The organism is Thermoanaerobacterium sp. PSU-2 (genome assembly GCF_002102475.1).
In the GTDB taxonomy this organism is placed as follows: Bacteria; Bacillota; Thermoanaerobacteria; order Thermoanaerobacterales; family Thermoanaerobacteraceae; genus Thermoanaerobacterium.
In genome coordinates, this window is the sequence record NZ_MSQD01000014.1 from 1 (window position 1) to 57671 (window position 57671).

General features: G+C 38.1%; 53 protein-coding genes, 1 pseudogene and 2 CRISPR repeat arrays. Of the genes and pseudogenes, 19 read left to right on the forward strand and 35 right to left on the reverse strand.

Annotated elements, in window-relative coordinates; genetic code table 11:
• The first annotated feature begins 52 nt into the window (after positions 1 to 52).
• A CRISPR array of direct repeats spans positions 53 to 1012; the repeat unit is 30 nt; unit sequence GTTTCAATTCCTTATAGGTAGGCTAAAAAC.
• 131 nt (positions 1013 to 1143) lie between these two features.
• The 13 genes from BVF91_RS10595 to BVF91_RS10660 all read left to right on the forward strand — a co-directional run bounded on the left by BVF91_RS10595 (position 1144) and on the right by BVF91_RS10660 (position 12350).
• Positions 1144 to 2454: a hypothetical protein gene (locus tag BVF91_RS10595; RefSeq protein ID WP_085113367.1), complete on the forward strand. Its 1311-nt coding sequence runs from the start codon at positions 1144 to 1146 to the stop codon at positions 2452 to 2454.
• 19 nt (positions 2455 to 2473) lie between these two features.
• Positions 2474 to 2707: a hypothetical protein gene (locus tag BVF91_RS10600; RefSeq protein ID WP_085113368.1), complete on the forward strand. Its 234-nt coding sequence runs from the start codon at positions 2474 to 2476 to the stop codon at positions 2705 to 2707.
• A gap of 556 nt (positions 2708 to 3263) precedes the next feature.
• Positions 3264 to 4103 (forward strand): hypothetical protein, encoded by an 840-nt coding sequence (locus tag BVF91_RS10610; RefSeq protein ID WP_085113370.1) that lies wholly within the window; start codon positions 3264 to 3266, stop codon positions 4101 to 4103.
• A 172-nt stretch (positions 4104 to 4275) separates the two neighbouring features.
• On the forward strand, positions 4276 to 4554 hold the full coding sequence (locus tag BVF91_RS13190) for a hypothetical protein (RefSeq protein ID WP_143589008.1): 279 nt from the start codon (positions 4276 to 4278) through the stop codon (positions 4552 to 4554).
• A gap of 326 nt (positions 4555 to 4880) precedes the next feature.
• On the forward strand, positions 4881 to 5189 hold the full coding sequence (locus tag BVF91_RS10620; RefSeq protein ID WP_085113372.1) for a hypothetical protein: 309 nt from the start codon (positions 4881 to 4883) through the stop codon (positions 5187 to 5189).
• Positions 5161 to 7611 (forward strand): DUF3854 domain-containing protein, encoded by a 2451-nt coding sequence (locus BVF91_RS10625; protein ID WP_085113373.1) that lies wholly within the window; start codon positions 5161 to 5163, stop codon positions 7609 to 7611. Before BVF91_RS10620 ends, BVF91_RS10625 begins: the two co-directional genes overlap by 29 nt.
• Positions 7612 to 8086: 475 nt before the next feature.
• Positions 8087 to 8518, forward strand: coding sequence for a hypothetical protein (locus tag BVF91_RS10630; RefSeq protein WP_085113374.1), 432 nt, complete (start codon positions 8087 to 8089; stop codon positions 8516 to 8518).
• A 5-nt stretch (positions 8519 to 8523) separates the two neighbouring features.
• Complete coding sequence (locus BVF91_RS10635) at positions 8524 to 8943, forward strand: hypothetical protein (RefSeq protein WP_085113375.1); 420 nt, start codon at positions 8524 to 8526, stop codon at positions 8941 to 8943.
• Between the two features lie 429 nt (positions 8944 to 9372).
• Positions 9373 to 9618 (forward strand): LuxR family transcriptional regulator, encoded by a 246-nt coding sequence (locus BVF91_RS10640; protein WP_085113376.1) that lies wholly within the window; start codon positions 9373 to 9375, stop codon positions 9616 to 9618.
• Between the two features lie 5 nt (positions 9619 to 9623).
• Positions 9624 to 9968 carry a hypothetical protein gene (locus BVF91_RS10645; protein WP_085113377.1) on the forward strand — a complete coding sequence of 115 codons (345 nt, stop codon included), beginning with the start codon at positions 9624 to 9626 and terminating at the stop codon, positions 9966 to 9968.
• 422 nt (positions 9969 to 10390) lie between these two features.
• On the forward strand, positions 10391 to 10603 hold the full coding sequence (locus tag BVF91_RS10650) for a hypothetical protein (RefSeq protein ID WP_085113378.1): 213 nt from the start codon (positions 10391 to 10393) through the stop codon (positions 10601 to 10603).
• Entirely contained in the window at positions 10587 to 11336 is a 750-nt protein-coding gene (locus tag BVF91_RS10655) for a hypothetical protein (protein WP_085113379.1), read from the forward strand. The genes BVF91_RS10650 and BVF91_RS10655 overlap by 17 nt, the downstream gene beginning before the upstream one ends.
• Before the next feature lie 150 nt (positions 11337 to 11486).
• Complete coding sequence (locus BVF91_RS10660) at positions 11487 to 12350, forward strand: DNA-methyltransferase (RefSeq protein WP_085113380.1); 864 nt, start codon at positions 11487 to 11489, stop codon at positions 12348 to 12350.
• Here BVF91_RS10660 and BVF91_RS10665 read toward each other — a convergent pair.
• Positions 12327 to 12926: a ScaI family restriction endonuclease gene (locus tag BVF91_RS10665; protein ID WP_085113381.1), complete on the reverse strand. Its 600-nt coding sequence runs from the start codon at positions 12924 to 12926 to the stop codon at positions 12327 to 12329. The genes BVF91_RS10660 and BVF91_RS10665 overlap by 24 nt on opposite strands.
• Positions 12927 to 13020: 94 nt before the next feature.
• Here BVF91_RS10665 and BVF91_RS10670 point away from each other — a divergent pair, with 94 nt between their 5' ends.
• Together BVF91_RS10670 and BVF91_RS13625 are read left to right on the forward strand one after the other, a co-directional pair.
• On the forward strand, positions 13021 to 13257 hold the full coding sequence (locus BVF91_RS10670) for a helix-turn-helix domain-containing protein (protein WP_085113382.1): 237 nt from the start codon (positions 13021 to 13023) through the stop codon (positions 13255 to 13257).
• Positions 13254 to 14354 (forward strand): annotated as a pseudogene (locus BVF91_RS13625) (recombinase family protein); the annotation flags it as partial. The gene BVF91_RS10670 and the pseudogene BVF91_RS13625, both read left to right, overlap by 4 nt.
• Before the next feature lie 650 nt (positions 14355 to 15004).
• Positions 15005 to 16032: direct repeats of the CRISPR family, unit length 30 nt; unit sequence GTTTCAATTCCTTATAGGTAGGCTAAAAAC.
• Positions 16033 to 16195: 163 nt separating this feature from the next.
• On the opposite strand, the gene BVF91_RS10685 reads toward BVF91_RS13625, so the two are convergent.
• The 20 genes from BVF91_RS10685 to sufC form a co-directional block, all read right to left on the reverse strand.
• The gene (locus BVF91_RS10685; RefSeq protein ID WP_085113383.1) at positions 16196 to 18559 is read right to left on the reverse strand and encodes a CRISPR-associated helicase/endonuclease Cas3; all 2364 of its coding nucleotides are present in this window, start codon (positions 18557 to 18559) and stop codon (positions 16196 to 16198) included.
• Entirely contained in the window at positions 18537 to 19250 is a 714-nt protein-coding gene (gene cas5b, locus BVF91_RS10690; RefSeq protein WP_085113384.1) for a type I-B CRISPR-associated protein Cas5b, read from the reverse strand. Before cas5b ends, BVF91_RS10685 begins: the two co-directional genes overlap by 23 nt.
• Positions 19251 to 19313: 63 nt before the next feature.
• A complete protein-coding gene (cas7b, locus tag BVF91_RS10695; protein WP_085113385.1) occupies positions 19314 to 20225 on the reverse strand; it encodes a type I-B CRISPR-associated protein Cas7/Csh2 in 912 nt (303 codons plus the stop codon).
• Positions 20225 to 21982 carry a TIGR02556 family CRISPR-associated protein gene (locus BVF91_RS10700; RefSeq protein ID WP_085113386.1) on the reverse strand — a complete coding sequence of 586 codons (1758 nt, stop codon included), beginning with the start codon at positions 21980 to 21982 and terminating at the stop codon, positions 20225 to 20227. Before BVF91_RS10700 ends, cas7b begins: the two co-directional genes overlap by 1 nt.
• A 14-nt stretch (positions 21983 to 21996) precedes the next feature.
• Positions 21997 to 22737, reverse strand: coding sequence for a CRISPR-associated endoribonuclease Cas6 (cas6, locus tag BVF91_RS10705; protein ID WP_085113387.1), 741 nt, complete (start codon positions 22735 to 22737; stop codon positions 21997 to 21999).
• Positions 22738 to 22884: 147 nt separating this feature from the next.
• The gene (locus BVF91_RS10710) at positions 22885 to 23265 is read right to left on the reverse strand and encodes a hypothetical protein (RefSeq protein ID WP_085113389.1); all 381 of its coding nucleotides are present in this window, start codon (positions 23263 to 23265) and stop codon (positions 22885 to 22887) included.
• Between the two features lie 11 nt (positions 23266 to 23276).
• A complete protein-coding gene (locus tag BVF91_RS10715) occupies positions 23277 to 24131 on the reverse strand; it encodes an RAMP superfamily CRISPR-associated protein (protein WP_085113390.1) in 855 nt (284 codons plus the stop codon).
• Positions 24118 to 24897 carry an RAMP superfamily CRISPR-associated protein gene (locus BVF91_RS10720; RefSeq protein WP_085113391.1) on the reverse strand — a complete coding sequence of 260 codons (780 nt, stop codon included), beginning with the start codon at positions 24895 to 24897 and terminating at the stop codon, positions 24118 to 24120. Before BVF91_RS10720 ends, BVF91_RS10715 begins: the two co-directional genes overlap by 14 nt.
• On the reverse strand, positions 24890 to 25639 hold the full coding sequence (csx7, locus tag BVF91_RS10725) for a type III CRISPR-associated RAMP protein Csx7 (RefSeq protein WP_085113392.1): 750 nt from the start codon (positions 25637 to 25639) through the stop codon (positions 24890 to 24892). The genes BVF91_RS10720 and csx7 overlap by 8 nt, the downstream gene beginning before the upstream one ends.
• Before the next feature lie 22 nt (positions 25640 to 25661).
• Positions 25662 to 26090, reverse strand: a complete 429-nt coding sequence (locus tag BVF91_RS10730) for a hypothetical protein (RefSeq protein WP_085113393.1) — start codon at positions 26088 to 26090, stop codon at positions 25662 to 25664.
• Between the two features lie 3 nt (positions 26091 to 26093).
• Complete coding sequence (locus BVF91_RS10735; protein WP_085113395.1) at positions 26094 to 27215, reverse strand: RAMP superfamily CRISPR-associated protein; 1122 nt, start codon at positions 27213 to 27215, stop codon at positions 26094 to 26096.
• Positions 27212 to 27763, reverse strand: coding sequence for an RAMP superfamily CRISPR-associated protein (locus BVF91_RS10740; RefSeq protein ID WP_085113396.1), 552 nt, complete (start codon positions 27761 to 27763; stop codon positions 27212 to 27214). The genes BVF91_RS10735 and BVF91_RS10740 overlap by 4 nt, the downstream gene beginning before the upstream one ends.
• 15 nt (positions 27764 to 27778) lie before the next feature.
• Entirely contained in the window at positions 27779 to 29755 is a 1977-nt protein-coding gene (locus BVF91_RS10745) for a Cas10/Cmr2 second palm domain-containing protein (RefSeq protein WP_085113397.1), read from the reverse strand.
• A 9-nt stretch (positions 29756 to 29764) separates the two neighbouring features.
• Positions 29765 to 31060 carry a TIGR02221 family CRISPR-associated protein gene (csx2, locus tag BVF91_RS10750; RefSeq protein ID WP_085113398.1) on the reverse strand — a complete coding sequence of 432 codons (1296 nt, stop codon included), beginning with the start codon at positions 31058 to 31060 and terminating at the stop codon, positions 29765 to 29767.
• Positions 31060 to 31455 carry a CRISPR-associated protein Csx20 gene (gene csx20 / locus BVF91_RS10755; protein WP_085113400.1) on the reverse strand — a complete coding sequence of 132 codons (396 nt, stop codon included), beginning with the start codon at positions 31453 to 31455 and terminating at the stop codon, positions 31060 to 31062. Before csx20 ends, csx2 begins: the two co-directional genes overlap by 1 nt.
• 167 nt (positions 31456 to 31622) lie before the next feature.
• Positions 31623 to 32036 (reverse strand): Fe-S cluster assembly sulfur transfer protein SufU, encoded by a 414-nt coding sequence (sufU, locus tag BVF91_RS10760; RefSeq protein ID WP_085113402.1) that lies wholly within the window; start codon positions 32034 to 32036, stop codon positions 31623 to 31625.
• Complete coding sequence (locus BVF91_RS10765; RefSeq protein WP_085113403.1) at positions 32033 to 33259, reverse strand: cysteine desulfurase; 1227 nt, start codon at positions 33257 to 33259, stop codon at positions 32033 to 32035. The genes sufU and BVF91_RS10765 overlap by 4 nt, the downstream gene beginning before the upstream one ends.
• The gene (gene sufD, locus BVF91_RS10770; protein ID WP_085113404.1) at positions 33259 to 34425 is read right to left on the reverse strand and encodes a Fe-S cluster assembly protein SufD; all 1167 of its coding nucleotides are present in this window, start codon (positions 34423 to 34425) and stop codon (positions 33259 to 33261) included. Before sufD ends, BVF91_RS10765 begins: the two co-directional genes overlap by 1 nt.
• A 13-nt stretch (positions 34426 to 34438) precedes the next feature.
• The gene (sufB, locus tag BVF91_RS10775; protein WP_085113405.1) at positions 34439 to 35842 is read right to left on the reverse strand and encodes a Fe-S cluster assembly protein SufB; all 1404 of its coding nucleotides are present in this window, start codon (positions 35840 to 35842) and stop codon (positions 34439 to 34441) included.
• A 13-nt stretch (positions 35843 to 35855) separates the two neighbouring features.
• Positions 35856 to 36608, reverse strand: a complete 753-nt coding sequence (gene sufC / locus BVF91_RS10780; protein ID WP_085113406.1) for a Fe-S cluster assembly ATPase SufC — start codon at positions 36606 to 36608, stop codon at positions 35856 to 35858.
• An 801-nt stretch (positions 36609 to 37409) separates the two neighbouring features.
• Here sufC and BVF91_RS10790 point away from each other — a divergent pair.
• Complete coding sequence (locus BVF91_RS10790) at positions 37410 to 37955, forward strand: DUF5673 domain-containing protein (protein WP_085113409.1); 546 nt, start codon at positions 37410 to 37412, stop codon at positions 37953 to 37955.
• 54 nt (positions 37956 to 38009) lie between these two features.
• Here the strand turns inward: BVF91_RS10790 and BVF91_RS10795 are convergent, their stop codons facing one another.
• Both BVF91_RS10795 and BVF91_RS10800 read right to left on the reverse strand, forming a co-directional pair.
• Positions 38010 to 38294: a co-chaperone GroES gene (locus tag BVF91_RS10795; protein ID WP_041592273.1), complete on the reverse strand. Its 285-nt coding sequence runs from the start codon at positions 38292 to 38294 to the stop codon at positions 38010 to 38012.
• A gap of 36 nt (positions 38295 to 38330) precedes the next feature.
• On the reverse strand, positions 38331 to 38906 hold the full coding sequence (locus tag BVF91_RS10800) for a glutaredoxin domain-containing protein (RefSeq protein ID WP_085113410.1): 576 nt from the start codon (positions 38904 to 38906) through the stop codon (positions 38331 to 38333).
• A gap of 180 nt (positions 38907 to 39086) precedes the next feature.
• Between BVF91_RS10800 and BVF91_RS10805 the strand changes: the two genes are divergently transcribed.
• Positions 39087 to 39275, forward strand: coding sequence for an H-type small acid-soluble spore protein (locus BVF91_RS10805; protein WP_085113411.1), 189 nt, complete (start codon positions 39087 to 39089; stop codon positions 39273 to 39275).
• Between the two features lie 47 nt (positions 39276 to 39322).
• Here BVF91_RS10805 and BVF91_RS10810 read toward each other — a convergent pair whose 3' ends face one another.
• The 3 genes from BVF91_RS10810 to BVF91_RS10820 all read right to left on the reverse strand — a co-directional run bounded on the left by BVF91_RS10810 (position 39323) and on the right by BVF91_RS10820 (position 42318).
• Positions 39323 to 40543, reverse strand: coding sequence for a DUF438 domain-containing protein (locus BVF91_RS10810; protein ID WP_085113412.1), 1221 nt, complete (start codon positions 40541 to 40543; stop codon positions 39323 to 39325).
• A 133-nt stretch (positions 40544 to 40676) separates the two neighbouring features.
• Positions 40677 to 41654 (reverse strand): SPL family radical SAM protein, encoded by a 978-nt coding sequence (locus BVF91_RS10815; RefSeq protein ID WP_085113413.1) that lies wholly within the window; start codon positions 41652 to 41654, stop codon positions 40677 to 40679.
• Positions 41655 to 41712: 58 nt separating this feature from the next.
• A complete protein-coding gene (locus tag BVF91_RS10820) occupies positions 41713 to 42318 on the reverse strand; it encodes a tropomyosin (RefSeq protein WP_085113414.1) in 606 nt (201 codons plus the stop codon).
• Positions 42319 to 42627: 309 nt separating this feature from the next.
• On the opposite strand from BVF91_RS10820, the gene adhE reads away from it, so the two are divergent.
• On the forward strand, positions 42628 to 45207 hold the full coding sequence (gene adhE, locus BVF91_RS10825; protein ID WP_085113415.1) for a bifunctional acetaldehyde-CoA/alcohol dehydrogenase: 2580 nt from the start codon (positions 42628 to 42630) through the stop codon (positions 45205 to 45207).
• A 280-nt stretch (positions 45208 to 45487) separates the two neighbouring features.
• Here the strand turns inward: adhE and hcp are convergent, their stop codons facing one another.
• Together hcp and mgrA are read right to left on the reverse strand one after the other, a co-directional pair.
• Positions 45488 to 47128, reverse strand: coding sequence for a hydroxylamine reductase (gene hcp / locus BVF91_RS10830; RefSeq protein ID WP_085113416.1), 1641 nt, complete (start codon positions 47126 to 47128; stop codon positions 45488 to 45490).
• Between the two features lie 147 nt (positions 47129 to 47275).
• Entirely contained in the window at positions 47276 to 48259 is a 984-nt protein-coding gene (mgrA, locus tag BVF91_RS10835) for an L-glyceraldehyde 3-phosphate reductase (RefSeq protein ID WP_085113417.1), read from the reverse strand.
• 143 nt (positions 48260 to 48402) lie between these two features.
• Between mgrA and BVF91_RS10840 the strand changes: the two genes are divergently transcribed.
• Positions 48403 to 48840 (forward strand): DMT family transporter, encoded by a 438-nt coding sequence (locus tag BVF91_RS10840; protein WP_085113418.1) that lies wholly within the window; start codon positions 48403 to 48405, stop codon positions 48838 to 48840.
• Between the two features lie 39 nt (positions 48841 to 48879).
• Here BVF91_RS10840 and BVF91_RS10845 read toward each other — a convergent pair whose 3' ends face one another.
• The 7 genes from BVF91_RS10845 to BVF91_RS10875 all read right to left on the reverse strand — a co-directional run bounded on the left by BVF91_RS10845 (position 48880) and on the right by BVF91_RS10875 (position 57419).
• Positions 48880 to 49050, reverse strand: coding sequence for a zinc-ribbon domain-containing protein (locus tag BVF91_RS10845; protein WP_085113419.1), 171 nt, complete (start codon positions 49048 to 49050; stop codon positions 48880 to 48882).
• A 170-nt stretch (positions 49051 to 49220) separates the two neighbouring features.
• A complete protein-coding gene (locus tag BVF91_RS10850; RefSeq protein WP_085113420.1) occupies positions 49221 to 49427 on the reverse strand; it encodes an XkdF in 207 nt (68 codons plus the stop codon).
• Between the two features lie 45 nt (positions 49428 to 49472).
• Complete coding sequence (locus tag BVF91_RS10855) at positions 49473 to 53735, reverse strand: 2-hydroxyacyl-CoA dehydratase (protein WP_085113421.1); 4263 nt, start codon at positions 53733 to 53735, stop codon at positions 49473 to 49475.
• A gap of 184 nt (positions 53736 to 53919) precedes the next feature.
• Entirely contained in the window at positions 53920 to 54777 is an 858-nt protein-coding gene (locus BVF91_RS10860) for a YitT family protein (RefSeq protein WP_085113422.1), read from the reverse strand.
• A 288-nt stretch (positions 54778 to 55065) separates the two neighbouring features.
• Positions 55066 to 55728, reverse strand: a complete 663-nt coding sequence (locus tag BVF91_RS10865; protein ID WP_240495877.1) for a hypothetical protein — start codon at positions 55726 to 55728, stop codon at positions 55066 to 55068.
• Positions 55729 to 55823: 95 nt separating this feature from the next.
• Positions 55824 to 56501 (reverse strand): hypothetical protein, encoded by a 678-nt coding sequence (locus BVF91_RS10870; protein WP_085113424.1) that lies wholly within the window; start codon positions 56499 to 56501, stop codon positions 55824 to 55826.
• A gap of 156 nt (positions 56502 to 56657) precedes the next feature.
• Positions 56658 to 57419 carry a helix-turn-helix domain-containing protein gene (locus BVF91_RS10875; RefSeq protein WP_085113425.1) on the reverse strand — a complete coding sequence of 254 codons (762 nt, stop codon included), beginning with the start codon at positions 57417 to 57419 and terminating at the stop codon, positions 56658 to 56660.
• Between the last annotated feature and the right edge of the window lie 252 nt (positions 57420 to 57671).

Genomic DNA, 57671 nt, shown 5'->3' on the forward strand with positions numbered 1-57671 from the left:
TAGGTAGGCTAAAAACTAACAATTCTTCAGAAGTATACCCTACTACACTATTGTTTCAATTCCTTATAGGTAGGCTAAAAACCTGCGAGAGCTGCTTTAATGACTTGTTCATCACATGGTTTCAATTCCTTATAGGTAGGCTAAAAACCCAACCTATCACAAGAGCAGAGGCAGTGGCTCTCATGTTTCAATTCCTTATAGGTAGGCTAAAAACACAATTGAAGATAAAAAACTTAAGAAACAAATTAGAGTTTCAATTCCTTATAGGTAGGCTAAAAACAATTGCAAATGTTGAATAGGGCAATATTGATTGGAAGATGTTTCAATTCCTTATAGGTAGGCTAAAAACTAGCACGTCTTAAAGAGGGATATACAGTAGACCAAAGTTTCAATTCCTTATAGGTAGGCTAAAAACCCTTCTAAAACCTTGACCATGTTGCTATCATTTTTGATGTTTCAATTCCTTATAGGTAGGCTAAAAACATGCAGTTAGATATTCAGTAGAAGCAGGCGCCAAAGGGTTTCAATTCCTTATAGGTAGGCTAAAAACATAAAACTATAAGACGAATAATTACCTGCATCTTGGTTTCAATTCCTTATAGGTAGGCTAAAAACCTGCCTCTGTATATACTACCATCTTTCCTAACATAGGTTTCAATTCCTTATAGGTAGGCTAAAAACGCTGTTTTGTCATCATCAAAATAAAGTTCTTCAATGTTTCAATTCCTTATAGGTAGGCTAAAAACGTTTTTTTATAAAACTATTCTTTTATTGTAGTGTCAAGTTTCAATTCCTTATAGGTAGGCTAAAAACTTATTTATTTCATACCTTTTTATTGTATCAATTTCAGTTTCAATTCCTTATAGGTAGGCTAAAAACTTTAAATGTATCACTATTTATATTATTTTTATTTAAGTTTCAATTCCTTATAGGTAGGCTAAAAACACTAAATCTGGGGAAATGTTTAGTTTAAAAGATACTTGTTTCAATTCCTTATAGGTAGGCTAAAAACTATTTACACCTTCACCAACTATATATTCTTTGTCATGTTTCAACGAACTAATCTTGATTTTCCCTCAAGTATCGGTTTCCTGATTACCATTAAAGCAGCCTAACTAAAAATTGCCAAGGAGGTGTTGTCAGATGTCAATTGATAACTGGAAAGAAGAATTTATCACCAGCGAGTTCGGACCGCTTTTGAAACGCACCAATACCAAGACCGGTGAGGTGCAGCTTTTTAGTCCAAGCGGTAAGCAGGTTGGTAACTCATTCTTCATTCCGGTACAAAAGGATGAAAACAGCGAGCTGGAAAATGTCAGACGGAGAGCATTGGAACAACTGAACCAGTACCCGCAGGAAGATGCCTTCGTTAAGTACGCTAAGGATAGCTTGGAAGATGCTCAGACGTTAGAGCGCATTGACAACTTGATGCGATTGCTCTTTCAACATTTTACCACTAAAGCCGTCAATACGGCTACTACTTCAAAATCTGAAAAGGAGGGGTCAGGTATGTGGGATGAGGTAAGAAAGCGTTACGAAACGGATGAGATATTCCGCAAGAAGGTTGATAAGGTTGCTAAGGAATGGCGAGCGTTGAGGGGTAACCGGAGTTCCTTTGAAAGTTACGTGGAGGTAGTCCTCCGCAACTACGAAGTATCAAAATCCGTTGCCAACGGCACATCATTCGCACGTTCCGATGATGAAATCCTCCAGGGGCTTTTAGATTCCGTTAAGAAGGAGGTCGTCCAGAAAAATTTCCGGAGAGCTACTGCTCTCCAGAGAGAGGTTGAGGAGGGAAGTTACGATATGAACAATATCGCGCGGTTTCTAGAAGAAATCTACGGGCTGAAACGCCCGCCATTTACTGCTAACGACTTTACACGATTCTCTAAGGAGACGAAGGAGCGTTACGAACCCTACTCTTCAAGCATGTACCGTGCAGTAACGTTACAGGCCAAGGATTTGCAAGGACGGTTAAGCCAATGGTTAAAGGAATTGCCAAACGTCCTCAGCTATCGGGACAGGCTGACAGATACTGCTAAGGAGAAGGTTACTAAACAGCTAACCGATATTTTCTCCATGCTGATGACCGTGGGTACTCTAGACGATGCTACCGTTGATAAGATTTCTACGCCTACCCGTAAACGTGACGGTAACAGTTACACGCAGATGGAAATGGAAGAGTTCTTCAAGCGAGGACAAGAACTAGCCAGCAACTGGTATACATTCGTTAAGAGAGTGCAAGTTTCTGTGGAAAAGGAGAAGTCCGAAAGGAGTTACCTCTCCGGTGACCTGAAAACTTTGTCTAGCGTCGCACGCTGGCAGTATCCAGACAACATTCAACCAGACATTGAGAAGCGTGACGACAGTGATTTCTGGAGCAGCCTGTTCAGGACGCTACCACCTAGTCACGAACTTAGTAAGCTGATTAACCAAAAAATCTTTAACGAGTAACAGAAGGGAGATGAATGCCATGCTGCCGATTGCTTACTGGAATAAGTGGAACGAACTAATGAAAGACGAGTTGGCTGAAAGGCTATCTCGAACCTGTTTCGGGAATTTCGGATACGACTTTATCTGCGCCTTTGGTGACAACGAGTGGGAAGCTCTCTACCACTGCCCGTTGGGAATGCAGTGCTGTGAAGCAACCTACCACTACGATTTGGTACCAAGCCGAATCAAGAAACAATTGGAGAATGCCGGATAAGAGGTGAAATGCGTGACTGTCTACCACCAAGTAAACATCAATCTGATAGACGGAAGACCGCAGTTCGTATCGCCGTTTGTCAGCAGGTTGGGAGTTTCGCACACTTGTCCTACCTGTGGGAAAGAGTTGAAGCCGCTGACCTTCGAGGTCGGGAAGGTTACCGTGTCAGAGCACTTCCATCCAAGGGTTCCAGTAACCGATGACGATGGAGGAATCTACTCCTTCCCGACTAAGCTTCCTTTCCCACTATACGGTTTAGTTACGTTAAGAGGCCAGCCAGTCGGAGAAGTTCGTGAACAGCATGTACCTGGCATTCCAGTACCGATTCTTCAGAGTGAGGCGTTTCTCCCACAAAGCATCGAGCAAGTGTTCTGTGGCCTGTGCTATCGTCCGATTGAAGTGGAAGTCATCCCTCTCTATCACTACCGTCAAATAGGGTTAATTCCCGTCTGTTGCCTAACGAGACCTCGAACGTTGCTAGAAGCTGTTTTCGCCCATCAGAGGTCTCGTTTTAATCTGAGAACAGTTGATGGAAGACTTATCGAGGTGATTAGAAATGCCACCCAAGAAGGGAACACCCGAATATGAGGCGTGGAGGAATTCTCCACAGTATGAGGAGTATCGTCAACGGATGAGGCAGCGGCGTCGAGATCCAGAGTTTCAAGAGAAGCTCCGTCAGGCTATGCAGTCAGAGGAGTTCCGAGCGAAGATGAGTCAAGCGGCAAAGAGACAATGGCAAGATGAGGCGCTCCGAGAGAAGCTCCGTCAAGAGATGCTCACAAGTGAGAGGTATCGCCAATCAAGACAGTTTATGCAGTCCGAAGAGTATCGAGAGAAGCTCCGTCAAGCAATGCTGCAGAGCGAGAAGTATCGTCAAGCAATGCAGTCCGAAGAATACAGAAAGAAGAAGAGTCAAGCAATGCTGCAGAGCGAGAGTTTTCAGCAAATGATGAAAGAGCGTTGGCAGGATGAGGCGTTTCGAGAGAAGATGCATCAAGTACGTCAGTCCGAAGAGTTCCGAGAGAAGCTTCGTCAAGCACTTCAAGAACTCTGGCAAGACCCAGACTACGCACGCAAAGCTCTCACGCAGCACCTCCGACAAACTCGTCCGGAGAAGCTTATAGAACAACGCCTCAACGAACTTTTCCCTGGAGAGTACAAGTACGTTGGAGACGGGCAACTCATCATCGGTGGGAAATGTCCGGACTTTGCAAATGTCAACGGTAAGAAAAAGCTAATCGAGGTCTTCGGAGACTACTGGCACGAAGGTCAGGACCCACAGGAGAGAATCGAGTTTTTCCGTCAGTACGGTTTCGACTGCTTGGTCATCTGGGAGTCTGAGTTAGAAGACATTACTACTGTGGTAGAGAAGCTAGTTGAGTTTCACCGAGTTTGACCGTCACTGATGGAATTTTTTTCTCCTCCAGAAAAAAGTTGCTCTCTATAAAGTTCCGTTGGTGTAACCTAAAATTTTATCCATAAGGAAGCTAAGGAGGTGAGATAGTGCCTCTACCTAAGAAAGGAACACCAGAATATGAGGCTTGGCGTAACTCTCCAGCCTACGAGGAGTGGCGAAAGACGACGAGTCAAGTAGTAAAGGACCTCTGGCAAGACCCGAACTCAAAGTTACGTCAAGCAAGGCAATCAGACGAATATCGAGAAAAACATCGTCAGAGGATGCTGAAGCAGTGGCAAGAGCCGAACTCAAAGATTCGACAAGTCTGCCAGTCAGAAGAGTTCCGAGAGAAGGTAAGACAAGCAATAAAAGAAGCGATGCAAGACCCAGAGGTGAGGGCTCGGCAGAGCGAAAGCGTGAAACAAGCTTGGCAAAATCCAGAAATACGTGAGAAGTATCTGAGCTTTCTCCGTGACCCGGAAGCTAACAAAGAACGTAGGAAACGCATCTCTGAAGGAATGCGAAAAAGCTCAAAACGTATTGGCAGACCACCTAAAGGAGGCGAGACGGAATGTTCTGGCTGATTTGGTCGCTGGTAACTTTGTCGGTAATTGGGAATGGCTACCTTTACTTAAAAGAAAGCAAAACCACAAGTTAGTACGTCAAAATATCGTTGGATTAACGTTTATAAGCCTCTATGCACCTAGGAACTTATTTCGTCAACTATTTTTATACGTGGAAAGAAAAACCAACTAAATTTAAGGAGGTTTGATAACTATGCAACGAGAGCCTTTCTACACGAAGGACTTGCATTTCGCTGCTTACCTAATGTTGAACGGTTATAAGCCGGAAATCAGAGTTCCGTTTCCTGGAGCAAAGAAAGTAATGTTCCTTTACCCAGAAGCAGACTTCTCCACCCTGCGGGACTTGCGAACGAGGTTCGAGGGTGACAAAAACCTGACCGTAAACCTGTTCGACTACGTTAGAGCGATGCGGGAGCTAGGAGACCGCATTAACTACATTAAACGAGAAACATTGAAGAAGGAGGCTGGTCAAAATGACCACAGCGAGGGTACTGGAATGTAACGTTCAGGATAACTTACAGCTATTACTTTCACCACTTTCGATGGAAGACTTGAAGCGTAGCGGACTAAATGAAGAGACCATTAAGAAGATGGGTGTCAGGGATGCTACAGATGTAGAGAGAAACTTGACTCCTTTCCCACAAAGCACCGGCTACGTCATTCCGTATTTCGATAAGGACGGAAATCCCATTTATGACAGGCTCATTACTGGCGAAAAGGAGCAAATCCCTTTCTTCCGTATTCGCTACCATCAACCGCCTATCAATTCCGAAGGAAAACAGGTTAAGTACGCTCAGCCAAAGGACAGTGGCGTTCACGTCTATGTTCTGCCGGAAGTCTGGAAGATAGCCAAAGATACTTCTAAGCCTCTCGTCATAGTGGAGGGCGAAAAGAAAGCTGCGAAAGCAGTACAAGAAGGCATTCCCGCCATTGCCCTTGGTGGCGTCAATAACGTTAGGCACGGTAAGTACAAAATCAAGCCGAGCGAAATTGGAGAAAGCAAGAGAGGTTTTATCACTTTTACGATAAAGGATGCGGAGGCTATCCAGTTGCTGGAAGAACACGTAGCTCCAGAACTTCTCGAATTTGACTGGAGACAGCGGACAGTTTACATTGTCTTCGATAGTGATTCATCAACTGGCTTTCCAGTCAAGGAGCAAGTCCAGCAAGCCGCCTTTGATTTCGCTTTCTGGCTGTTCAAACGGGGTGCTGATGTAAGGCAGGTCATTCTGCCTCCTCCGGAAAAGGAAGGAAAAAAGGTTGGACTGGATGACTTCCTGCTTACCCACACCGCTAACGATTTTTGGGAATTGGCTAAACAGGCTCGATTTCCGATACAACCGCAACTGCGTAGCTGGCTGCAAAGACACTTAAGAAAACGAGGGCTAAACCGGGACGATTACGAAATGGCAGCCACAGCAATAGTAGCCGACCTAGATTATGAAGGACGGCGTTATCGTGATGAGGCGGATAACAGAAAGTTCTACTACTTCGATGGGAAAGAGAAACTTCTTTACGAAGTAGATTGGACTGAAAATGCAAATGCCTTCCGGGTTGGAGAGTTTGCGGAGCTAATCACAGCTAAATACGGTATTGGAACCGCCGATAGAGAGGTCATAAACCGGCTATCAACAGTTTTCATACAAGGCTGCCCTCGGGTGAGGATTCGTAAGGTTTCTTATGTGAACGAACCGCCGAAAGTACCAACGGACGTTCTATACGTTCAGCTTAGCGACTCGGCAGTTGCGAGGGTGACTAAGAATACTATCACTTTGGAGGATAACGGTGTTGACGGCGTGCTGTTCAAAAAAGGAATCGTTAAGCCAGCTAAGATAGACTTCCAGAACTTACCTTCACAACCAAAAAGGTTATGGCGTCAGGTAGTGGATACTCTCAACCTTGACAGTCATTCCATTTTTACAGATGAAGAACAAAGAACACTGCTTGAAGTCCTCTGCTACCTCTCTCCTCTTTTCCGGGACTGGAGAGGATTGGAGTTGCCAGTGGAAATGGCTATCGGTGAAGCTGGGTCAGGGAAATCTCGCTTTTACTACGTTCGGACAGGAGTTCTTGTTGGAGAGATAGGCGTTGGAGTCACTCCAAGGGACTTGCAAGAGTTGAGAACTTTCCTTGCCAGCGCCCGTGGGATTTACGTATTTGATAACGTCAGACCAGGCAGCTTGAGAAACTACCGGGAGCAATTCGAGGAAGAAATCGCCAGGGCTGTCACGCTAAAGAAAATTCAATACCGTCCTCTCTATTCCAACACAGACGTAACCGTTAAGACAGACTGCACTTTCGCTATTACTGCTACTCGTCTACCCATCCACGCTTCAGATTTGATGGAGCGGTCGTTAGTTTTCAGATTCAAAAAGATACCGGAAGGTCAAAAGGTAGACGACTGGGAGTGGAAGGTACTATACGACAACCCTGGTCGGGAAGCATTGCTAACTGATATGCTCGTTGCCGCTCAACGCTTCTTCCAGCTTGTCGATACAAAGTTTGAAGCCTACCGGCGTAAGAGTGTACGTCTTGAGGGTTTCGAGAGGGCACTGCTACTGATGGCAGAGGCTCTTGATGAAAGCAGGCAGCTACTCTCTACCATGGAGTCTGTTGTTGACAAGTTGCCAGAGGTGATACGGCAGACGCAGTACCAAGCAGATAACGCATTGATGGTTCTAAGGGAATTTGCGGAGCAGCGAAGACAAGAAATAGAAGCAGGACAGAAGAAACCAATTTTCCAGCTTAGAGAAATTACTGATTGGGTTCTGGCCAACTCCAATGGCCCAAGTACCATTCCGTATCCCTTCCATAATCCGCAGGAACTTGCTGGCTACATTCGGGAGCAGGAGGAGCTGGTAGCAGAAGTTACTGGAATTCGAGTTCACCGAAGAGACCCGAACACTACTTATTACACCTGCTAAAAACCACCTCTCATTTAAGCTCAACTAAGCGATAATGCTTGGCTGGGCTTTTCTGTTGGTTCCCACGCCTAGCTTTGCTAGCATCGAAGCTAGCTAAGCTAGCACGAAGCTAGCAATCGAAAATCCAATAAAATCAATAGTTTGCGGCGTTTTTGCTAGCTTTTTTAGCTTTTTTAGCATATTCCTTTATATGGAATTTTTTAAGAGAGGTGTTTATAAAAACTATATATAGAGATATACCAAAAAACCTAAGATAGCTAGGCACGAATCGTAAAATACTTGCAAATAGTAGATTTGCCGTTGCTAGCTTCGAGCTAGCGGGAGCTAGCCCTAAGCTAGCAAAGCTAACAATAAACTCCTCTGTTACAACGACTGTTTCTTCCTCTTCCGAAGTAAAAAAGTTCCTCCCTATAAAGTTCCTGTCAAGCCATTTATAATTTAATCATTAACAATAAATGGTAGGGAGTGAGATTATATGAGTAATTCCACTTATGAAGAATTCTTGAAGGAAATCGAATATCAAGACCAGCGATGGAGCAACCAGCAGTATGCTATTCTAATTGAGGTCATGCCGTGGGTTACGAATTACGACCAGGAGCTTTGGGATACCATCTGTGCTTCATACTATCACGATATTGATGAACTACCGGAAGCACCATTATTTGTTGTTGATGGTAGAACATATAAGTGGCACAAAGACGTGATGGATGCTCTCGGAGACGGTTTCGCTATGAAGATGTTACCAATTATGCTAGAACTAGGAGCGACAGTCCGACCAACTTACTACATCAACTCTCTGGACGAAAGAGTCCGCTATTTCTTCGACGTTATCGTCCCTCGGCACGAGAAACGGCAGTTCCTAGACAAATTCTTCGATGCCGTCCGACGTAGAAACTTGAGGAGGTGATTAGTATGCCCTATCCGGTTCTTAAAATAAGTGACTTAGACACTACCTCTCCGCAGAGGTTTAAGTCTTACAAACGGATGTGCTACGAACATAGTCTTCCAATGATTATCGTAGACTTCCAGACGGAGCACAACTATTGTGAAGTCACTCTTGACCTTTCTCCCACTGGTCTTAAGTTCCTTCCCTCCGAGATGAAGGCATTAGAGAGAATCAGTAAGCGTCACGGCTGGCTAGACCGATTTGACATCACTCCTACGAAAGCTCGATTTTTCTACGGTAACTGGAGTGACCCATCGGAACAGGAAGACTACAGCTTTCTTCTGGAAGACGTTTTGAAGTGGATAGATAAGCACATCCCACGTTCTCACATTTTTGCTGTTCTGACTGCTCCGGTCTATGCTACCGTTCAAGTATCAGTTGGCTGAAAGAGGTGATGATAGTTTGAGGCTCGAGCAGGCATTGGAATTAGCGAGTAAACACGTGCATGGTTGTATTTTGTGCGGTTCTGGACAGATTTCTTACATTGGGTGCTTCCTCCCGTCTCCAGAGCAATTAAATCCGACCAACAAGTATCAGGTTGCGTTCTACGGTGTATGTGGAGAATGTTTGAAAAACCGTAACGCTCAGCAGCGTATCGAAGCTAAGTTGCTGGAACTCCGTCCTCGCAAGTAACATCTTTTACCTATCCGGTATAGTTTTCTTACGGAGAGCCTCAGAAGCAGGCTCTTTTTTCTTGTATGATTTGACAAAATTCGACAAACATTTTGGTGCCCCCTCTTTTATTCATGACTGAACTATACTATAATATAATCATAAGTTGTAAGATTTTTCCAACAAAGAAAGGAGATGGTGCTATGACCAAACGTGAAGTGCTCAAAAAAGTGCGAGACATCATTCGATGTCTGGAACACCAACAAACGCTGCCTACAGACACCTGTTCTGTGGTAGCCGCGAAGAAGCTGGAGATGCTCGTGAAAGAGGCTCCAGCTTCTCTAGTTTATGAGCTTTCCTGCATTTACAGCCAGCTTCTCCACTCCGGAGAGGACGTAGGCACTGTCCTCAACCGACTGAGAAAACTCCTGCATAGCGAAGGGAGGTGATTACCGTGGCACCAAGAACCAAGAGCGAGCCGGTTGAACCCAAGCAGTCTTTAGTTATCCCTCCTGGCAACACTCCGCCGGAATTGCAGGCATTGCGCTCTAAAAGAGATGCCTTCCGTGCTAACCTTCAATACGCCATTAAGCAGGAGGAAGTCTACCGTGAGAAGTTTGAAAATGGTGACGAGCTGGCAGAACTGAAGATGCTGGAGCAACGACTGCGGGTTGACTGGTACTCAAAAAAGATTGCCGAAGTAGAGCAAGAAATCCAGCGATACTATCTCAAACGCAAAGCTGAGAAGAAAGAAACTGAGCCTGAACAGGAAAAAGCCAAAAAGGAAGGCGCTGCGTGAAGAAAAGCGTGGCGCCTTCTGGTTTTTCTCTCTTGCAAACCAATTATACGACTCTATGCCCTACGGAACTTTTTTCTTCAATATTTTTTATACCCCGTGTCAATTACCAACTTTCTTGGGAGGTGAGATTATGCTTAAAGTGCGTACCTGTAAGACCTGCCCTCTCTACGATAGAGAGCTTTCTCGTTGCCGGATGGGTTTCGTTAACCCCTCTACCAAACAGGCTACCACGAAAGCGATGGCTGCTTACGGCAGCGACTACGTCTGTCACTACAACCATTGGAAGAATTCTGGTACATTAAAGTATCAGCTTTATCTATAAGTAGCCCAACCCACCTCGATTTACTTTCCGTAGTTGACTTTATTGATAGACTTTGATATAATTTCTATCAGAATACATCAAGTTGATTGAGGTGGGTTGCATGGCTCCTCGGAAAGCGGAACCACGTACTAAATTGGTAAGTGTTACCTTTACCGAAGACGAATACGAAGCCGTTAAGAAGGCAGCGTTGATGACCGACCGTAGCCTAGCTGCCCTTGTTCGGTGGGCTGCGATAAAGTACCTTAGAGAGGTGGACCTGCTGCCAAGCGGCGAAATTGCAAAGGAGGAAATCGGCGATGAAAGGTCGGTATAAGATTGTTATACCGGTGGTAATAGCTGCTGCCGCTGTTGGCGGATATTTAATTTTTTCAAAGCCTCAAGTGGCAACACAACCAGCAAAGAATAATCCAGTTCAGGAAGTAGATAAGACAGCCTCTGAAAATACTTCCGCTGCTCAAGAAATTGCGTCTGCGGATACGCCGGATATTGTTATCAGCAAAGAAAACCTCCATAAGTTAGATGTTCCCTTACCCGATAAAGATGTGGTGGAAAAGATTCAAGCTGAACTGTTTAAGAATGTTAAGCAGGAAGACTTAGAGAAAGCAAAAAAGACCGTCCACGAGCTACATATGTCTTTCGAGTCTGGCTTTATTTATGAAGCAGAAAACTGGATTAAAAAGTACAGTAACCCTAATAGCCCGGGTTGGGTCTTCTGGGAGAAGACCGGCACAATAGAAATTCCCGGCTACACTGAGAAGGTATACAACGAAAGAGACGGTAAATGGTATATCCAACAACTTGAAGGCATTAAGACGATTTTCGCTGGCAAAACCACCTTCGTTGACGATATTACTAGAGCTCAAGAACTGATAGACAAAGCTGTGAAGAACCACGACATCAAAAGTCTGTGGTATGCTCATCAGGTACTGCATGACCTTGACTATTGGGTATTAAATTATCCTATTCAATATCCAAAAGGTGTACCTGCTCCTCCCGATTGGAAGGGTGTGAAGACGTATTTCGGCACAATAAGTGTTTTAGATTAGTTTAAGAATATGAGATTACTACGGGTGGTAGCAACTTTAGAAGGCAAGAAAGGTACTCTGTCAAATGCTACTACTACCTGGTTGGCCAAAATAGAAAGAGAAAATTTCCTTTACTTAATACTTGGCAGTTGAAGGAGGAGAGATGGAACTATGCAATTAGAACTAATACGTAATATACTTGGAACTCCATTTTACGAAACAGACAACTGCTATATCTACAATTTAGATTGCTTAATGGCTATGAGAAAGTTGCCAGACAGATTAGTTAATTTGACGGTCACCTCACCGCCGTATAACATTGGGAAAGAATATGAAACTCCACTCCCCTTAGAAGAATACATAGAATGGTCGAAAGAGTGGACGCACGAAGTGTACCGTCTTACTGTAGATGATGGAGCATTTTGGTGGAATCTAGGCTATGTGGAAGTAAAAGGAAAAGGCAAAGCGGTACCCTTGCCTTACCTATTATGGAATTCAAATCCATTCTATTTAATTCAAGAAGTTGTATGGCATTATGGGGCTGGAGTAGCTGCCAAAAAAATGCTTAGCCCGCGTAATGAAAAGTTTTTGTGGTATGTTAAGAACCCTATCAAATATACCTTTAACCTTGATAAGATACGGGATCCAAATGTAAAATATCCCAACCAAAAAAAGAACGGAAAGATTAAGGTAAATCCATTGGGCAAAAATCCGTCCGATGTATGGGAAATCCCAAAGGTGACATCTGGTAACGGAAGGAGCTCTAAAGAGCGCACACCTCATCCTGCACAGTTTCCCGAAGCTGTGATTGAGAGAATAGTCAAAGCGTGTAGTAATCCCGGCGATATAGTTATGGACCCGTTTATGGGCTCAGGAACCACTGCGGTTGTAGCATTAAAGCACGGAAGAAAAGTTTTTGGCTTTGAGATTAATGAAAAGTATTGCGAAATTGCTGCTAAACGCATCGAAGATTTCCTTGATGAGGTGCGACATAGCTCAGCACAAGTTAGCCTATTCACCCTGATAAATGACTAACAACTTCTTTTGTTCGATTTCTGGATTAAGTCTTGCTTGTTGTCCTGTTGCAGCATTTTGACCTATCCAGTCTTCGTGGTCTAGCCACCCAAAACGCACCAATGTAATCTGGGGCAGTTTTTTAGCCCCACTTTCAAACTTTTGAAAATTAATTGCAAGGTAATACCCCGACTTGGATTTTTTTGAGCGGGAACTTTTTTGAGCATAACTTCGATTACCATAAATATGTTTATCATTCGATGAAGTCTTGATTTCTATTGAGTAATAGTTATCCGGAAGATAGACTAAGTCTTTTTCGTCGGCGGTAATATCCCCCCGCCATTTGCCAGGATACCTTTTACTTAGTTCAAGAGCAATGAGCTCATTTAGGAGGAAACCCATTATTTGTGGTTTTGGAAAAATATCTTTTCCTATTTTGTACTTGCCTGCACCAATATCACTCATAAATATACCATTCCACGAACTTAACACGATATCAACTATCTCATCTGTTTTAAGAGGATGGTCATTTACTAACTGCGTAGTAATTTCTTCCCATTGTTCAATTGGTTTTTCTTTATAGGGTGACTGAAGCATACAACAACCTCCACTTCTTCCAATATAAAACCAAATAGCCCTCTTTAAAGTTGCTAGGACCTATCTTATAATTATACCATAGGAGGTGATATTTGTGAATAACCTACTTACGGTCAAGGAAGCCGCAGAAATTCTCGGAATATCACCCATTGCGGTAGCTAACCTCCTTCGAGACAAGAAACTGCCGGGCTTCAAACAGAAAACCTCGGTTGGTGACCAGTGGTTTATAGAGCGGGAAGATGTTGCCATTTACGGCGCAGTGCTCGCTATGCTCAATTTACTGCAAAGGAAGGCTAAAGAGCAACCTGTGGAAGAAGGTGTCCCACTGTGACTAAAGCTGTAGGTTACATTAGAGTAAGTACGGAGGAACAAGCGCAACACGGTTATTCTCTTGACGCTCAAGAGGAATCTATCAGAAATTACTGTAAGGCATTGGGATGGGAATTCATCAATGTTTATCGAGATGATGGCTACAGTGCAAGTTCACTAGACAGACCTGCACTTCAACAATTGATTGCGGATATTCCTTTACGCTCTTTTGACACGGTGGTATCGTGGAAACTTGATAGGTTAAGTCGAAGTCCGAAAGATACCTTATACTTACTAGAAGATGTCTTCGAGAAAAACGGTATCACTTTTGTCAGTGTACAGGAACCGTTCGTTAATACTAAAGACCCAACATCAAAGATGTTTACCACAATTCTCGCTGCTTTCGCACAACACGAGAGAGAAATGATTACCGAAAGGATGAAGATGGGAAAATACCAGAAGGCACGAATGGGCCAGTTTCCAGGTGGTCACATTCTATATGGTTACCGGAAAAACCCAGTGACCGGAGAGTTCGAGATTAACGAGGAAGAGGCAAGAATTGTTAAGCTTATTTACCACTGGTACGTGTATGGTGATGAAAACGGTCAACCATTGGGAATGGAAGCTATCGCTGATAAGTTAACGAATATGGGTATCCTCCCTCCCTCTGCTGTCCGTGGAGTTCGGGTAGGAGTGAGAGGTAAAAGAGGTCAAAAAGGTGAATACGTCAAGCACTGGTCAAACGCTACTGTCAGACAGATTCTTACTCATCAGGCATACATAGGTAAGAACTACTTTGGTAGGGATGGTAAGAATGCCGAACCAGACAAGATTGAAGATGACTGGATTGTTATTCCCTTCCCACCTATTGTAGAGGAGTACACCTATCAGTTAGCACAAGAAAGAAGAAACAGAGCAAAGTTCTGGCAGAGAAAGCACGAAACGCCTTTGCTTACTGGAATTATTCACTGTGGAATATGCGGGTTGCAGTTTAGAGGAACCTATGACCACGGAACAACGGCGGTGTACTCTTGCTACGGCAGACTCAAACGCTACCACAGAGATGGGAGTCCTACATGCGATTCTCCAAGAATTCCTGCTGACTGGCTCGACCAACAGGTTGTACCGAAAATATTGGAAGCTTTGCAGCAGCCAGAACAGATGAAAGAAGCGATTATGGCTCACTTAGAAAGCTGGGAGCGAAGAAAACAGGAACTGGAGCTTCTAGTTGGGCCTTCCTTAAAGCAAATGAAGGAATTACAGGACGAGCAAGAAAGGTTGAACTACCTATTCCGCAAAGGAAGAATATCAGTATCAGAATACGAGAAGGAAGCTTCTGAACTGGATAAGAAGATAGCTGAACTCCGTGAACAGCATAAACACCAGACGAATGAACTCCGTCACCTACAGAAGCTAGAAAGGGATTTGGACTTTATCAAACAGGCTCTTGAGAATGGCTACTGGAAAGTAGAGTACGAAGCACTGCAAAGCGAAATTAAAATGATGTGGGACGCCGCTTTAACTATTGACAATAAAACAGGAGAGGTAGTAGTTACCACTCCCAGACAGGAAAAGAAAGTTACCATTGATTTTAGCGAAGCTGGTAAACAAGCACAGGAACATGAAGAACTATTGACTTTTGCAATGCACGGAGGTGGTAAGATAGCGATACGTCAGCTATTTGATAAGCTCCATATTACCGTTCACGTATACCATGACCGAGTGGAGGTGAGAGGGTTAATACCAATAGGGAATATCAATATTAGTTTGTTTCAATTCCTTATAGGTAGGCTAAAAACTGCAACATTTACGTAAAGCAAAAAATGAGGAATTGAAAGTTTCAATTCCTTATAGGTAGGCTAAAAACTTAAAACCTGCATTGGATATAATTCTAAGTTCTTTGTTTCAATTCCTTATAGGTAGGCTAAAAACTTTTAGAAAATCTAATTGATTTTAGGTTTTTAGATTTGTTTCAATTCCTTATAGGTAGGCTAAAAACCTAGTAGACAAGTATGGAAAAGAAAACACACAAAAGAGTTTCAATTCCTTATAGGTAGGCTAAAAACCAATCTGGAACACTAAACTTGCAATCCTTACACGTTTGTTTCAATTCCTTATAGGTAGGCTAAAAACTTGATTTAAGTAAAGATGTGTTTTCTTTAGCTTTCAAGTTTCAATTCCTTATAGGTAGGCTAAAAACTATATACAGAGACTAACATAAACAAAAATATATACTGTTTCAATTCCTTATAGGTAGGCTAAAAACAGCAGTATCCACATTTTTACAATGTGTATAAAAAATGTTTCAATTCCTTATAGGTAGGCTAAAAACATCATAAGTTAAGTAAAATATTAGAATTAGAGCAAAGTTTCAATTCCTTATAGGTAGGCTAAAAACAAGCAAAAAACATAATAAAAATTTTTTAAAACTTTGTTTCAATTCCTTATAGGTAGGCTAAAAACTCATAAGTTGGCACAATACTTCAGAATTCCGGAAAGGTTTCAATTCCTTATAGGTAGGCTAAAAACTTGCAGAAGCTAATCAACAGCATTTTCCAGTTATGTTGTTTCAATTCCTTATAGGTAGGCTAAAAACAGTGACTTAGATGCAGACTTTGCAGTCAATGTGCAAGGGTTTCAATTCCTTATAGGTAGGCTAAAAACCCTGTTCCGTAGTCCCAATAAACATTTCCGGCAGATGGTTTCAATTCCTTATAGGTAGGCTAAAAACTTCCAAGACCACAACGAATTATTTGAGGTGGTTATAGTTTCAATTCCTTATAGGTAGGCTAAAAACTCGTTAGAACGTAGAAAATCCAGCACTTTTATCTTGCGCAAAATTTATCTCATGTAAAGCTTATGCCTTTATTATATCACAAACTGCCGGAAATTCAACTTATCGCTATAGCAATGTGTCGTCGATGTCCAGCAATTTTTGCACTATTGTACATCGACGACACTTACCAAATGCTTAACACATCACTCGTTTTAAACCCTGTTTCACTATCGTAATAATCTTTTAAAGAAGCAGCATTGACATATTTGAAGCCTTCTACTTCTGCAGGCATGTTTTCTGTTTTCTCTGGTATTGATATTACGTATTTATAAAAATCAGCTTTAAATTCGTCAAATATACTTCGCCTTTTAAATAGATTTTTTATTTTCTTGAGGTTGGTATACCTTTGCCATAAGTCTATTGCTTCTTCGTTATACTCTATAAACACATCTACTTTGTAGTATTCATCATCAATGAGTTTAAATTTGCTTACACTTGGCGTCCCATCATCACTGTCATACTTTAGCTTGAAAATCGCATCTAAAATGTCAAGTGCTTCTTTTGATGAAAGATTTTGTGATATTTCCCTATAATAATGATCTATTATGTCTAGAAAATCTTTTTCTGATATTGTTTCGTACTCTGACAAGATCCTTTCAGTAATATTTAGCATGACTTTATTGTAAATCCTCGAAGCGTATTTCCTATTTTTTTCATCAATCAATGATACTACATATACTTCTCCTTTTTCCTCCCAATTTCTGTTACACCTGCCTGCTGATTGATTTATAGAATCCAGCGGTGCCAAATCTCTTACAACAACGTCAAAGTCTATGTCTACACCAGCTTCCACAAGTTGTGTGGTAACAGCGTATTTTATGTTATTTGTCTTTAAAAGGTTTATCCTTTCAAGCCTTTCATGCGGTATTACGTGGGTAGACATGTATACTATCTCTTCATCCGGCAACTTTTCTTTTAATAATTGATAAAATTGTCTCGCTGATGATATGGTGTTCAGTATAAAAAGATAGCTCCTTCCATCCCTTAAATTAAACATATCTATTAGTTCATCAAGATGCATTTCTTTTTGTAAAACTGGCCTTATTACTACTCTATCCATTTGACTGAAGTACTTTCTTTTGTCTGTAAGCTGCCCAATCTCATTATCGTCAAATATCATAGGCTGTGTTGCCGTAACAAATATTATGTATGAATTCAATTTATATGCAACTGCTTTTAAGACTTCTTTCACAAGCTTCCAGTAATAAAAAGGTATTGACTGAATCTCATCAAGTATTATTATGGAATTTGCTATTCTGTGAAATTTTCTTAATGCGCTGTTTCTGTTAGACAAAAGAGTGTGAAAAAGCTGTATAAATGTCGTAACTATGATTTCCGAATTCCAGCCTTCAATCATTATTTTTGACTTTTCTGTATCAAATTCTGTTTCATTGTCACTATATTTTACTTCTGAAAGATGGTGGTGTTTCAACAATACATTTGTGCTAATATCTATATTATTGCTTTTTAATATCTTTTCAAATTCCTGATAGTTCTGCTCTATTATACTTAAAAAGGGAAGCGAATAGATAATCCTGAAATCTTTGTTGTATACATCGTAAAGCTTCTTTTTCAATTTTAAAGCAAATGAAATAGACGCCAAAGTCTTGCCAAGCCCTGTAGGAAGGTTTATGGATAAAATTCTTTCATCTACATTTATCTCATTTTCATTTACTTCTCTATACGCATTTTCCCTTAATACATTTATTTTGCTATCTTTGTAGCTAATCTGTGATTTGTATTTATCAACTGCGTCTGAAGTCAATTCCGTATAAGATGGCGAAATCTTTCCAATCACGACTTCACTTTTGTCTGCATCTATAAGCAGTGAAAATACATAGTTTATGAGAATATAGTACGTCAAATCCTCTTTTTGCTTTATCTTCCTTAGATATGACCTTATGCTTCTCATCTCATTTTTTATATTCTCTATATTATTAGCTATAGTTGTCTTATTAAGATCAATATTTAAACCAGCTTTCTTTAAATTGTCGCTTAATATCTTAAATTTTGTCTCGTCTATGCTATGAAGTTGAGACTTCATTATCTCTATGTCGCTGTCTTCTAAAGAGGCTTCTGTAGCTACATCATTCAGATTTCCGTGATGCTTTTTTACAGCTATATACGATATAAAAGGAAGCAATATTTTAGTATCATTGTCAATGTCTAATCCGCTTATCTCCTGCTTTACAGCAAAATAAGCTATAACCGCCGAAATCAGTGAATGATGTGTTTCTTTCTTTGATTTAAGCTCTTTTTTCTTATCGTTATCTTGTGAAGTCAAGTATTCTTGAAAAAAGCCTGTAGACTTGCCAAGATCATGGCATAAAGCCACAATCTTGACAAGCTTTGATAGAAACTCCTCATCCATCAAATTAACCTTGACTTCATCTAAAAACTGCTCTGTTAAATCTGCACATCCTGATAAATGTTCTTCTAAATATTTATCAGGGTGTGAATAAAGCTCAGAAAAACACGATGTGTTCATCTTTTATCACCCAACTATTTGATACGTACGATCTTATGCTTTTGCCGTTGGCTTCATATACTACATCCGCATAATCCAATACAATTCTTTCTTCGTCCATATCGGCAGGAATCTTTTCTTTAAAGTATTTTTTGCCGTCTTCAAAGACTATCCTATCCTCTAAAATATACTTATATGGCAAAACAGAGGATATCTCAGTCTCAACATCTCCAGTCTCAAAAGCATCTTCCACGCCCACAAATCTATAATCCGCAATCATTTCACTTAACCCTAATGAAACTGTGTACACATTTTTGTGATTTTTTAGTTTTTCAATTATGTCATTAAAAAGATCTTCATCTGTGTGATGAAAATATATCCTGTACATAGGGTCTTTTAAAAGCTCCATCTTTACCTGCGTTCGGGCTTCGTGATTTTTCTTTTTCAGTGGGATCCAAAAATTATCCTTTGTATTTATAAGGTTAAGCCCCATTCTCATTTTTTTGACTGGATTTAGAATTCTCACCGCTAATTTGCATTTGTCAGAGCTTAGAACTTTTAAATAATCTTCTTTCCCTATTCCCTCTATCGCACCTATTAATCCTTTTATAGTCGGTGAGGGAGGAAATGAAAATGTAAGCGGCGATGATGTGGTATAGTACTTCTTAAAATGCCCAAAATCACCGTATACGTCAAAAATCAATAACTTCATTCTATACATTCCTTTCTCAAGAACCTCATTATCATCTTTTCCTGAGATGTTTACTGGATTATCCTAAAAGCTTAACTTTTCTACAGTAAAGTCTTTTACCACATCGTCAAAATCACATACAACACCATCTACTGCAAAAACTGCCCTTTCATCTACCACATATCTCAACTTTTCAATTTTGCCTTTGTTTGCATTAAGGCTTTCGATTAATTCTTTTATCTCGATCTTTCCATCTTGTATGTCCCGCAATTCTTCGTCTTCTGTATCATGGACAAATTTTATCCTTTTGTTTAACTCACCTATCTGATAATTTTTTTCTTTCATGACTACCTGAAGCAAAAATCTTGGCATGTGGCCCATCTTTGAATTAGACATAAGGTTTTTGGTACCATTCCACATTGCTTCCAACATCAAATTTACATCGTCATCTGTAAGCGGTATATTCTGATTTTTAGCTGCATTTTCATTTACAATACCATAGAACGAGATAAGAGAATATGGAAGTATATATTTCTCTGTAAATGTTCCTTGAACATTGCCGCTCTGTGACGGCATTACAGTTGTGCCTTTTATGTAAGTCATGTTGACCTTGTGAAGGGACCTTCCATATCCAAACTGAACAGGACCTGTTAAAGTCATAGTTTTGTCCTTCACTGCTGTCGTAGCACCAAAAAGCCTAACATCTATACATTTATTGATGATATCGTCATTCGACCCGAAGTCGCTTATTCTATCATCTTTTGTCCGCAGTTTTCCGCTTTCATCTCTCGTCTCTAAGATAAACACATCCATTCCTTTATACTCTGCCAAATAATCTCTTATGGTCCTTTTAAGTCTTACGTCTGTAACTATGTTTATGCCTGTTTCCTCATCGATCCTGGGCTTGTTTTCGTCCACAGGATCTCCATTTGGATTTGCAAAGCTTACATCATAAAGAAAAAGTATTTCTGATCGGTTGTTTATAACGTTGCTCATCATTGTTCCTCCCCTTTGCTATAAATTATTGATGCTATTTCGTCTGCAAGATTTAACCCACAGGCGAAGTAAAAATTTATTTCATCTACTGGCATATGCCAATCATCTCCCGCTAAAAGAAGATAATTTGATACCTCCTTTGCCAGCAGCCTCTTGCCTTTGTCGAATGAATCGTACTCCTCAAGCTTATTCTGCACTTTTGGCAAAAGCCCTCTTATGTCTTTTTCATCCATCTTGAGGCTTTTTAGGTTTTTCATGAAAGGCTTTGCACCTCTATCTTTGTACTGCTTTCTGAGAAGCAACTCTGTAAGAGCACCTAATAGCACAAGTCCTCTTTTGATAGGCGTTTCGAAGTTTTCATCGTACTTTTTAAAGAAATCTGATAATGGTCTTTCCTCCATGGCTTTAACCTCCATTTCTACTAATCCTAAATTTTGTAAAAACTTAATTGTCATCATTCCATCTTTTATAGCACTTTGATAGTATTTGTCCTGAATGAATTCATCTCTTACCCGCTTCATTATAAATTTTAGTATCAAGTTTATGTCAATTTTCCTGCCTCTAAAAATCCTGTCTGTCAAATCTAAAAAGTAACCGTCAAGATCGCTGTCTCGCTTCTTCATGTCGGACTTAAACAAAAAATTACGTATATTTTTGAAAGTGAAGTTTTCATTAAAAATGCCGTCTACTATGTCTTTCGCCTTAAAAATCTCCCTTAAATGGGAAGGAAACACGTCTTCTATAAGAAGCAGTATTCTTTCAGCAGAATTTTGCTTTTCTATAAATAGATAGTTTAATGAAATTGAGTCATCAGCATCTTTTAAAAAATACATTATGTCGTCTTCATCCGTTATGACTCTTTTTTTCGTTGATTCTTTTAAGGACACAAGCTTTGAAGACTCTTTGAATATGTCCAATATCTCCTCTTTTACAAATTTTTCACCTATTAGAAATTTGGGTATTAGTTGATATTTGAGCCCATAAAACTTAAATGTCAAATTGTTTTCTATGTACTTCTTACCTTCTTCAAGCTTTAATCTGCAGTCTGGACACACAGGAAAGTTTCTCCACGATTTTTTCTCGTCAAACCCTCCGACTATGTACCCTGTTTTATCAATCGTGTAGAAAGCGTACGTGTCAACCTTGCCAAAAACCAAATCCTTCTTCTCACCACATATTGAACATACTTTGTCATTTGCTGAAAGTTTATTGTATTTTTCATTGTCCGTATCTACGAGGAGTTTTCTAAATAGCGGCATATCGCCGATGTATTTGTATGTACTGCCTTCTACGAATTTCAGCATGAGCACAAACTTATCCTTTTTAGAAGATTGTTTGATAAACTTCACGATTTCTTCTAATATCTCATCTCTATTTTCTTGAATAGCACTGTTCAAATTTTCAAGAAATCGCCTTTCATCTTCATCGATGTTTAATCCTTTTTTGCTAAGGATTTTAAACCAACTTAAAATCTTGCCGTTAAATGTCTTGTCAGGCTCTGTAATCTTTGCGACAGGCATATAACCAGGACCATTGCCACCAGCGCTTGAATACAAGTACCTTGATATTTTTTGGCTGTCTGTCTCCTCTATCGTCACATCTTTGTACTTTACATCATTGCCATCGACTGTAAAATTAATAGCTATGATGTTTTTATACGATCCATTTTGATTTGGATCTTCTATCAAAACATCTAAGAGACTTTTCCTTCCAACACTTATAGACATCTCTCCTATGTCTTTTACAGCATCCAGCATTTTGCGCACCCCCTTTACAATATCTCAAAGCATCCGAAACCTTGCGAGTTTTTAGCCCCAAGTCCTGAGTAGTAAGCAACCTTCAAAAGATCCGGGCTACACTCCACATCATATATTCCCATCCAGCCTTTTATGACTGTATTTTTGTACTTCATGATTTTTTGATATTTCACATTTTCGTTGCCAATCGGATAAAGCTTAAAATATGGATCTTTTACCTTCTCACCATAAATTACCTCATACTTTTTTAATAGGTTTTTTAATAAAAGATCAGAAAAGTTTTCATGCCAAGGTGAGTAGTAATAAGTATACCTTACACCCTTGTCCTCGATTGTAGAGTATGTGACGACAGGTGACAAAAACTTTATCCTTGCCTTATCTCTAAAGACAGGTGGATTCTCGATGTTTATTGAATTAAGCTTAAATGTCTGGTTATTGAATACGCAAAAGTCTTTTTTAAATATGTTTTGTGAAATGTCGTATATAAACTCATCAATGGGAGAAGATACAGTAAGCTTAAATGGTGGCTTTATCAATATCTTGTCATCTCTTTTTAAAAGCCTAAATTCCCCTTCAAGCCTCGAATACGTAAATAGCTTAAACTGCCTTTTTCCATGTTTGAATCCTTCGTCGTGCATGAATGCGCTGAAATCTCCATCTGTCATGCTGTTATATATAAAGCCTTGCACTATGTGATTGTACTGTATAGGCAAGTGCAACTCTTTGTCACCGCTGAACTCCAATACCACCCTCATCACTTGATACCTCCTCATTTTCAAAAAGAACATCCACACCACATTCCTATTAAAATTTTTTCCAATGTAATATATTCTTCAAAATCCTCCATTTTCCTGCTAAAGTTATGGAAATTTTTAAAAATAATAAGCGGATGATACCGCTTTTTAAGAAGGTCTTTTATCATGTCCAAAACACTTTACATATCTATTAGCCCAGCACAAAACATAAATCATCTCATCTGTCGTAAGTCTTGCAAAATCTCTATTGCGGCACTCTGCATTTTTAAACTTATACACAATGGATAGATACCCTTCTACAAACTTTTTAAATGCTTCTTTTTGTGATTTCCCGCCGCCTAACATAAAAGGATTTTTATTTACAAGATTAAGCATATTAAAAAATTTTGTTTTCACTTCATTTTCATTAGCACTTGCTTTCTTCGCACTATCAAAAAGATTTATAACGATGTCTAATATATTCGTCAATTTATTTTTTACAAAGTATTGCCCCATATTTACTGCCATATCATAAAGACCGTCTTGCATTTTATCACCTCTCAGTATCCTCTCTGATTGTTTACATTATGCCAAACGCTCTTTGTATGCCTTCTGTTCCAAGATAGCAACTCTTTCAACCTTTTTACATTCTTGGCCACATCACCATCATTTTCCCCATACCTATTAGCTCTTTTCGATGCATCAATATGATCGTCTATTGATTTCACCTTTACAGAGCCATAGTAAGCAGGCTTGCCATAACCTAATTTAAGGTAGATATCGCCACTTAATCCCAGTGAAAAACACAAGAGATCTAATTCATTATCATCTAAGCCATCAAAAAATACTTCCCCTTCAAATATGCTGCCCGGCATTACAAATTCACAAGGTACTGTGCCTTTTTCTATTATATTCGCATCTCCATGGCTGTAAAATTTTATTCCCTTAAATTTCCCATTAGAATCATAATAAAGGCTATTTTCTGCCTTTGGTTCGTAAAATGTCGGTATGTTTATTATTTCTACGCCATTATCTTTCACAAGCATCAAATCAGTAAACCGCAACCTGCTTTTCTTGCCTAATGAGCCAAACATATCGCATATTATGCAGTCATTTTGGTCATTTACACTTTTCCCAATCTTGCGTATGTCTTGCTTTGTGTTTATACAGCTTCTTGATACACTCTCAGCAATGGCCCTTGCGCATCCTTTTAAAGATGAACCAGGTATGATATACTCTCCATTGTACTTTGCAAATTCTCTAAATACAGTGCTGCCGTTTTCATTGTAATATCCTGAAAATATATGGACTGGCGTCACTACCTCAATGCTTATTCTAAGCTTACCACTTTTTAACTCAGGCGATTTCACATATTTTTTAGCACCTAATATAGGTACAAAGTTATAAGGTTTCATCAAACTCCACCTTCCTGAAACACTCATCATTCAATGACAACTTGGATAATTTTTCTCTTAATGTTTCTCTGTCAAACTTTCTCTCTATGTAAAATCCACAATCTTCATAACCTGATACGTCTTTTCTATCGTAGTATCTCATTGTAAGCTGAACATCTTGTACAGCCATGCGGCCAAAACCCCTTGATGTTATGCCTCCAAAGACTACATACCCATCATCGATTTCATCTAATATTTCCGTAATCACTTTAATCTGCCAATTAAACACATTCTCCATTTTTATTTCGCATTCAAATATGCCATCTTCTACAACTTCAGGCTCAAATAACGCTTTTCCTTTTGAAGCACCCGTTATTCTATCGATGGCAACATTCTTTCTCTTGCCCATCTTAACTTCTCCTATTGGATAAGCATCTTTAAATAGAATTCGGCTCTTTAAAGCAGTATTGCCAAACATTTTACATGCAGGACAGCTTTCTCTGTACCGCTCTTTTCCATTCATACTGCTACTAAGCTTCTTTCCGCAATATTCGGATCCAAATATATCACAGCCTTTTAACTTTTTCTCTGCTCTACTTCTAAATACACCTTTTATACTGCTGCCAGGCATCACTACCGTTAACTTACCATCTTTATAAGACCTTAAAAATTTGTTATCAGGCACTGTCGGATCAAAATCATTGTTGTCAGCGGCTTTTATTGAAAGAGGGCTCATGGTCTTTAAATAAAATTTGAAATATCCTTCATTGTGCAGTTCTTTAAACATCATTCCACCTCATTTCTTCATTTAAACCATTAGATACGTACTCCTTTAGATTGGATTTATCGACTTTATAGATCTTCTCATCAATAAGCTTAATAGTTCCTAAACCTCTGCTTGTCATTCCTCCTACTGATATCTGCCCATTTTTAAGCACATTTAGGCAAATTTTTAAAAGTTCTATATCGTCGTCATCCAGATTATCCCCTATCATGTGAAGCTTAAATCTCGTGCCAGATGGAGTAATCTCGTAATTGTACTTCTTTCCATCTTTCGCAGTACCTGTATCTCTGTCTATGCCAACACCATCTCTCATATCAAAAAAAGTCTTTTCATCTATCGAATTTAAATCTTTTATAGTAAGTTTTGCTGCTAAATGATTTGAGCCAAAAAGCCTACAAACATTACAAGAACTTTCGTATATTTCTTCTGCAATTTTTTTGTAATCTTTGTCGTACTTAGTTTTTAATCTTTTAACATCGTCATCACTCACACAAGGTTCATCATTGACTATTAGACATGACCTATAACCTTCAAAAGCGCCGCTTGAAAGGACTCTTTCAACAAAGCTTCTAAGGACTCCTTTTAGACTTGAGCCAGGTATTAAAGGTAGACCATTTTCATCCTTTATAACAGGTGAATCAACTTCAGTAGGATCCATGCTTTCTTGGCCTTTGCCTATGTGAATAGGCTTTAAAGCTACAATTGTACCTTTCACAATATACTTATTTTCAAATTTATCAAACATCTACATCACCTCTTATCATCCTTTAATGCTTATTTCTATTTTTAAAATAGCCACTTTGACTCTCATTGTTTCTCATTGGCTTTACTCTGTAAGATGACTGCCAATACAAATATCCAAAAAATAGACTTAAAGCCTTTGGCAAAATATCTTCAGGTACATCATTTTTTATCTTCCTCATGTATTCTATTATCTTATCTCCATACTTCATGCCATCAAAGATGCTATTCCAGCCGTTGCCCCTTGATTCTTTGTACTTTATGTAAAGTTCAAATTCATCATAAGAGTCGATATTTGAAGCAATTTCAGCCAATGTCCTGTATTGTGATATGCCAATCTTGTCTTTTTCTCTTCCTTTTTCATCATTTGAGTGAATCGATAAAAAATCTCTTTTTGATGCTATTTCATCTGAATATTCAATCAGCTTTTGCTTTAACTCTTTGCCTATATTCATATTTTAATTACCTCCATTCAAATGTATTTTATCGCAAATTTTCACATTCCCATATCCATTTGCAGTATTTTGCCCAATACCTGACTTCTCCGCAGAATACAGCTTGTCTTTGATGCCATCAATGTCTTCATTTGTACCGATTAAAACGACAGAGCCTTTTTCTATATAAACTGATGGTTTCTCCCTCATGTCATCCGTTGGTTTTGATGTATCGTATCCTCTGTATAAATTGCTTTCTGAGTAAACTTTTATCACGTCATATTGAAATCCAAGATTTAATATTTTCTTCCACAATTCTTTGTAATCATCTGTCGTCTTTAAAGGAATATTATAGTCTATATCAGGTATCATGTCTGAATAAAAATCAAGCGTTATAAGCGTCTTATATGTCTTACCACCATACTGCCTTTTGCCGACAATTTTATTCAACTTTTCGATTCTTTCTATCAAATCAACTTCATTTCCTGCACCTTCACTACATATTTCGATCTCGCATTTACCAAATCCGCTGGAAGTATCTGCACCAATCCTAAGCGTTTTAAATTCTTCAAGATCATTTGTTCCATCTACATACCCTTCAAATGTTGAACCTTCCTCTATTGCTAATATACTGTACAATCCTCCATCTCTTGCTGTCTTTGTATACGGATCGATGGCTGTTCTTGTAAAAAATCTTTTGGGAACATCTACCATTTTCCCATCTTTATAATACCCCGTGGCAAACTCTACTCTCTCTTTGCATCTTGGACATTCACTCTTTTTATTAAAAAGCACATCTACAAGACCATGGTCATTGTGATACTTGCATTTCATTGCAGAAAGCGGAAATGGCCTTGCACCGTCATAATAGAAGTTGTAAAATCTTATATTGCTAAAATTGCTGCACCAACCTTTATACTTACATCTGCTGCATTTTTCACCATCTCTTATGTATATCCAGTTGTACCTGCCATCTTTATCAGGTCTTCCTACATCGTGCAGTGGACAATTCCTCAAAATCTCTCTTGCAATAGCTGCCCTTATAACGTCACCTGGTATGTAATCTTTAGTAGTTAAAAAATTCCCTACCAAGTTTCTAGCACCTACTATAAGAGGTGAAATAAGGTTTAACTTTACCTTTATCATTCATCCCCCTCCTTAACATCAACATGGACCCATCCATATCCTCTGCTTTTACCCGCCCCAATGCTTTCTATCATTTTTAAAGATATCAAGATGAGTTCTTCGTACTTTTCCGTACTCTCATCTAAGTATAAATCCATTGTTCCTTTGAATGCACCACCTTCATAGATTTCCATTGAGTTTAGCGAATTGTCTTTTGCCACTTTTCTATACCTATCAACAGAAGTTGAATACCTTATAGTCCTGCTGCCAATGTTAACACTACTTTCATCTAATAATAAATCATCTATATACAACTTAGATGGGTTATACCCAGGTGAACCAAATACCTTGCATACAGGGCACGTGCACTTCATATCATCACGGTGTTCTTCATCGATCAAAGACATGAAATTTTGCCTCATGATCCCTTTCATTGTAGAAGCAGGGATATAAGGTTTTCCGAGCCTATCTTTTATAAAGTATTTATCCACAAGGTTGCCAGTGCTACTGCCTGTAGCAATGCACATTGGGGATTTTAATTTTACAACTATGTTAAACGTCTTTTTCAAAATATCACCTCAATCCTATACATAATCCCAAATCTCGGTAATATCATACCATGGCGAGTAGTATTCCATGCCGTTTTCACCTGAAAACTTAAAAAGCCCTTCTTCAAAACAGCCATTGGCTATCTCCACAAGTCCTTTTTCAAAGTCTTCTATATTTGACCTTGACCTATCATACATGTAAAAAAGCCTAAACTCCAATGGCAACATCATGCTTGCAGCATCCCTAAGTTTGTATATATGGTTTTTCATCATCTTTTTGCTTTCTTTCATTTTCAGTATCAAGTCTACAAGCTTAGTCATTTCAATCCACGTGTAATTTAAAATACCTTGATGTATGAAATCATAATTGCTACCTTTATCCCTATTCAATTCCAAATACATATTGCTTTCTAAAACCGCAAATGAAACAGTACCAATTTTGTTGTCCATCTTTTTTGAATATGATTTAGCTTTTTTCAAAAGCTTATTGGCCAATTCAAACATATTCCGTATAGGTGTGGAATATTTGCTTATTGCAACGCCAATAGACATTGTCACATTTGCACTTTTGTTAATATCCGACTTATTTTGAAATTCCATGTCAAATGTTTCAATAAGCTTTGACGCCATTATCAAACTGGATTTTGCAGGGGTTATTATGAATATATCGTCTCCTCCAAGTTCAATAACTTCAAATGGGATCTCTTCTCCTTCTACCTCATACCCTTTCCGTATAGCCTCCAATGTCGCTTTAAAAGCAGAACTTTCCGCTTTTCTGCTAAAATACATCATCTCGTACACATTTTTTATGTTCTTTATTATGTTCCCGAAGTTATTGCCATCACCGTATATTAATGCCATGTATCCATTGTTTTTAAAAGCCCCAATCTCGTCTAAGCCTTGAACTTTTTTGCCGCCGTATTGTCCTTGTCCAAATCTTTTTAAGTGCATTCTCTGAAATTCCTCATGAAATCCACTTTTAGCGTAAGTCCCAGCTTCAATTTTGTGAAGGCAGCTTAAGCATACTCCTTTTTCCCCTTCACTTGTCTGAATTGTATAGTGGGCATCTCTCAAATTACAGAATTTACATATCAATTTAGATTTACTTTCTATCTGCTTGTGGGTTATCTCATTTATCACCATGTCTTTGTCTTCTATTCCTTTGTTTACATCGCCATAATTAGGATCAACGTTTAAGTACAGCTTTAACTTTTTCCTATCTTCCAGCATTTCTTCACAATCTCTTATGACATCTTTATAATCATTCAATAGATCTTTTAATGTTGTTCTGTACGATATAAAGGCGCTTTGAGCTGTTATCGTCACATCTTCATAAAGTCTTTCTAAGTCATACTCTATATCAACATCATTATCAGGAACTACTGCAAATACATTTCCTCCACCACAGTAGATAATGGCCTCCGGTATAAACTTCTCTTTGAAGTAATCAGGAATCCTTACTCTGTTTATGTTGTCTAAAAGATAACTGGAACCTCTCAAACACTTTATGTCATTGTTCTCAACGATGTACTTTTTTGTCTTGTATACACCGCCTTTTATTATTTTTATATCTGCATTTCTGATGGAATCTTCAAATTTTTCCCCAAGGGCAAGCATGTCTACCATTTTTAACGCGGTATTTATGCTTTCACTTTGAGATTTTTCTATCTCAAAAAAGTGATGATACATCTCGAGCCTTACATCATTTGAATTGTCCATGGCATATGCAAAGCAAACGGCCAATGTAGCAGCATCTTTTAAAGATGGCGCCTTAACATCTTTTTTGTCTTTGTATGGCCTAATGTACGGTATTTCGTCTACATCGTTTTTCAAGTACTCGTATATTTCATCACTGTTCATCATGGATATATTTTGAGCTATCATCTTAAATTTCTTTCCATAATCATCCATCTTCATACAGTAATTGGTGCCAGTAACAATGTCTACCCAACTTATATATCCACCGGGAAGTTTCTCATGTCTAACTTTCTCATCTGTGAAATCTATGTACACGCTATCACCTCACTCTATGATTTTTTCTACATCATTTATAAAGTTGTTAAGTTCTTTTACAAAAGTATCATATGGCATGCTGTTATTTCTCCATCCAGCATGGTTTATATCATTTCTAACACCTTGTATATTGTAAATTATTTTAGCTAACTTATCGCTATCTTCTCTCTCTAATATTTTATTTACAATATCCTCATAAATTTTTGCCTCGTCTTTCCACTTTTCTTTAGGAAGATTGTTCCATTTTATGTAAAAAGCTTGTCCTATAGCCTCTCTGATCTTTCTATTATATTTATCAACCCCAAGTCTGTTGCAAAAATAAGTTGTTATGCCTTCTTCCAGTATCGTAAGCCCTTGCTGTATCATGTTGTGGTCTCTGCACCATTTCACCACCTGTATCATGTTTTTGTCTTCATCATCAGTAAAATTATCAAAGTGATTCTTTATGTTCTCTATTAATGGTGTCATAGGTTTTATGTAGCTTTTCTCTGATATGTTAAAAGCAAAGTCTATCTTTTCCTTAAGCTCTATTCCATCGTTTGATATTGATTTACCTCTACAAACTGCCACATTGTTTGTGTAATTCTGTATCGATTTACCAACCTTCTCTAATATATCCTTGTCATCTCTCATGCCTTTTTTTAAAAGCTGGTCTTTCCCGCGCTCTATAAGCTTATTTATGTACCTTGAGTCGCCGTCCTCTATGAAGCGATCGATTCCAACCGTCCAATCGAGAAGGTTTATAAAAGGAGTGAGATTAAATATAGGCGCATTTCTATTTTCCAATTTTAGCCTTTTTTCAATTTCGTTTGATGGGACTCCGAGAGCTTCTACAGCTCCGTAGTACATTCCTTTTATTTCGCATTTCTTTACAAATTTTGCGTAATTCAATATTATAAGTGCTAAAACAGGCAGTGATCTAAACGAATGCGTTATGTCAAATATTATTTCATCTTTGTAGTCTATCTTTCCTAATACTTTGTCAAATATATCCCAAAGTTCTTCTTCTACTTCCCCAGACGGAATATCTACAGCTTCAATAGTATCTACTATGCCTTCGTATTTTTTAAGCACACCAGATAGCCCACTTTTATCAGGATGACTTGCATTTGATAGCCAATTAGCTGTGGTAGCTTCTTTTGTCTTAAAGATGTAAATGCCGTCTATTTTGATGCCTTTTTTTAAAAAGATATCTATAAGCGCTTCTTGAACATAGCAAATCGCGTCGATTTTTACGTCATCCAACAAATAATTGCATTCGGCATACTTGCCTGTACCTAAAAATGAAAAAAATTTTGTTGCCATCATTTCCACCTCTCATATTTTCTAAATCTTACATGTCTAAATATCCTTTGAACTTTTACAGTGCCATCATTAAATGCCCTTTCATCTGCATCTCTCGCAGTCGTAGAATATACAGGTATCAATCCGCTTTCAAAGCAGAAATCCACCAATAAAAATGTAGCTCCAAAATCGCCTTGTATAAGGACATAATCGCCTTTTTTAGAATTTTGCTTTATCCACTCAGCAATCCTATCTACATAAAGACGTATAGACTCTTCCTCCGGCGGTATAGATGTCCATACTTTTTTAAGGTCATCTGGAAGATATATAAATTCATCGACGCCAAAAGTGCTATAAGCATCTTCCATTTGGCCCTTTGTAAGTTGATGTGAAAATACTAAAAATATTTTTCTCATTTTGTCATGACCTCTTTTATGAATTATAAAAGGATATAGACTAAAAGAAATGATAATCCTGATAGGTAGGCTAAATATGACATTTATATAGATATTTCTACATAAATCAAAAATTTCCTGCTTAAAAAATAAAAAAAACGCCTTAACGTAAGTTAAAGCGCTTATTGTTATATTATCTTTTCAAGTGTCTTCCATGCCAACAAGGCACATTTTACTCTGGCTGGAAAGTCTGAAACACCCTGCAAGACTTGTGCATCTCCAAGGTCGTCTATATCCACATCTTTTTTGTGTATCATGTCTATAAATTTCTCCACCAATTTTAAAGCTTCTTTTTTATCTTTTCCTTTTATAAGGTCACACATCATTGATGTTGATGCTTGGCTTATGGCGCAACCATGACCCACAAATGATGCATCTTCGATAACATCGCCGTTCATCTTAAGCTCCAGCGTTATGTCATCACCGCAGAGAGGATTGTGGCCTCTTTCTTTTATGGTAGGATTATCCATCTCCCTCTTATTAGGAGAATTTTCATAGTGCTCCATTATTATCTCTGAGTAAAGCTGATTTAAGTCGCTCATCTAAACCACTTCCTGACATCTTTTAATCCATCTACAAAAGCATCCACTTCGCTTTTATCGTTGTAAACGTAGAAACTTGCCCTCACAGTGGCAGGGACACCTAAGTACCTCATGAGGGGCTGGCAACAGTGGTGACCGCTTCTTACCGCTATTCCATCCTGATCAAGTATCGTAGCCACATCGTGGGGATGTACATTTTCCACATTGAATGATATTATACCTGTCCTATCTTTTGCATCTTTAGGTCCGTATAGTTTTACGTAGTCTATCTTAGACAATTTCTCTAAAGCATATTCCGTAAGCTCTTGCTCATGTCTTAAAATATTGTCAAGGCCTATTTTCTCTACGTACTCTATAGCCTTCATAAGGCCGTAAGCACCTTCAACATTTGGCGTACCTGCTTCAAATTTAAGTGGTGATGGTGCAAATGTGGAATGATCCTCAAAAACCTCGTCTATCATCTCTCCACCGCTTAAAAACGGAGGAATGTCATCCAGAAGATCTTCCTTTATATACAGGACACCTATACCCATAGGACCCATCATCTTATGGCCTGAAAATGCATAGAAGTCACATCCAAGCTTTTCTACATCTATCTTCATATTTGGTATGCTTTGTGCACCATCTATCAATACTTTAGCACCATTTTCATGCGATAAATTCACAATTTCGTAGACAGGGTTTATGATGCCTAAAACATTTGACGAATGCTGTAAAGCCACAAGTTTAACTTTTTCGTCTCTCAAAATGCTTTTAAACTCGTCTAAATCAAGCCTGGAATTTTCATCAAGGTGAACGTATTTAAGCTTTGCACCTTTTTTCTCCGCTACCATCTGCCATGGAAGGATATTACTGTGATGCTCGGCTATCGTCAATACTATCACATCGCCTTCACCAATGTGTTTAAGTCCCCATGTATATGCCACAAGGTTTATAGACTCTGTGGCATTTCGCGTAAACACAATTGACTCAGATGATTTGGCATTTATAAACCTTCTTACAGCATCTCTTGCTTCTTCGTAAGCTTCCGTCGACAATGCGCTTAGATAATGAGGACTTCTGTACACATTGGCATTGTACTCTTTGTAATACTTAGCAACCGCATCAATCACATACATTGGCTTTTGAGTCGTAGCCGCATTGTCAAAATATATGAGCTTTTTCCCGTGTGGAGTCGTCTTTAACACAGGAAAATCTTCTTTTATCTTTAAAACATCCAGCATCAGCCAGAAATCCTCCTTCCGATGTAACTTCTAACTGCCTCCTTAAGATCGTCATCAGGCAGTGTGTCAATTACTGGATTAAAGCTTGCTTCCACCATCAAAAGCTTTGCTTCTTCCATGCTTAAACCTCTTGACATCATGTAGAAAAGCTTATTTTCATCGATTTGTCCAGCGCTGGCAGAATGGTTTGCCTGCACGTCATCTTCAGAACACCATAATGCCGGTATTGCGTCAGATCTTACTGTCTTATCAAGCAGCAAAACTACCTCGCTTTCATTGCCTTTTGCCTTTTTAGCTCCCCGCTTCATGTCTAAGTTTCCTCTGAAAACCGCCCTTGCTTTATCTTTTAATGCGCCTTTCACATCAACATTGCTTTCTGTCCTGACTCCTATGTGATTAACCCTGTATGACATATCATGGCTTTGATCGTAAGCTCCCAAGAATATGGAGCTGAAGTAAGCACTGCTGCCTGCGCCTTCCAATTCTGCCGTCACATCATAAGCATCTACTTTTCCACCTAAATCGATTTGCGTCCATTTTACAGTAGCATCATTCCCTGTTATTATTATATTATTGTCAAAATTTGAAGAATCATCACTGAACCTTTGAATCTTCACTATATTTACGCTTGCGCCATCTTTGGCAATGACGGCTGTAAGGCCATTGTGAAATCCTCTTTTATCTGAAGCTAAATCAAAGACAACCGTCAAGTTTGATAGCCTCTCTGCAATAATAAGGTTTAAATCAATTATAGTATCGTCATCGCCAACTGCACTGTAATTCACTGTGACAGGCAGTTTGACATTTGAATTTGGCAACGCTCTTATGCTATAGCCTGTATTGTAAAACGCCAAAACCATATTTTTAAACTTTTCGTCAACGCCAAAATTGTGATCCAATGCGGACTTTATCGCATTCAAATCGTCATCCATCAAAGCTTTTGTCAAAGGATTCACCACAAGTCCTTCTTGAGCATCATTGCCGATGACTGCACTTTTGTACTCTTTGTAGTATGGAATGTGGACATCATCCAGTTTAACTCTTTTCCACATAGGCATTGGCACTTTTGAGAATACCTCGTAGCCTTTTACTCTAAGCTCTTTCTCTTCACTTCCGCCTTCCTTTATGATATCTTGTATTGTATTGTAATCTAATGACTTAATCATAGAAACATCTCCTTTACCCTATAGTTCCTTCAAGCTCCAGCTTTATAAGGCGATTAAGCTCAACGGCGTACTCAAGCGGAAGTGATTTTGCTACAGGCTCTACGAATCCTCTTACGATCATGGACCTTGCCTCATCTTCACTTAATCCTCTTGTCATAAGATAGAATATCTGCTCATCGCTGATTCTTCCTACCTTTGCCTCATGCCCTATGTCCACATTGTCGTTTAAAACTTCTATTATAGGCATCGTATCTGATCTCGATATTTCATCTATCATAAGGCCTTCACACTGTACAGATGCCTTTGCACCTTCTGCATTAGGCCCTATCCTTAAAAGTCCTCTGTAATTTGTGATTCCACCGTCTTTTGATATGCTTTTTGCCAATACTTTGGACGATGTATACGGTGCTAAGTGTATCATCTTAGATCCTGTATCTAAATGCTGTCCCTTTGCTGCAAATGTCACACCTGTGTATTCAGATTTCGCACCTTTACCTCTTAATACAGACGCCGGATAAAGCATAGTCTTGTGGCTGCCAAAAGAGCCTGATATCCACTCTATGACACCATCTTTATCGACTAAAGCTCGCTTTGTATTTAAGTTGTAAGTATTTTTGCTCCAGTTTTCGATAGTAGAGTAGATAAGCCTTGCTCCTTCTTTTACAAAAAGCTCCACACAGCCTGCGTGTAAATTGGATACTGCATACTGTGGTGCTGAACACCCTTCTATGAATCTCACTTCGCTGCCTCTATCGGCTATAATAAGCGTGTGCTCAAACTGCCCTGTTCCTGGTGCATTCATCCTGAAATATGCCTGCAAAGGCACTTCTACTTTCACATTTTCAGGCACGTACACAAATGTGCCACCGCTCCATATGGCCCCGTGTAGCGCCGCAAATTTGTGGTCATTTGGCGTAACATTTTTCGTCATAAAATACTCTTTAATAACGTCAGGGTATTTTTTTAAAGCCGTGTCCATGTCTTCAAATATTACGCCTTGTTTTGCCAGATTGTCTTTTATGCTGTGGTAAACAACTTCTGAGTCGTACTGTGCACCTACGCCAGATAAAGCCTTTTTCTCTGCCTCAGGAATGCCCAACTTCTCAAACGTATTTCGTATGTCTTCAGGTACTTCGTCCCATGAGTTTTTTAATTTAGCGTCAGGGCTTAGATATGCTACAATGGAGTTTATGTCAAGCTGACTTAAATCAACGCCCCATGTAGGCATTGGCTTGCTTTCATATATTTCAAGAGATTTTAAGCGAAAGTCTCTCATCCACTTAGGCTCATTTTTTCTTTCGGATATCTCCTCAACGATCTTTTTAGAAAGCCCCTTTTCCGTCTTGTACGAATACCTGACTTCGTTTTTTATGTTGTACCTGGAAAAATCTATATCATTAACAATGGTCTTTTTCATCTGATTCACCCCTTTATGACAGAACTTCGTCCAGTATAGACTCGTATCCTGTCTTCTCCAGCTCCTTCGCCAGATTTTTGTCTCCTTCTTTGACAATTCTTCCATGTGCCAGTACGGATATTACGTCTGGCTCTAAGTAATCCAATATCCTATTGTAATGAGTTATAATTAGTATTGACATATCTTCTGTCTTCAATTTCCTTACTGTCTCAGCAACAATCCTTAAAGCGTCTATGTCAAGGCCTGAATCTATTTCATCCAACATGACAAGCTTTGGATTTAACATAGCCATCTGCAAGATCTCACTTTTCTTCTTTTCTCCGCCAGAAAAACCTACGTTTAAGTACCTTGTCCTGTACTCCTGCTTCATGTCCAGCATATCCATCTTTTCCTTCATGCTTTTTGCAAATTGCAGCATAGGCATGTTTTTATTTGTAACTGCATTTAAAGAAGTCCTTATGAAATTATCTACCGTAATCCCTGGTATTTCCTCAGGGGATTGGAACGATAAAAATATGCCTTTCTTCGCCCTTTCGTTTACTTTGAGGTTTACGATATTTTCCCCTTCAAAAAGTATCTCACCATCTGTAACTGTGTAATGTGGATTTCCCATTATTACATTGCAGAGGGTACTTTTTCCGCTGCCGTTAGGGCCCATAATAGCGTGTATTTCTCCTCTTTTTATAGTCAAATTAAGTCCTTTTAATATCTCTTTGCCGTCCACTTCTGCTTTGACATTTTTTATTTCTAACAAATTGTCCTTCATATTTACACTCCCTTTTTAATTCCTACTATTTTAATGGGATTACTTCCATGTTTTAATTATACCCTAATATTAAAAAAAATCAATAAATATATGAAAAATATAATCATTGTTTATTTTTCCCTTGTGTAACATAATCTATAGCGAAGAAAAATAATATGGATTTAAAAAATTTACTTCTTTTACTTTTATCAATATAAAATCTTTGATAAAATAAAATTAAGTTTTTATTTTTCAAAATTATACAAAAACGGGGTATGATGATGAAAAAACCATTAATTAGAATTTTAATTGATCGACTATTATATTTGTTAATTGCATCATATGGAATTATCAAGGTATTTATCGTTAAAGGTGTTATAGACAAAATATTCTTATTTACAATATTCATTTCATTCTCTTATGAATTTTACAAAACTTTTAACCACCAAACCAAATTCAAATGATAAAAAATTAATGCTATTTTGTCCACTTTAATAATTTTCATAGGTTTTGCTATGGCCGGCTGGACGAGATACAAGCAAGCTTTGCATGATATAATTGCTGGTACTTTTGTAATAAAAAGTTGAACTTTTCAAATGGAGGAGGAGCAAATTGCTGAAACTTTTTATAAGGGCATTGATTTCTAGTTTAATTTTTACACTGTTAATGTTTCTGTTATTAAAAAAAGAAAAAAGTGACTATAAAAAGAAGAGTTTAAAGCAATTCGCCTTTATGTTCTTAGTTTATTTCATATCATATATGCTTATTAGCTTGCTCATCAAGTAAAAATTTTAAAATTTTTCCGAAGGAGTATCATTGTAAATGAATAGAAAGAACATTATAACAATAATTATTGCTGTGTTAATAATGGCCTTTGGATTAATTATAGGATCATTAAGCAGATATAACATCTTAGAAAAAATTTTTTCTGTTCTCTTAGTTGCAGCAATACTGGCTTTAATATACGATACATATTTTCTTTTCAAAGATAAAAGATATTTTGGAAAAGCAAAATGGATAGTAAAATCAAGTAATAATACATTACTGCTTACAATCAGCTTGTATTGTATCTTAATACCGGCTTTAAGCATTGATTCTAAAAGCTCTCTGCACACCATGCTTATCTCAATTATCTTTGTATCTGGACTAATCCCCTTTCTTCATTCCATATTAAAAGACGGAATAAATGAAAAAGGCATATTTCATTGGGGCACTTTATACACATGGGATAAAATTCAAAGCTACAGCTTTACAGACAATTTCTTAGTCATTGCTTTAAATTCCGCCACTAATAAAATCAAATTAATTGTCAAAAAAGAAGATAAAGAAAATATTAAACTCTTATTAAAAGAGCATATAAAGCGCTAACATCAATCAACAAATAAAATAACAAGCCACGAAAAAACCGAGATTTACTCTCGGTTATATTTCATCTACATCCACGTATTTAGCTATTATATCGTCAACAGGAATTATCAAATACTCGGTATCGCCGTGCTTTATCTTAGTACCAGAAAATTCTTTGTATATGACTCTATCGCCTATTGATATCTCATCTGTGGCACCGGCTGCAAGGCCTTCCACAATTCCTTCATGAAGCTTTTCTTGTGCGTTTCTTGGGATTATTATGCCGCCAACTTTTTTATCTCCTTCAGCTTCTTCAAGCCTTATAAGTGCGTTACCATTTACTGGTTGTATCTTTTCCATGTACATCATCCTTTCTATTATATTTATAAATAATTTTTATCCTTGGATACCTAATAGTGTGTTTAATCTGGCCTTATCAAATCCCACTACTATTGTACCATCTATGTCCGTCTGTGGCACACCTCTTTGTCCGCTTCTCCTTACAAGTTCTTCAGCAGCACCAGGATTTTTGGTCACATCTACTTCTCTAAATGGTATATTGTTTTGCCTCAAGTACGACTTTGTGGCGCTGCACCACGGGCACGAAGGCGATGTGTAGACAATAACCCTATGGTATTTTTTTGATCCATCGCTTGACTTTACAGGCGATGTAGTAAGCAACTTTTCGTAATAATCTTCTGTCTGTACGCCGTAGACTATCTGCTGTACTTTCCCGTCACCGTAAGCAATTAAAGCAGGTACAGCAGTAATGCCAAATTCTGTGTGCAATACTACTTCTGACGCATTTACTGCATAGACTTTTACATCTTTGTTTTTATCGCTGAATTTCTTTAAATTATCTAACGCCTCTAAACTTTTTTGAGATTTATTAGAGTAAAATAACAGCATGAAGAAATCTGCCGACTTTTTTATGTCCTCAAATTCACTCCTGTCCTTTATAAAGCTTAACATGCACAACACCTCTTACAATCGTATATAAGTCGCGGGTTTATACCCCCCAATGGTAACTGGTTTAATCTACAATATATTATATTCACACTGCATTAAAATGTCAACATATCAAATACCACGAGAACAGTATATGTTTATATAAGCTAATGTATACTATCTATAAGGAAAGGAGTTGTTTTTATGAAATATGAAAGAGCTGAAGAAATATACAATTCTCCATCAAATTATGAAGTTGTCTATGATGGTCAGGCAGTATGGATAAATTCTCTAAATCCCAATAAAAAATACGCTAATATCAAATTTTTGCACGACAACGCCGTCATGGATGTTCCTGTCGGTTTTTTGGTGGAAGGCAAAAAATTAAGCTAAAAACAAGGGCAGCCTTTCTCAATTACAGAAAATAGCTGCCCCTCATCTTATGACATTAATCGTTTTTCTCCTTCCAAGGCTTTAATAGGTCCTATATCTTGTGTGACTTCCAATGTTCCTAAATACTCTCCATCTTTGTCTCTTACAGCAAAATACCTGATGTACACGTATTTGTTCCCCATTTTTATCCAGAAATCTTCATGACTCTTTTTCCCTGATTTAAAATCCCTCAAAAGTTCTTCTACTACATGGACACTGGCAGGCGGATGGCAATACTGAACCTTTCTGCCTATTACAGCCTTCGTCCTGGCAAAAATCCTGTCTTTCCCATTCGAAAAATACCTTACCACATCATCTTTGTCAACAAACGTCACATCAAAAGGCAAATTATCAAATATGGCACCTATCTCTTCCACCTTCAAAACACCTGTGTCAAATTTAATATATCCATGCTGTGCATCATTTGCAAGTTTTCCTTCTTCTTTAGCCTTTAAACTTTCCCTTTTTGGTTTCCACTTTGACTCAGGTGATATTAAGCAATATCCGATTTCGTCACTTTCATCCATGATATTTACCCATTCATCCTCAGTAAGCGTATCCAAAGCCATCGGGAGAAGTATGTTCTCCTCTTTGAATATCATCTCTATTATCTTATTGATAAGCTTATTTAGCTTATCTTCAATTGCACCTTTTTTAGACTCATTGTATTCTTTTAAATCCCCGATGGTGGATTTTAAAAGCTCTCTAATTTCATCGTCCACACCCCACATGACACTTGGAGGACCTGTTATTCCGTACTTCTCCAGATATGGAAACAAAAGATTTTCTTTCCTTGAATAATGTTTATCAATATCCATGAGAAGATTTATATTTCCCAAAAGCTTTGATATGCTCTCTTGTGTGCCATTGCGTTTAAAATCCTCTAATGTTGGCCTTAAATTTTCATTTATATGTTTTTCAATTGCTCTATTTTCTTCCTTAAATGTATGAACCGGATGTCCGGGTATAGTCTCAGGTTTCTTTAGCTGCTCCAATGACTCTCTGAAAACAGCCGCATGAACATCGCAAAGCCTTTGAATTTCCTTTACAGAAAGCCCCTCGTTCATAAGCTCCTGTTCTATCTGAGACAATTCTGTATGCGTAATGCCGTCTATTACGTCTTTGAATTTTTGCTTCACCTCATCCACCGATTTGCCTTTGTGAAGCTCTCTTATCACTTCTTTTAAAAGCTCTTGCCTGTGCTCTCTATTGTTTATAAGCTCACTCATAGTAAATCCTCCTTTCTTAAATTATTATCTAATTGTTGCATTCATATTTATTATGCCGTCTATCTTCTTATTTAAAACAGATGTCTCAACTTAATTTTACCTCAAAATACAGTTATTACTGTGATATAAATCACTACTTTAAAAATAATTTATCCTTGCTTACATGCTTTGCCAATCTATCGTACACAAATTCTTTCATGTACTTTTCATTTTTATATGTAAATACTCCATCCTTTACCTCCGTATCGTAGCAAAATACAAATGATGTTTCTTTAAGCTTTTCCACTTTTTTAGCCTGCTCCTTTACCATCCTAAATGCACCTATATTAAAGTCGTATATATCTTGAAGTGGCAATTCTTCGTACAATTTATCTATAAAGTCCGAATATATCTTTTCAAAACCATCAACATACATGATAGGTTCTAACGATATTCTCACTTTTACTCCTTTTTCAATAGCCTTTCTTATGGCCATTATCCTTTTGTCAAGGGATGGAGTAGAAGTCTCATAAATCGAAATCACTTCCTGAGGTAAAAGGGACCACGAAAATATTACATTATTAGGAATCGCTGTAGATTCAAAAAACGCCGCATTAGCACATTTTGTCCTTATCTCCATCAACAAGTTTTCATTAGTCGTTGCGTATGAAATCCACATAGACGCAAAGCTTGTCAACGGCTCAAACGCCAATAAATCTGTCTCATATGATATGCTTAAATATATCCTTTTGTCACAAGAAAGTTTGTCAACCTCATCAAAAAAGTCTTCTAAATTGACAAAAAAAACGATATTAGCCGATGGATACATGCCTTGAAGATAACAGTAATCGCAAGAGTAAATGCAGTTTAAGACATTCGAAGTATGGTAAAACTCATCAATCCCAAAGTTTTCGCACATCTCAGAACCTCTGTATATAAAATCGTACCTTTTCTTTGCCAGTATTATATTTGGATATTTCTTTTGCATGACATAATTCTGCCTTTGCCTTAAAAATAAGTCGCTATACCTTTGGATTTCAATAACAGTACTTCTTTTCAATGCATTTAATATTTTCTCTGTAGTAGAGTGGTTTAAAACATCTTTTTCAACGTAAACATGAGAAAACTTCATATGCCATTCATCCTCTCAAAGTGTATAAAGATAAACAAAAAAGCGCCCATAGCGCCATTTAAACATCATTAAGCTTGTGTATATCTAAAAGCAGCTTCACATCTGCTTCTCTTTCAAGTATGTGGTCATTCAAAACGTCAAATTTTTTATCTATCCTCTTAAAATTCAATTCAAACTTGCCAAGTTGGCTTGTGTGCTTTGTGACTTCTTCAAATGTATGCTTTAAGATGTACTCAACATCACTTTGCTGCCTTTCAAGGTTGTATAGTCTATTTTCAACACCATCAAGCCTCTTGTCCATGCCATCAAGTCTATTTTCAACACCATCAAGCCTCTTATCCATGCCATCAAGCCTATTCTCAACACCATCAAGCCTCTTGTCAATCTCGTCAAGTCTATATTCAACACCGTCAAACCTCTTATCCATGCCATCAAGCCTATTTTCAACACTATCAAGCCTGCTTTCAACACCGTCAAGCCTTTTTTCTACATTGTCAAGTCTTTTTTCTACATTGTCCAACCTTTTATCCATATTGTCCAGTCTTTTGTCTACGTCGTCCAATCTCTTTTCAACGCTGACAAGTCTTCCGTCCATGTTTTCCAGTTTTAGATCAATCGAGTCAAATCTTTGAAGCACCAAAGTCATGAACTCTTCATTTGTCAAGGTTTTTTCCCTCCCCTTGTACCTTTGTGTCCATTATAACACACCCAAAAATCACAAGCAATGAAATAATTTAAGTAAAATTTTTTAGTTAATCGTTTATAAAAATTTTTCTATATTGACAAACTAATAGTGATAATATATCATATAAGTGTAAGGTGATTGTTAAATGAATAACAAAAATTATTTACATCATACGGTCCAAGATTCAATCCATTCAGGCAAATTTCCTATTAAAATGCTTGAATAACAAGTACAATCACCCTAAATATAAAGATTTATTGTTAATAAATTAACACGGAGGTGTTTATCATGGCAACGACTAAAACGGAATTAGACGTTCAGAAGCAGATAGATTTACTTGTATCAAGAGCACAAGAGGCTCAAAAAAAATTCATGTCTTACACACAAGAGCAAATCGACACAATCGTAAAGGCAATGGCTTTAGCAGGTGTTGACAAACACGTAGAGCTGGCAAAGATGGCATACGAAGAAACAAAAATGGGTGTGTACGAAGATAAGATTACAAAAAATCTCTTTGCCACAGAGTATGTGTATCACGACATAAAAAATGAAAAGACTGTAGGAATCATAAACGAAAACATAGAAGAAAACTACATGGAAGTAGCAGAACCGATAGGCGTAATTGCCGGTGTCACACCTGTCACAAACCCGACATCTACTACGATGTTTAAATGCTTAATATCCATAAAGACGCGAAACCCCATAATATTCAGCTTCCATCCAAAGGCAATAAAGTGCAGCATCGCAGCAGCAAAAGTCATGTACGAAGCTGCATTAAAGGCAGGTGCACCCGAAGGATGCATAGGCTGGATAGAGACGCCATCGATAGAAGCAACACAGCTTCTCATGACACATCCAGGCGTATCTCTAATCCTTGCAACAGGCGGTGCAGGAATGGTAAAAGCAGCATACAGCTCAGGAAAACCAGCATTAGGCGTAGGTCCTGGCAACGTGCCATGCTACATTGAGAAATCAGCAAACATAAAAAGAGCTGTATCAGACCTCATATTAAGCAAGACATTTGACAATGGAGTAATATGCGCATCGGAGCAAGCTGTGATAATAGATGAGGAAATAGCAGATGAAGTCAAAAAGCTTATGAAAGAGTACGGCTGCTACTTCCTAAATAAAGATGAAATCAAGAAGCTTGAAAAATTCGCAATCGACGAGCAAAGCTGTGCTATGAGCCCTGCAGTGGTAGGTCAGCCAGCCACGAAGATTGCCGAGATGGCAGGCTTCAAAGTTCCTGAAGGCACAAAGATATTAGTGGCAGAGTACGAAGGAGTAGGTCCAAAATATCCTCTATCAAGGGAGAAACTAAGTCCAATTCTCGCTTGCTACACTGTCAAAGATTACAATGAAGGAATCAAAAAGTGCGAGGAAATGACTGAATTTGGAGGTTTAGGCCACTCCGCTGTAATACACTCTGAAAACCAAGACGTGATAAATGAATTTGCAAGGCGAGTCCGCACAGGAAGACTTATCGTAAATTCACCATCATCACAGGGAGCAATAGGAGATATATACAATACAAACACGCCATCACTTACATTAGGCTGCGGTTCTATGGGAAGAAACTCAACAACAGACAATGTAAGTGTCAACAACCTTTTGAATATTAAGCGTGTCGTGATAAGGAAGGATAGAATGAAATGGTTCAAGATTCCACCAAAGATTTACTTTGAAAGCGGGTCACTGCAGTATCTGTGCAAGGTCAAAAGGAAAAAAGCCTTTATCGTCACAGATCCATTCATGGTTAAACTTGGCTTCGTAGACAAAGTGACTTATCAATTAGACAAGGCAAACATCGACTACGAAATATTCTCAGAAGTTGAGCCAGATCCATCTGTTGACACAGTCATGAACGGCGTAAAAATAATGAATTCGTACAATCCTGACTTAATAATCGCTGTAGGCGGTGGCTCTGCAATAGACGCAGCAAAGGGAATGTGGCTTTTCTACGAATATCCTGACACGGAGTTTGAAACATTGAGGCTTAAATTCGCAGACATCAGAAAAAGAGCATTTAAGTTCCCAGAGCTTGGCAAAAAAGCGCTGTTCATTGCAATACCGACAACAAGCGGCACAGGCTCAGAAGTAACAGCATTTGCCGTAATAACTGACAAAAAGAGAAACATCAAATATCCACTGGCAGACTACGAGCTTACACCAGATATAGCCATAATAGATCCTGACCTTACAAAGACAGTGCCACCATCTGTAACAGCAGATACAGGTATGGATGTGTTGACACACGCCATAGAGGCATACGTGTCAGTGATGGCATCAGACTACACAGATGCGCTGGCAGAAAAGGCCATAAAGATCGTATTTGAATACCTACCAAGAGCTTATAAAAACGGCAATGATGAAGAAGCCCGTGAAAAGATGCACAATGCTTCATGCATGGCTGGCATGGCATTTACAAATGCATTCTTAGGAATAAACCACAGCATGGCACACATATTGGGTGGAAAGTTCCACATACCACACGGAAGAGCAAATGCAATACTTCTGCCGTATGTAATAAGGTACAATGCAGAAAAGCCTACAAAGTTTGTGGCATTCCCACAATACGAATATCCAAAGGCAGCAGAAAGATATGCAGAAATCGCCAAATTCTTAGGACTGCCTGCATCAACCGTTGAAGAAGGCGTAGAAAGCTTAATCGAAGCTATAAAGAATCTCATGAAAGAGCTTAACATTCCGCTGACCCTAAAAGACGCCGGCATAAACAAAGAACAATTCGAAAAAGAAATCGAAGAAATGTCAGACATCGCCTTCAACGATCAGTGCACAGGGACAAATCCAAGAATGCCTCTCACAAAAGAAATTGCAGAAATCTACAGGAAGGCATACGGTGCATAAGTAATAAAAAAAGAACGGCTTACAAGTTAATTAAAACTTATAAGCCGTTTTTTATCACTTTTTTGACACATACATCAAAATCTTATACAACAAATATATTATAAAAGCTAAAGCGCCGACATTTATTATTAGAATTATATTTGAGATTAAATACATAAATAGGACTCCCCCTTACTTACAAATGGTTGTATATTTATATAATATCACAAGTCGAAAGAAATAAAAGGCATCATATTTAAAAAAAAGACGGCCCTATCTACGAGCCGTCTTTTCTATATATTTAATTCCCCATAAACATCTTTATGTCGTCTTCCACGTTTGTTATGCCGCCGATGCCGAAGTTTTCAACTAAAACTTTTGCGACATTAGGCGATAAGAATGCTGGAAGTGTCGGTCCTAAGTGAATATTCTTTACCCCCAAGTACAGAAGCGCAAGTAATACTATTACAGCTTTTTGCTCATACCATGCAATGTTGAATGATATTGGAAGCTCATTTATATCTTCAAGTCCAAATACTTCTTTAAGCTTAAGCGCAATCACTGCCAATGAATACGAGTCATTGCACTGTCCTGCATCAAGCACTCTCGGTATGCCGTTTATATCGCCAAGATTTAATTTATTGTATCTGTACTTTGCACATCCTGCTGTCAATATAACTGTATCTTTTGGAAGTTCTTTTGCAAATTCTGTATAGTATTCTCTTGACTTCATCCTGCCGTCGCAGCCTGCCATTACAAAGAACCTCTTTATAGCTCCAGTCTTTACTGCATCAACTACTTGATTAGCCAAAGCCAATACTTGGTTGTGAGCAAATCCTCCTACTATCTCTCCACTCTCAATCTCTACTGGCGGTTTGCATCTCTTTGCGTGCTCTATTATCTCTGTAAAATCTTTCTTGCCGTCTGGGCCAGCATCAATGTGCTTCACACCTTCAAATCCAACGACGCCTGTCGTGTAAAGTCTATCTTTGTATGAATCCTTTGGCGGCGTCAAGCAGTTTGTTGTCATTAGTATAGGGCCATTAAAGCTTTCAAATTCCTTATCCTGTTGCCACCATGCATTGCCGTAGTTGCCTGCAAAGTGTGAATACTTCTTAAATGCTGGATAGTAGTGGGCAGGAAGCATTTCACCGTGTGTATATACATCAACGCCTGTTCCCTCTGTCTGCTCCAACAGTTCTTCCAAGTCTTTTAAGTCGTGTCCGCTTATCAATATGCCAGGATTGTTTCTGACGCCGATATTTACCTTTGTGATCTCAGGATTGCCGTATGTGGACGTATTTGCTTTGTCTAAAAGCGCCATAACATCGACGCCGTATTTACCAGCCTCTAATGCAAGTGATACATAATCATTTGCACCTAAGCTGTCATCCAATGTTGCAACTAACGCTTTCTCAATAAACTCTGATATATTAGGATCTTTAAAGCCAAGGTTTGCAGCATGGAATGCGTAAGCAGCCATACCCTTTATACCGTAAGTTATAAGCTCCCTTAATGATCTTATGTCTTCATTTTCAGTAGCAAGTACACCTACTGATAAAGCCTTCTCATCAAATTCGCTTTCATCTTTCGTCCATGTAGCCGCATCATGCAATCCGCTTAACTGTACTCCATTTGCGCTTAATTGGCTTTTTATGGACTCTCTTAAATTCAAGCCTTCTTTAATCTTTCCTACAAAATAATTCTTGTCAAAATTGACATTTGTTATCGTTGAAAACAATCCGTCGATGATGAATGAATCCGTGCTTTCACTGTTTAAACCATGTTTTCTGGCCTCTTGGTTTACTATTGCTATTCCCTTTAATGTGTATATGAGCAAATCCTGAAGTCTTGCTGTGTCGTCAGTTTTGCCACACACACCTCTTAATGTGCAGCCAACGCCTTTTGAAGCTTCTTGACATTGGTAACAAAACATTCCCATATCATTTCCTCCTTCATTTATTTCAATTCGCCAATGTGCGAATTGTATACAGTATTTCGTACGTTTATTATTATACATTTGCAAATCGGTTTTTTCTGTGACAAATATCACAAAAGCAAAAATATGAGGGTAAAAACCCTCATATTTTTATTTAGACAGTATCTCATCTATTTCTTTCAATTCTTCATGGCTGAATTCCAGGTTGTCAAGCGCCTTTACATTCTCCTCTATCTGGCTTACCCGGCTGGCGCCAATTATAACAGATGTAACTTTTCTTAAGTCCCACGCCAAAGCCATCTGTGCAATGCTTTGGCCTCTTCTATCTGCGATTTTTTTCAGTTCTCTTACCTTATTTATATTCTCCTCTGTGAGATTGCCTCTCAGTGAAGTGTTCTTTCTGGCAGCTCTCGAATCGTCCGGAACTCCATTTAAGTATTTATCAGTAAGTAGTCCCTGTGCCAATGGACTAAACGCTATGCTTCCGACGCCTTCTTCCTCAAGGACATCTGTAAGTCCATCTTCTATCCATCTGTTGAACATGGAATAGCTTGGCTGGTTTATTAAAAGCGGTGTCCCAAGCTGTCTTAAGATCTCAGCGGCTTTCTTGGTATCTTCAGCATTATAGTTTGAAATACCCACATACAAAGCCTTCCCTTGCCTTACAGCTTGTGCCAACGCTGACATGGTTTCTTCCAAAGGTGTATTTGGATCTCTCCTGTGGGAATAAAATATATCAACGTAATCTATGCCCATCCTCTTTAAACTTTGGTCCAAACTTGATAGCAAGTATTTCCTCGAGCCCCAATCGCCATAAGGGCCAGGCCACATTGTGTAACCAGCTTTTGTAGAAATCAACAATTCATCTCTGTAGCCTCTTAAGTCCGTCCTTAAAATCTTGCCGAAGTTCTCCTCGGCAGATCCTGGAGGCGGCCCGTAATTATTTGCCAAGTCAAAATGGGTTATGCCAAGGTCAAACGCCTTTTTGACCATCTCTCTCATGTTTTCAAATACATCATATCCGCCAAAGTTGTGCCATAGTCCAAGTGAAATCGCAGGAAGCATTATGCCACTTCTCCCGCACCTTCTATATATCATTTTTTCGTATCTATTTTCGTTTGGTATGTAGCTCATTTTTTCTCCCTCCTAAATCGGTTTCTATTTTAATTATATAATAATTATTATTAAAAACAAAATATTTAAAAGTTAATTTAATTTTTGTCAATTTAAAAATATGGTATATTAAATAAGTAAACTATTTGAAAGGGGAACATCAAATGAATTCTATAATGCTTTATATAGGCGCCATTATTGTTGGACTTGCTTTAGGACTGCAGTCGCCGATGAATTCAGCTCTTGGCAAGATAGCTTTACCAAAAAACTCTGCAGTCTTAAATAATTTAGTTGGACTTATAATATTAGTCCTCATCAGCATATCAGACGGCAGTATAAAACAATTTGCAAGTTTATTTAAAGCACCAACATATCTTCTATTTGGCGGCGTATTAGGATCTATAATCGTTTTAGGATCAATCATTCTGATTCCAAAGCTTGGTGCAGCTACTTTTGCATCTATTATAGTCTCAGCTCAAATGATTGCTGCTGTGCTTATCGATAATTTTGGATTATTTGGTGTGGAAAAAACTCCCATCAATTGGTTCAAAGTAATAGGTGTTGTTCTTCTCATAATAGGTGTAAGGTTAATAAAAGCATAAAAAAACCTTATAGATTTTTCTATAAGGTTTTTTCTCAGGTTATCTTCTATAGCCTCTGTTGTTATTGTACTGCTGCTTTCTTGCTTTTCTGCATTCAGGGCATCTCTGAGGCTCATTCTCAAAGCCTTTTTCTTTATAGAAAGCTTGCTCGCCTTCTGTAAAGACGAATTCCTTGCCGCAGTCTTTGCATACTAATGTCTTATCAGCCACAACACTTTCCTCCTTTTTAAGATTTATAAGATTTAAACAAACCAAATTCCATCCTAAAAAGGGGAAATGTTGTTAAATCTCTTTTTTAACTACGAATTAAAGTATACCACGTTTCATCACAATATGCAACACTTTTATTTATGAAAACTTTTATGAAAGCCAAATTTTTCTTATTCCTCGCTGGTTAAATAATCCATAAACGCCTTATCAGCGGCGCTTACTTCCATTCCATTAAAAACTATAGTTTTTTTATCCCCATCTTCAGATATTAATGTCAATTTTGAATCAAACGTTGCAGGTATGTTTTTGCTGGGCTTAAAATAGTACGGTTTATAGCCATCTTTAATAAGTTTCACTGCATAAGAAATCTTATCCATCGTAAAACCCTCCCGTACTACTTATGATGCCCAGATTTTAAAAAACTATATTTTTTCAGTGGCAGCAATCTGCTCAAATGCCTCACTGTTCTTCTCTAATTTCTTGAAAGCAACAGACAGCATAAGCTTTATTCTATTTAGCTGGTTTACTTCGCTGGCACCGGGGTCATAATCAACTGCCACAATGTTAGCTTCTTTGTAAAGCTCTCTTAATGCTTTAATGACACCTTTCCCCGTTATGTGATTTGGAAGGCATGCGAAAGGCTGTATGCAAACAATATTTGATATGCCTTCTTTTAATAACTCCACCATTTCTGCAGTAAGATACCAGCCTTCGCCAGTTATGTTACCAAGAGATACTATAGGTGACGCCAACTCCTTTAGCTCATTTAGGGTTTTCGGAGAGATAAATCTTTTGCTTTTCTCTAAAGCCTTTCTCATCTCTTTTCGATAGAACTCAAGTCCTGCAATGCCTATATTCTGCAAAACCTGCCTTATCTTGCTGCCTGACAAATACTTATACTTTTCATTTGCATGATCCAATATAAACATCAAAAAGTCTATCAGATTCGGCAGTATCACTTCTGCCCCTTCTTTTTCAAGCACATCCACGATGCTGTTATTTGCAGTAGGATGATACTTCACAAGTATCTCGCCGACAATGCCAACTTTAGGCTTAATTACATTATTGATCTCAAGATTTTCAAAATCCTGAACAATCTGATGGACATTTCTCTTAAATAATTTTAAATCTCCACTTTTTACGGACTCTATGCACTTTGCCACCCATTTTTCATAAAGCTTATTAGCAGAACCAGGTATCTTCTCATATGGTCTCACCCTAAGCAGCACATTTTGTAGGAGATCACCATATACGAGGCCGATAAATGCTTTATTCAGAAGTCCTGGCGTTATTTTAAATCCTGGATTCTTCTCCATGCCAACAAAATTCAGAGATATGACAGGTATATTTTCAAATCCTGCATCTTTCAAAGCCTTTCTTAAGAAACCTATGTAGTTGGTAGCTCTGCAACCACCGCCTGTCTGTGTGATTATGACAGACGTATTGTTTAAATCATACTTACCAGATTTCAATGCTTCAATAAGCTGCCCTACGACTATTATAGAAGGAAAACATGCATCGTTATTGACATATTTAAGCCCTTCTTCAACAGCCGGCTTATCTATAGATGGAAGAACCTCCAAGTTGTACCCTGATACATTGAAGGCTTCCTGTAAAAATTGGAAATGTATTGGCGACATCTGCGGTGCCAGTATAGTGTGCTTCTTCCTCATTTCGTCCGTAAACAGTATTCTCTTCATCGTATATGAAGTCTTGCTTCTTTTCTCATCTTTTCTTTCATTGATAGCGGCTATCAATGACCTTATGCGTATCTTTATAGAGCCTACATTTGTACCTTCATCTATCTTTATAAGCGTAAATATTTTTTCCCTGGAGCTTAAGATCTCCTGCACTTGGTCGGATGTGACAGCGTCAATACCGCAGCCAAATGAAGTAAGCTGCACAAGCTCTAAGTTGTCGCTGTCAGCCACAAAGCTTGCCGCCGCATAAAGCCTTGTGTGGTACATCCACTGGTCAACTACCCTAAGCTTTCTCTCAAGTTTGCCTAAATGCGCTACAGAATCCTCCGTCAATACTGCCACACCTAATGACGTAATTATTTCCGGTATACCGTGGTTTATCTCTGGATCTAAGTGGTAGGGCCTGCCTGCAAGAACTATTCCTCTTTTTCCCGTATCTCGCAGATATTTTAAGACTTCTTCGCCTTTTCTCATTATGTCTTCTTTTACCCTTTTATCTTCATCAAATGCTTCTTTTAAGGCATTTTCCACTTCACCTTTTGATACGCCAAAAACTCTCAATTCTTCATAAAGCCTTTTGGCAAGCTTTTCCTTATCATCCAATGCCAAAAATGGATTCATGAATAAAATGTCTTTTTCCTTAAGCACATCCATGTTATTTCTAATTACTTCAGCGTATGACGACACAATTGGGCAATTGTAATGATTGTCTGCATCTTCAAATACATTCTGCTCAACAGGTATGCATGGATAAAATATCGTCTTTATGCCTTTATTTATTAAGTTGACTATGTGTCCATGGACGATTTTCGCCGGATAGCATGCGGAATCTGACGGTATAGTATCCATGCCTGATTCATAAAGCCTTTTTGACGACCTGTCAGACAATATAACCCTGAATCCAAGCCTTGTAAAAAATGTAAACCACAGTGGATAGTTTTCGTACATGTTCAAAACTCTCGGTATGCCAATGGTACCTCTATACGCCTCGTCTTCACTTAATGGCTTGTATCCAAATATTTTTTTGTACTTGTAGTCGTAAAGATTTGGTATGTCATTGTTAGTTATCTCTTTTCCTGCTCCTCTTTCACAGCGGTTTCCAGATACAAATACTCTGCCGTCATTGAATTTATTTATAGTTAAAAGGCATCTGTTTGTGCATTTATTGCACCTGCCGCTTGACACTTCCGCGGTAAAGCTTTCGAGCTTGTCTTTCGTAAATATTGTACTTATACCGCCACTGTACCTTTCCTTTGCGATAAGTGCTGCACCGTATGCACCCATTAGCCCTGCTATCTGAGGCCTTACGGCATTTCTACCTGTAATAAGCTCGAAGCTTCTCAGTATAGCATCATTGAGGAATGTGCCACCTTGAACGATTATCTTTTCTCCCAGCTCTTTCGGATCTCTTATCTTTATGACCTTGTATAAGGCATTTTTTATGACAGAATACGAAAGACCTGCAGAAATATCACCTAACGATGCCCCTTCCTTCTGTGCCTGCTTTACCCTTGAATTCATAAAGACAGTGCAACGAGAACCTAAATCGACTGGGTTTTGAGCTTTTAGAGCAGCTTCAGTAAACTCATCAATTGACATATTTAAAGACGATGCAAATGTCTCTAAAAATGAACCACAACCCGATGAACATGCTTCATTTAGCATTATACTGTCGATTATGCCATCTCTTATCCTTATGCACTTCATATCTTGTCCGCCTATGTCAAGTATGAAGTCGACACCAGGCAAAAAATGCTCTGATGCCTTGTAATGTGCAATTGTCTCAATCTCACCTATATCTACCATTAAAGCTGCTTTTATAAGATTCTCACCATATCCTGTAACAGTGGAATTGGCTATATATGCACCATCAGGCATCTTCTCGTATATATCCAAAAGAACCCTTATTACAGAATTTAGTGGATTTCCTTCATTACTGCCGTAATAAGAATAGACAATTGCACCATCCTCATCTATCAGTACAAGCTTTGTTGTAGTAGAACCTGCGTCTATTCCTAAAAATAGGCCACCTTTAGCATCCTTTATGTCTTTTTCCAAAATATCAATGCCTTTGTGCCTATCTTTAAATTCATTGTACTCATTTTCGTCTACAAACAGCGGTCTTAATCTCTCCACATCATTTTTCACTTTGTATGGAATCGTATGTACTCTATTGTATAAATCTCTTAATGCAATGATCTCATCATTTTTTGCAGATAATGCCGCACCTATGGCAACTGCCAATTGAGAATTTTCAGGAACGATGACCTCTTCATCTTTCAAGTTCAATGTTTCTATAAATCTCTTTCTTAATTCCGGAAGAAAATATAAAGGCCCACCTAAAAATGCCACATTGCCTTTTATAGGCCTGCCACAGGCAAGACCACTTATGGTCTGGTTTACAACCGCTTGAAAAATTGATGCCGCTATGTCTTCCCTTGCGGTTCCTTCATTTAAAAGAGGCTGAATGTCTGTCTTTGCAAAAACGCCACACCTTGCAGCTATTGGATATATTACCTTATGATTCTTAGCAAGCTCATTTAAGCCTTGTGCATCAGTCTTTAAAAGCGATGCCATCTGGTCTATAAATGCTCCTGTGCCGCCTGCGCAACTGCTATTCATCCGCTGTTCGATAGTACCGTCAAAGTATGTAATCTTGGCATCCTCGCCGCCTAATTCTATGACCACATCTACATCCGGGAAAAACTTTTCCACCGTCTTGGTACCTGCAATCACTTCCTGCACAAACGGCATATTAAGCCATTCAGCTACTGCCATACCGCCAGAACCTGTTACCGCGGTAGATACGACAAGGTCGCCAAACTTGGAATACGCATCATCTATCAAGTTTACAATAGTATCTTTTATATTAGATAAGTGCCGTTCATATCTACTATAGATGATCTCATCATTTTCATTTAAGATGACTATTTTGGCCGTAGTGGAACCTACGTCTATTCCTAAATAGTGCAAATTTCTATTCACTTCAATTTCTCCTTCAAATATATGTATTGTAATTATTATATAATAGATAGATTTACTTTTGAATACTTCCTAAAAATTATGTTAGCACTATTTAGTTTAAAAACAAAATTCCTATTTACACATTAATCCAGGCTGTATCTAAAGCCCAAAATAAATGATGGGCTAATTATTTAACAAATAATTTTTAATGAATTGATCTTTTCCTATGCTTGCCTCCCATCACATCAGAAACATCATTGATAGTGACAAAGGCATTTTCATCTTTATCATATATGATGGATTTGAGCTTCGCCACTTCTAGACGAGTGACGACAGAGTAAATGATAGTCTTCTGGTTCTTCGAAAATCCTCCTTTTCCCTCAATAAATGTGACGCCCCTGCCTAACCGTGCAGTTATGGCATCTGCAATCTCCTCACCATATTCTGAAATGATAATGACCGCCTTAGCTTCGTCCAGTCCTTCTATTGTTATATCTATCACCTTAAACGCAATAAAATAAGCGATCAGAGAATACATTGCTCTGTCCCATCCAAAAACTAATCCTGCACTGCTTAGAATGAATACGTTAAAAAACATCACCATTTCTCCCACTGAAAATGCCGTACGCTTATTTATTATGATTGCAACCATTTCAGTCCCATCAAGGGATCCGCCGTATCGAATAATCATTCCTACGCCAATCCCCAAGATTACTCCGCCGAAAACCGACGCAAGCAAAACATCATTTGTGATACCGGGTATAGGGTGTAAAATTGAAACCCATAACGACAGAGATAATAAGGAAAACAAAGATGACAAGACAAATGTCCGACCTATCTGATTGTACCCTATAAATAGAAATGGAAGATTATAAACGATTATGAATAAGCTAAGCGGCAATTTGGTCAAATAGCTTGAGATTATTGATATTCCCGTGATTCCACCATCAATAATGTTGTTGGGTATGAGAAATATTTCTAATCCTACTGCTGCTAAAATCGATCCTAAAAAGAGGAAAATGTATCTAATCATTTCTCGCACAATTGGATGATTTTTCGTCATATAATCCCTCCTTAAAATTAAAATTTATCACTGTTTAATTTATATGATAATCACTTAAGAACATTTACTTGGCATATCTTGTGTATTAACTTCATTGCATGAAATAAGCACATTTTAATAAATAACTTTTCTCACACAAAGTGCTTTACATAAAAAACCCATATTATTATACTATAAATGCTAATCTAATTGAAACCCAACATTATAGTGGGCGCCTCATGTGAACAGAAGACACTTTACTTTCCCCTATTTTTACCGCATACCAAAATTGTACATTAAGTTTACACATTAATCCAGGCTGTATCTAAAGCCCAACTCTACTGTCTTTCTTATATAATATCCATTTTCACCTGATTGAAAAACATTAAACCCAGACTTATTTAAAAGCCCTACCGTAAATATATTGGCTTTCATTTCTATCGTTGCAGTACCGCTTGCCTCGATTTCCTTTGAAGGAAAGACACCTGTTGTAGAAATCGCAGCCGCATGTGGATTTTTCAACTGCCAATCGCCATCATCAGCTTTCTCCCAATACGTCTTATCAATGCTTTTTATCTGTCTTAAGCTATCGGAATAAACCGTCAAAACTACGTAAAGTCTCACTACGGCAGAATAATCTTTGCGCTCTTTGTAAATTGTCACTTTTGATGCTTTATTGGTAAAACCCGATACATTTAAAGGCTCTTCTTTTACACCGTAAGCTTCAATGAATTTTCCGCTGTTTTTGTCACAAACTTCAATCCTTGAAAATCCACCGGAATCCAGCTTTGGCTCAGAGATATTGATACTGTCCTGTAACACATCTATATGGCCATATTTCAATTTGATTGTCTTTGCTGGCATATTATCAACGTTTGTACTTTCAGTATCTTTCTGTGTATTGACATTTGATAAATCAAAAGCTATGATGACAAACAAAACCACAGCAATAAATGACAAAACATATATCATTTTTCTCAATCATACCACCACCAAATATATATTGCCAATATAAAGACCCTCTACATAAAGTGGAAGACCTTTATATGTTTATCTTCAAATTGTTTTTACTTTAGTCTAACCGTAAAATCGCCTGATATGGGAGAGCCAATCTGTGGTCCATCATTTACAAAAGAAATATAGTAATTGTATGCGGGGTCCAAATTGTAAAATCTTGTTGCCCACCAGCCAGTATTAGAATTTGTTGAAAATTGATCCGAGCTCATTACAAACTTATTCGTACCGGCTTGATAAACATTAATGTGCCATAACACATTAGCAGGATAATCGGCTCTTACATCCCAGTCTACATATAGCTGCGTGGAACCATTTGTGAAAAAATAGTAGTTTGAAAAAATCTCCGTGTTAACTCCACTGAAAGAACCATCATAAGGAAGATTTGTTCCTTTAGTCGCCCGACTAAGGGACATTGGATTAGCTTCATTTAAAGAAGCTGCCTTTTGTAATGTCATTTTAATGGTTTCAGAAGCTGGTTTCGCAGTTTCTTCATTTGAAACAGTTATTTGGTTACTGATTATATCCACATTTGAAGGAGCTTGCCTCAAATATGTCATTTTTGTCGTCTCAGACAACGGTTTAAGATTTTCTACAATTGGGGCGGAAATTTGTTTACTACCTGTATCCACATTTCCTCCTCGTAAAGCAAATGAAGTTCCACTTAAGCTTAAACTTAAGATGAGTATCAAGATTAAACATATTGATATTCGTATTGATTTTCTGTTCATTTTAATTCCACCTCCTTTCGGTTTTAAACTACTATGCAAACATTATCAGTAAATCTTTGGCTTTATTATATGTTTATTTCATTAATATTTCAATTGACCAAAAGTACTAATTTTTTTAGTACGAAAGTACTAAAGTGGAATAAGCTGCATTTGAAATTATATCAAATCCATCTTCGCCGCTTTGTATATACAGTCCTTTACATTTTTCACGTTTAATATTTCAAAAATCTTATTCTTATGGTATTTTACATTGCTTATTGATCTATTAATCATTTTTGCAATCTCTTCATCTGTCTTTCCTTCCGCTGTTAGTTTCAAAATTTTTAGCTCTACTTCTTCCAATTTTCCTTTTATCATCTCTTTTTTAAGCGATGTGAAATTGTATTCTGTATATTTTCCCATCAAAAACACCACAAACGCACATTCATCAGATAGTCCGTATTCAGATGATATGTCTACTGATCCTATTAATTCACAACTATTGTCAAAGACAGGTACAGCTATGCAGTCTATCTCCCTAAAGCACTTAAGATAATGTTCATTCTTTTTTACAAATGCAGTTTCTCTTTCATTTAAAACAATCGATACTGCATTTATTCCTGCAAATTCTTCTTTCAACGGAATACCTATACTTAAGTAAGAAAATCTGCCTTTATTAGCCCCGATCAAGTCTATTACGACGCCGTTTTCGTCTGTCAATAGACATGTATAATTTTTAAATTGGCCATTAAGTTTAGATATTTCATAAACGCTTTTTCTAAAGGCTTTAATTAGCAACTTCTTCTCATCGGAAATGTAAAGATCTGATACAAACATAAATGGTTTTGCATCTTGATTAAGTCCTCTTTTTGTACACCTTCTCCATGCTTCATCAAAAAAATGTTTATGAGTATCATATTTTATGACTTCATACTTCATCTCGATCTCCCTTATTACAATAAAGTTAAAATATTAACAACGTTTAAAATGTACCAAATTTATTTTTGTATTTTTTCTATAATCATATTTCTACAAAAACTTTTGAATTCCTTTTAATGTAATCAAAACTTAACATTTCTTAATAAATTCTTAATGTTTTTAATAAATTTTTTAATTTTTCTTATCAATAATAAACAAGGGACAGATTAATATCTGCCCTTTAGAAATAAGATTAATTGCAAACCATACCTG

What these genes read in the sequence shown, in the direction of transcription:
- BVF91_RS10595 (WP_085113367.1), top strand. Translation starts at nt 1,144, where the DNA reads ATGTCAATTGATAACTGGAAAGAAGAATTTATCACCAGCGAGTTCGGA.
- BVF91_RS10600 (WP_085113368.1), top strand. Translation starts at nt 2,474, where the DNA reads ATGCTGCCGATTGCTTACTGGAATAAGTGGAACGAACTAATGAAAGAC.
- BVF91_RS10610 (WP_085113370.1), top strand. Translation starts at nt 3,264, where the DNA reads ATGCCACCCAAGAAGGGAACACCCGAATATGAGGCGTGGAGGAATTCT.
- BVF91_RS10620 (WP_085113372.1), top strand. Translation starts at nt 4,881, where the DNA reads ATGCAACGAGAGCCTTTCTACACGAAGGACTTGCATTTCGCTGCTTAC.
- BVF91_RS10625 (WP_085113373.1), top strand. Translation starts at nt 5,161, where the DNA reads ATGACCACAGCGAGGGTACTGGAATGTAACGTTCAGGATAACTTACAG.
- BVF91_RS10630 (WP_085113374.1), top strand. Translation starts at nt 8,087, where the DNA reads ATGAGTAATTCCACTTATGAAGAATTCTTGAAGGAAATCGAATATCAA.
- BVF91_RS10635 (WP_085113375.1), top strand. Translation starts at nt 8,524, where the DNA reads ATGCCCTATCCGGTTCTTAAAATAAGTGACTTAGACACTACCTCTCCG.
- BVF91_RS10640 (WP_085113376.1), top strand. Translation starts at nt 9,373, where the DNA reads ATGACCAAACGTGAAGTGCTCAAAAAAGTGCGAGACATCATTCGATGT.
- BVF91_RS10650 (WP_085113378.1), top strand. Translation starts at nt 10,391, where the DNA reads ATGGCTCCTCGGAAAGCGGAACCACGTACTAAATTGGTAAGTGTTACC.
- BVF91_RS10655 (WP_085113379.1), top strand. Translation starts at nt 10,587, where the DNA reads ATGAAAGGTCGGTATAAGATTGTTATACCGGTGGTAATAGCTGCTGCC.
- BVF91_RS10660 (WP_085113380.1), top strand. Translation starts at nt 11,487, where the DNA reads ATGCAATTAGAACTAATACGTAATATACTTGGAACTCCATTTTACGAA.
- BVF91_RS10665 (WP_085113381.1), bottom strand. Translation starts at nt 12,926, where the DNA reads ATGCTTCAGTCACCCTATAAAGAAAAACCAATTGAACAATGGGAAGAA.
- BVF91_RS10685 (WP_085113383.1), bottom strand. Translation starts at nt 18,559, where the DNA reads ATGAACACATCGTGTTTTTCTGAGCTTTATTCACACCCTGATAAATAT.
- cas5b (WP_085113384.1), bottom strand. Translation starts at nt 19,250, where the DNA reads ATGAAGTTATTGATTTTTGACGTATACGGTGATTTTGGGCATTTTAAG.
- cas7b (WP_085113385.1), bottom strand. Translation starts at nt 20,225, where the DNA reads ATGAGCAACGTTATAAACAACCGATCAGAAATACTTTTTCTTTATGAT.
- BVF91_RS10700 (WP_085113386.1), bottom strand. Translation starts at nt 21,982, where the DNA reads ATGCTGGATGCTGTAAAAGACATAGGAGAGATGTCTATAAGTGTTGGA.
- cas6 (WP_085113387.1), bottom strand. Translation starts at nt 22,737, where the DNA reads ATGAGGGTGGTATTGGAGTTCAGCGGTGACAAAGAGTTGCACTTGCCT.
- BVF91_RS10710 (WP_085113389.1), bottom strand. Translation starts at nt 23,265, where the DNA reads ATGCAAGACGGTCTTTATGATATGGCAGTAAATATGGGGCAATACTTT.
- BVF91_RS10715 (WP_085113390.1), bottom strand. Translation starts at nt 24,131, where the DNA reads ATGAAACCTTATAACTTTGTACCTATATTAGGTGCTAAAAAATATGTG.
- BVF91_RS10720 (WP_085113391.1), bottom strand. Translation starts at nt 24,897, where the DNA reads ATGTTTAAAGAACTGCACAATGAAGGATATTTCAAATTTTATTTAAAG.
- csx7 (WP_085113392.1), bottom strand. Translation starts at nt 25,639, where the DNA reads ATGTTTGATAAATTTGAAAATAAGTATATTGTGAAAGGTACAATTGTA.
- BVF91_RS10730 (WP_085113393.1), bottom strand. Translation starts at nt 26,090, where the DNA reads ATGAATATAGGCAAAGAGTTAAAGCAAAAGCTGATTGAATATTCAGAT.
- BVF91_RS10735 (WP_085113395.1), bottom strand. Translation starts at nt 27,215, where the DNA reads ATGATAAAGGTAAAGTTAAACCTTATTTCACCTCTTATAGTAGGTGCT.
- csx2 (WP_085113398.1), bottom strand. Translation starts at nt 31,060, where the DNA reads ATGGCAACAAAATTTTTTTCATTTTTAGGTACAGGCAAGTATGCCGAA.
- csx20 (WP_085113400.1), bottom strand. Translation starts at nt 31,455, where the DNA reads ATGAGAAAAATATTTTTAGTATTTTCACATCAACTTACAAAGGGCCAA.
- sufU (WP_085113402.1), bottom strand. Translation starts at nt 32,036, where the DNA reads ATGAGCGACTTAAATCAGCTTTACTCAGAGATAATAATGGAGCACTAT.
- BVF91_RS10765 (WP_085113403.1), bottom strand. Translation starts at nt 33,259, where the DNA reads ATGCTGGATGTTTTAAAGATAAAAGAAGATTTTCCTGTGTTAAAGACG.
- sufD (WP_085113404.1), bottom strand. Translation starts at nt 34,425, where the DNA reads ATGATTAAGTCATTAGATTACAATACAATACAAGATATCATAAAGGAA.
- sufB (WP_085113405.1), bottom strand. Translation starts at nt 35,842, where the DNA reads ATGAAAAAGACCATTGTTAATGATATAGATTTTTCCAGGTACAACATA.
- sufC (WP_085113406.1), bottom strand. Translation starts at nt 36,608, where the DNA reads ATGAAGGACAATTTGTTAGAAATAAAAAATGTCAAAGCAGAAGTGGAC.
- BVF91_RS10790 (WP_085113409.1), top strand. Translation starts at nt 37,410, where the DNA reads ATGAATAGAAAGAACATTATAACAATAATTATTGCTGTGTTAATAATG.
- BVF91_RS10795 (WP_041592273.1), bottom strand. Translation starts at nt 38,294, where the DNA reads ATGGAAAAGATACAACCAGTAAATGGTAACGCACTTATAAGGCTTGAA.
- BVF91_RS10800 (WP_085113410.1), bottom strand. Translation starts at nt 38,906, where the DNA reads ATGTTAAGCTTTATAAAGGACAGGAGTGAATTTGAGGACATAAAAAAG.
- BVF91_RS10805 (WP_085113411.1), top strand. Translation starts at nt 39,087, where the DNA reads ATGAAATATGAAAGAGCTGAAGAAATATACAATTCTCCATCAAATTAT.
- BVF91_RS10810 (WP_085113412.1), bottom strand. Translation starts at nt 40,543, where the DNA reads ATGAGTGAGCTTATAAACAATAGAGAGCACAGGCAAGAGCTTTTAAAA.
- BVF91_RS10815 (WP_085113413.1), bottom strand. Translation starts at nt 41,654, where the DNA reads ATGAAGTTTTCTCATGTTTACGTTGAAAAAGATGTTTTAAACCACTCT.
- adhE (WP_085113415.1), top strand. Translation starts at nt 42,628, where the DNA reads ATGGCAACGACTAAAACGGAATTAGACGTTCAGAAGCAGATAGATTTA.
- hcp (WP_085113416.1), bottom strand. Translation starts at nt 47,128, where the DNA reads ATGGGAATGTTTTGTTACCAATGTCAAGAAGCTTCAAAAGGCGTTGGC.
- mgrA (WP_085113417.1), bottom strand. Translation starts at nt 48,259, where the DNA reads ATGAGCTACATACCAAACGAAAATAGATACGAAAAAATGATATATAGA.
- BVF91_RS10840 (WP_085113418.1), top strand. Translation starts at nt 48,403, where the DNA reads ATGAATTCTATAATGCTTTATATAGGCGCCATTATTGTTGGACTTGCT.
- BVF91_RS10850 (WP_085113420.1), bottom strand. Translation starts at nt 49,427, where the DNA reads ATGGATAAGATTTCTTATGCAGTGAAACTTATTAAAGATGGCTATAAA.
- BVF91_RS10860 (WP_085113422.1), bottom strand. Translation starts at nt 54,777, where the DNA reads ATGACGAAAAATCATCCAATTGTGCGAGAAATGATTAGATACATTTTC.
- BVF91_RS10865 (WP_240495877.1), bottom strand. Translation starts at nt 55,728, where the DNA reads ATGATATATGTTTTGTCATTTATTGCTGTGGTTTTGTTTGTCATCATA.
- BVF91_RS10870 (WP_085113424.1), bottom strand. Translation starts at nt 56,501, where the DNA reads ATGAACAGAAAATCAATACGAATATCAATATGTTTAATCTTGATACTC.
- BVF91_RS10875 (WP_085113425.1), bottom strand. Translation starts at nt 57,419, where the DNA reads ATGAAGTATGAAGTCATAAAATATGATACTCATAAACATTTTTTTGAT.